General features: G+C 45.4%; 59 protein-coding genes and 2 riboswitches (2 of these 61 cut by a window edge). Of the genes, 37 read left to right on the top strand and 22 right to left on the bottom strand.

Annotated elements, in window-relative coordinates:
• From QWY16_RS18110 to QWY16_RS18090, 5 genes are all read left to right on the top strand, one after another.
• On the top strand, positions 1–531 hold the 3' end of the coding sequence (locus tag QWY16_RS18110; protein WP_300990634.1) for an MmgE/PrpD family protein. It extends 819 nt beyond the left edge of the window; 531 of the gene's 1,350 nt are visible here — the last part of the coding sequence; the start codon falls outside the window, past its left edge; it ends in the stop codon at positions 529–531.
• A 159-nt stretch (positions 532–690) separates the two neighbouring features.
• Positions 691–1,251 (top strand): maltose acetyltransferase domain-containing protein, encoded by a 561-nt coding sequence (locus QWY16_RS18105; RefSeq protein WP_300990633.1) that lies wholly within the window; start codon positions 691–693, stop codon positions 1,249–1,251.
• 181 nt (positions 1,252–1,432) lie between these two features.
• Positions 1,433–2,284 carry a CPBP family intramembrane glutamic endopeptidase gene (locus QWY16_RS18100; protein ID WP_300990632.1) on the top strand — a complete coding sequence of 284 codons (852 nt, stop codon included), beginning with the start codon at positions 1,433–1,435 and terminating at the stop codon, positions 2,282–2,284.
• A gap of 253 nt (positions 2,285–2,537) precedes the next feature.
• Positions 2,538–2,644: riboswitch (SAM riboswitch) on the top strand.
• 116 nt (positions 2,645–2,760) lie between these two features.
• Positions 2,761–4,152 (top strand): LLM class flavin-dependent oxidoreductase, encoded by a 1,392-nt coding sequence (locus tag QWY16_RS18095; protein ID WP_300990631.1) that lies wholly within the window; start codon positions 2,761–2,763, stop codon positions 4,150–4,152.
• Positions 4,153–4,269: 117 nt separating this feature from the next.
• Positions 4,270–5,775, top strand: coding sequence for a sodium:solute symporter family protein (locus QWY16_RS18090; RefSeq protein ID WP_300990630.1), 1,506 nt, complete (start codon positions 4,270–4,272; stop codon positions 5,773–5,775).
• A gap of 59 nt (positions 5,776–5,834) precedes the next feature.
• Here QWY16_RS18090 and QWY16_RS18085 read toward each other — a convergent pair whose 3' ends face one another.
• Positions 5,835–6,194, bottom strand: coding sequence for a hypothetical protein (locus QWY16_RS18085; RefSeq protein WP_300990629.1), 360 nt, complete (start codon positions 6,192–6,194; stop codon positions 5,835–5,837).
• Positions 6,195–6,461: 267 nt separating this feature from the next.
• On the opposite strand from QWY16_RS18085, the gene QWY16_RS18080 reads away from it, so the two are divergent.
• The 3 genes from QWY16_RS18080 (at position 6,462) to QWY16_RS18070 (ending at position 7,504) form a co-directional block, all read left to right on the top strand.
• The gene (locus QWY16_RS18080; protein WP_300990628.1) at positions 6,462–6,584 is read left to right on the top strand and encodes a hypothetical protein; all 123 of its coding nucleotides are present in this window, start codon (positions 6,462–6,464) and stop codon (positions 6,582–6,584) included.
• A gap of 29 nt (positions 6,585–6,613) precedes the next feature.
• The gene (locus QWY16_RS18075) at positions 6,614–7,153 is read left to right on the top strand and encodes a DUF2179 domain-containing protein (protein ID WP_300990627.1); all 540 of its coding nucleotides are present in this window, start codon (positions 6,614–6,616) and stop codon (positions 7,151–7,153) included.
• A 114-nt stretch (positions 7,154–7,267) separates the two neighbouring features.
• Complete coding sequence (locus QWY16_RS18070; RefSeq protein ID WP_300990626.1) at positions 7,268–7,504, top strand: hypothetical protein; 237 nt, start codon at positions 7,268–7,270, stop codon at positions 7,502–7,504.
• 30 nt (positions 7,505–7,534) lie between these two features.
• Here QWY16_RS18070 and QWY16_RS18065 read toward each other — a convergent pair whose 3' ends face one another.
• Entirely contained in the window at positions 7,535–8,407 is an 873-nt protein-coding gene (locus tag QWY16_RS18065) for a DMT family transporter (RefSeq protein ID WP_300990625.1), read from the bottom strand.
• 401 nt (positions 8,408–8,808) lie between these two features.
• Between QWY16_RS18065 and QWY16_RS18060 the strand changes: the two genes are divergently transcribed.
• The 8 genes from QWY16_RS18060 (at position 8,809) to QWY16_RS18025 (ending at position 14,410) form a co-directional block, all read left to right on the top strand.
• On the top strand, positions 8,809–9,111 hold the full coding sequence (locus QWY16_RS18060) for an urease subunit gamma (RefSeq protein WP_300990624.1): 303 nt from the start codon (positions 8,809–8,811) through the stop codon (positions 9,109–9,111).
• A gap of 24 nt (positions 9,112–9,135) precedes the next feature.
• Positions 9,136–9,459 (top strand): urease subunit beta, encoded by a 324-nt coding sequence (locus QWY16_RS18055; RefSeq protein WP_300990623.1) that lies wholly within the window; start codon positions 9,136–9,138, stop codon positions 9,457–9,459.
• A complete protein-coding gene (ureC, locus tag QWY16_RS18050; RefSeq protein ID WP_300990622.1) occupies positions 9,456–11,168 on the top strand; it encodes an urease subunit alpha in 1,713 nt (570 codons plus the stop codon). The genes QWY16_RS18055 and ureC overlap by 4 nt, the downstream gene beginning before the upstream one ends.
• Before the next feature lie 11 nt (positions 11,169–11,179).
• Positions 11,180–11,635, top strand: a complete 456-nt coding sequence (gene ureE, locus QWY16_RS18045; protein ID WP_300990621.1) for an urease accessory protein UreE — start codon at positions 11,180–11,182, stop codon at positions 11,633–11,635.
• Positions 11,628–12,314, top strand: a complete 687-nt coding sequence (locus tag QWY16_RS18040; protein ID WP_300990620.1) for an urease accessory protein UreF — start codon at positions 11,628–11,630, stop codon at positions 12,312–12,314. The genes ureE and QWY16_RS18040 overlap by 8 nt, the downstream gene beginning before the upstream one ends.
• A 35-nt stretch (positions 12,315–12,349) precedes the next feature.
• A complete protein-coding gene (ureG, locus tag QWY16_RS18035; RefSeq protein WP_300990619.1) occupies positions 12,350–12,961 on the top strand; it encodes an urease accessory protein UreG in 612 nt (203 codons plus the stop codon).
• Position 12,962: 1 nt separating this feature from the next.
• Positions 12,963–13,787 (top strand): urease accessory protein UreD, encoded by an 825-nt coding sequence (locus QWY16_RS18030; RefSeq protein ID WP_300990618.1) that lies wholly within the window; start codon positions 12,963–12,965, stop codon positions 13,785–13,787.
• Between the two features lie 149 nt (positions 13,788–13,936).
• Positions 13,937–14,410 (top strand): hypothetical protein, encoded by a 474-nt coding sequence (locus QWY16_RS18025; protein ID WP_300990617.1) that lies wholly within the window; start codon positions 13,937–13,939, stop codon positions 14,408–14,410.
• A gap of 282 nt (positions 14,411–14,692) precedes the next feature.
• Here the strand turns inward: QWY16_RS18025 and QWY16_RS18020 are convergent, their stop codons facing one another.
• From QWY16_RS18020 to QWY16_RS18005, 4 genes are read right to left on the bottom strand one after another with little or no spacing between them, the layout of a single operon-like run.
• Positions 14,693–16,261, bottom strand: coding sequence for an ABC transporter substrate-binding protein (locus tag QWY16_RS18020; RefSeq protein WP_300990616.1), 1,569 nt, complete (start codon positions 16,259–16,261; stop codon positions 14,693–14,695).
• Positions 16,254–17,852 (bottom strand): ATP-binding cassette domain-containing protein, encoded by a 1,599-nt coding sequence (locus tag QWY16_RS18015; RefSeq protein WP_300990615.1) that lies wholly within the window; start codon positions 17,850–17,852, stop codon positions 16,254–16,256. The genes QWY16_RS18020 and QWY16_RS18015 overlap by 8 nt, the downstream gene beginning before the upstream one ends.
• On the bottom strand, positions 17,833–18,684 hold the full coding sequence (locus QWY16_RS18010; RefSeq protein ID WP_300990614.1) for an ABC transporter permease: 852 nt from the start codon (positions 18,682–18,684) through the stop codon (positions 17,833–17,835). Before QWY16_RS18010 ends, QWY16_RS18015 begins: the two co-directional genes overlap by 20 nt.
• Entirely contained in the window at positions 18,681–19,634 is a 954-nt protein-coding gene (locus QWY16_RS18005; RefSeq protein WP_300990613.1) for an ABC transporter permease, read from the bottom strand. Before QWY16_RS18005 ends, QWY16_RS18010 begins: the two co-directional genes overlap by 4 nt.
• 556 nt (positions 19,635–20,190) lie before the next feature.
• On the opposite strand from QWY16_RS18005, the gene QWY16_RS18000 reads away from it, so the two are divergent.
• The 4 genes from QWY16_RS18000 to QWY16_RS17985 all read left to right on the top strand — a co-directional run bounded on the left by QWY16_RS18000 (position 20,191) and on the right by QWY16_RS17985 (position 23,453).
• Entirely contained in the window at positions 20,191–21,519 is a 1,329-nt protein-coding gene (locus QWY16_RS18000; protein ID WP_300990612.1) for a copper amine oxidase, read from the top strand.
• 317 nt (positions 21,520–21,836) lie between these two features.
• Positions 21,837–22,277, top strand: coding sequence for an Ohr family peroxiredoxin (locus QWY16_RS17995; protein ID WP_300990611.1), 441 nt, complete (start codon positions 21,837–21,839; stop codon positions 22,275–22,277).
• 166 nt (positions 22,278–22,443) lie between these two features.
• Positions 22,444–22,920, top strand: a complete 477-nt coding sequence (locus tag QWY16_RS17990) for a cupin domain-containing protein (RefSeq protein WP_300990610.1) — start codon at positions 22,444–22,446, stop codon at positions 22,918–22,920.
• Between the two features lie 53 nt (positions 22,921–22,973).
• Positions 22,974–23,453, top strand: coding sequence for a quercetin 2,3-dioxygenase (locus tag QWY16_RS17985; protein WP_300990609.1), 480 nt, complete (start codon positions 22,974–22,976; stop codon positions 23,451–23,453).
• A 375-nt stretch (positions 23,454–23,828) separates the two neighbouring features.
• On the opposite strand, the gene QWY16_RS17980 is transcribed toward QWY16_RS17985, so the two are convergent.
• From QWY16_RS17980 to QWY16_RS17965, 4 genes are all read right to left on the bottom strand, one after another.
• Positions 23,829–24,551 (bottom strand): NADPH-dependent F420 reductase, encoded by a 723-nt coding sequence (locus QWY16_RS17980; RefSeq protein WP_300990608.1) that lies wholly within the window; start codon positions 24,549–24,551, stop codon positions 23,829–23,831.
• A gap of 171 nt (positions 24,552–24,722) precedes the next feature.
• Positions 24,723–25,466, bottom strand: coding sequence for a glucose 1-dehydrogenase (locus QWY16_RS17975; protein WP_300990607.1), 744 nt, complete (start codon positions 25,464–25,466; stop codon positions 24,723–24,725).
• 77 nt (positions 25,467–25,543) lie between these two features.
• Positions 25,544–26,302, bottom strand: coding sequence for an SDR family NAD(P)-dependent oxidoreductase (locus QWY16_RS17970; protein ID WP_300990606.1), 759 nt, complete (start codon positions 26,300–26,302; stop codon positions 25,544–25,546).
• Positions 26,303–26,390: 88 nt separating this feature from the next.
• On the bottom strand, positions 26,391–27,161 hold the full coding sequence (locus tag QWY16_RS17965; RefSeq protein WP_300990605.1) for an SDR family NAD(P)-dependent oxidoreductase: 771 nt from the start codon (positions 27,159–27,161) through the stop codon (positions 26,391–26,393).
• Positions 27,162–27,335: 174 nt separating this feature from the next.
• Between QWY16_RS17965 and QWY16_RS17960 the strand changes: the two genes are divergently transcribed.
• Positions 27,336–27,950 carry a TetR/AcrR family transcriptional regulator gene (locus QWY16_RS17960; RefSeq protein WP_300990604.1) on the top strand — a complete coding sequence of 205 codons (615 nt, stop codon included), beginning with the start codon at positions 27,336–27,338 and terminating at the stop codon, positions 27,948–27,950.
• A 246-nt stretch (positions 27,951–28,196) separates the two neighbouring features.
• Here QWY16_RS17960 and QWY16_RS17955 read toward each other — a convergent pair whose 3' ends face one another.
• Positions 28,197–29,852 carry an alkaline phosphatase gene (locus QWY16_RS17955; RefSeq protein WP_300990603.1) on the bottom strand — a complete coding sequence of 552 codons (1,656 nt, stop codon included), beginning with the start codon at positions 29,850–29,852 and terminating at the stop codon, positions 28,197–28,199.
• Positions 29,853–30,105: 253 nt separating this feature from the next.
• Here QWY16_RS17955 and QWY16_RS17950 point away from each other — a divergent pair, with 253 nt between their 5' ends.
• Positions 30,106–30,624, top strand: a complete 519-nt coding sequence (locus tag QWY16_RS17950) for a GNAT family N-acetyltransferase (RefSeq protein ID WP_300990602.1) — start codon at positions 30,106–30,108, stop codon at positions 30,622–30,624.
• Positions 30,625–30,714: 90 nt separating this feature from the next.
• On the opposite strand, the gene QWY16_RS17945 is transcribed toward QWY16_RS17950, so the two are convergent.
• The gene (locus QWY16_RS17945; protein ID WP_300990601.1) at positions 30,715–31,026 is read right to left on the bottom strand and encodes a hypothetical protein; all 312 of its coding nucleotides are present in this window, start codon (positions 31,024–31,026) and stop codon (positions 30,715–30,717) included.
• A gap of 297 nt (positions 31,027–31,323) precedes the next feature.
• On the opposite strand from QWY16_RS17945, the gene QWY16_RS17940 reads away from it, so the two are divergent.
• Together QWY16_RS17940 and QWY16_RS17935 are read left to right on the top strand one after the other, a co-directional pair.
• On the top strand, positions 31,324–31,806 hold the full coding sequence (locus tag QWY16_RS17940; protein ID WP_300990600.1) for a DUF2975 domain-containing protein: 483 nt from the start codon (positions 31,324–31,326) through the stop codon (positions 31,804–31,806).
• A 15-nt stretch (positions 31,807–31,821) separates the two neighbouring features.
• Positions 31,822–32,043, top strand: a complete 222-nt coding sequence (locus tag QWY16_RS17935; protein WP_300990599.1) for a helix-turn-helix domain-containing protein — start codon at positions 31,822–31,824, stop codon at positions 32,041–32,043.
• A 161-nt stretch (positions 32,044–32,204) separates the two neighbouring features.
• Here the strand turns inward: QWY16_RS17935 and QWY16_RS17930 are convergent, their stop codons facing one another.
• On the bottom strand, positions 32,205–33,032 hold the full coding sequence (locus QWY16_RS17930; RefSeq protein WP_300990598.1) for an alpha/beta fold hydrolase: 828 nt from the start codon (positions 33,030–33,032) through the stop codon (positions 32,205–32,207).
• 292 nt (positions 33,033–33,324) lie between these two features.
• On the opposite strand from QWY16_RS17930, the gene QWY16_RS17925 reads away from it, so the two are divergent.
• The gene (locus tag QWY16_RS17925) at positions 33,325–34,578 is read left to right on the top strand and encodes an MFS transporter (protein ID WP_300990597.1); all 1,254 of its coding nucleotides are present in this window, start codon (positions 33,325–33,327) and stop codon (positions 34,576–34,578) included.
• A gap of 88 nt (positions 34,579–34,666) precedes the next feature.
• On the opposite strand, the gene QWY16_RS17920 is transcribed toward QWY16_RS17925, so the two are convergent.
• On the bottom strand, positions 34,667–35,428 hold the full coding sequence (locus tag QWY16_RS17920) for an IclR family transcriptional regulator (protein ID WP_300990596.1): 762 nt from the start codon (positions 35,426–35,428) through the stop codon (positions 34,667–34,669).
• Positions 35,429–35,573: 145 nt separating this feature from the next.
• Here QWY16_RS17920 and QWY16_RS17915 point away from each other — a divergent pair, with 145 nt between their 5' ends.
• The 4 genes from QWY16_RS17915 to QWY16_RS17900 are packed head-to-tail and all read left to right on the top strand — an operon-like array spanning position 35,574 to position 40,333.
• A complete protein-coding gene (locus QWY16_RS17915) occupies positions 35,574–36,479 on the top strand; it encodes a dimethylarginine dimethylaminohydrolase family protein (protein ID WP_300990595.1) in 906 nt (301 codons plus the stop codon).
• Positions 36,472–37,233 carry a dimethylarginine dimethylaminohydrolase family protein gene (locus QWY16_RS17910; protein ID WP_300990594.1) on the top strand — a complete coding sequence of 254 codons (762 nt, stop codon included), beginning with the start codon at positions 36,472–36,474 and terminating at the stop codon, positions 37,231–37,233. The genes QWY16_RS17915 and QWY16_RS17910 overlap by 8 nt, the downstream gene beginning before the upstream one ends.
• A gap of 48 nt (positions 37,234–37,281) precedes the next feature.
• Complete coding sequence (locus tag QWY16_RS17905; protein ID WP_300990593.1) at positions 37,282–38,700, top strand: amino acid permease; 1,419 nt, start codon at positions 37,282–37,284, stop codon at positions 38,698–38,700.
• 13 nt (positions 38,701–38,713) lie between these two features.
• A complete protein-coding gene (locus QWY16_RS17900; protein WP_300990592.1) occupies positions 38,714–40,333 on the top strand; it encodes a M20/M25/M40 family metallo-hydrolase in 1,620 nt (539 codons plus the stop codon).
• Between the two features lie 81 nt (positions 40,334–40,414).
• Here QWY16_RS17900 and QWY16_RS17895 read toward each other — a convergent pair whose 3' ends face one another.
• The 3 genes from QWY16_RS17895 to QWY16_RS17885 all read right to left on the bottom strand — a co-directional run bounded on the left by QWY16_RS17895 (position 40,415) and on the right by QWY16_RS17885 (position 43,930).
• Positions 40,415–41,158: an ABC transporter ATP-binding protein gene (locus QWY16_RS17895; RefSeq protein ID WP_300990591.1), complete on the bottom strand. Its 744-nt coding sequence runs from the start codon at positions 41,156–41,158 to the stop codon at positions 40,415–40,417.
• 1 nt (position 41,159) lies between these two features.
• Entirely contained in the window at positions 41,160–42,791 is a 1,632-nt protein-coding gene (locus QWY16_RS17890; RefSeq protein WP_300990590.1) for an ABC transporter permease, read from the bottom strand.
• A gap of 71 nt (positions 42,792–42,862) precedes the next feature.
• A complete protein-coding gene (locus QWY16_RS17885; protein ID WP_300990589.1) occupies positions 42,863–43,930 on the bottom strand; it encodes a Fe(3+) ABC transporter substrate-binding protein in 1,068 nt (355 codons plus the stop codon).
• Positions 43,931–44,639: 709 nt separating this feature from the next.
• Here QWY16_RS17885 and QWY16_RS17880 point away from each other — a divergent pair.
• From QWY16_RS17880 to QWY16_RS17865, 4 genes are all read left to right on the top strand, one after another.
• Entirely contained in the window at positions 44,640–45,842 is a 1,203-nt protein-coding gene (locus QWY16_RS17880) for a CaiB/BaiF CoA transferase family protein (RefSeq protein ID WP_300990588.1), read from the top strand.
• A gap of 15 nt (positions 45,843–45,857) precedes the next feature.
• On the top strand, positions 45,858–46,706 hold the full coding sequence (locus QWY16_RS17875) for an HpcH/HpaI aldolase/citrate lyase family protein (protein ID WP_300990587.1): 849 nt from the start codon (positions 45,858–45,860) through the stop codon (positions 46,704–46,706).
• A gap of 199 nt (positions 46,707–46,905) precedes the next feature.
• Positions 46,906–47,385, top strand: coding sequence for a DUF2975 domain-containing protein (locus QWY16_RS17870; RefSeq protein ID WP_300990586.1), 480 nt, complete (start codon positions 46,906–46,908; stop codon positions 47,383–47,385).
• A gap of 10 nt (positions 47,386–47,395) precedes the next feature.
• Positions 47,396–47,608, top strand: a complete 213-nt coding sequence (locus tag QWY16_RS17865; protein ID WP_300990585.1) for a helix-turn-helix domain-containing protein — start codon at positions 47,396–47,398, stop codon at positions 47,606–47,608.
• A gap of 85 nt (positions 47,609–47,693) precedes the next feature.
• Here the strand turns inward: QWY16_RS17865 and helD are convergent, their stop codons facing one another.
• A complete protein-coding gene (gene helD / locus QWY16_RS17860) occupies positions 47,694–50,030 on the bottom strand; it encodes an RNA polymerase recycling motor HelD (RefSeq protein WP_300990584.1) in 2,337 nt (778 codons plus the stop codon).
• Positions 50,031–50,334: 304 nt separating this feature from the next.
• Between helD and QWY16_RS17855 the strand changes: the two genes are divergently transcribed.
• On the top strand, positions 50,335–50,631 hold the full coding sequence (locus QWY16_RS17855) for an antibiotic biosynthesis monooxygenase family protein (RefSeq protein WP_300990583.1): 297 nt from the start codon (positions 50,335–50,337) through the stop codon (positions 50,629–50,631).
• A gap of 199 nt (positions 50,632–50,830) precedes the next feature.
• Positions 50,831–51,277 carry a DUF2512 family protein gene (locus QWY16_RS17850; RefSeq protein ID WP_300990582.1) on the top strand — a complete coding sequence of 149 codons (447 nt, stop codon included), beginning with the start codon at positions 50,831–50,833 and terminating at the stop codon, positions 51,275–51,277.
• Positions 51,278–51,353: 76 nt separating this feature from the next.
• Here QWY16_RS17850 and QWY16_RS17845 read toward each other — a convergent pair whose 3' ends face one another.
• The 4 genes from QWY16_RS17845 to QWY16_RS17830 all read right to left on the bottom strand — a co-directional run bounded on the left by QWY16_RS17845 (position 51,354) and on the right by QWY16_RS17830 (position 55,810).
• Complete coding sequence (locus QWY16_RS17845; protein WP_300990581.1) at positions 51,354–52,316, bottom strand: GGDEF domain-containing protein; 963 nt, start codon at positions 52,314–52,316, stop codon at positions 51,354–51,356.
• Between the two features lie 3 nt (positions 52,317–52,319).
• Entirely contained in the window at positions 52,320–53,132 is an 813-nt protein-coding gene (locus QWY16_RS17840) for an alpha/beta fold hydrolase (RefSeq protein ID WP_300990580.1), read from the bottom strand.
• Positions 53,133–53,238: 106 nt separating this feature from the next.
• A complete protein-coding gene (locus QWY16_RS17835) occupies positions 53,239–53,655 on the bottom strand; it encodes a hypothetical protein (RefSeq protein WP_300990579.1) in 417 nt (138 codons plus the stop codon).
• 109 nt (positions 53,656–53,764) lie between these two features.
• Positions 53,765–55,810 (bottom strand): sensor domain-containing protein, encoded by a 2,046-nt coding sequence (locus tag QWY16_RS17830; protein WP_300990578.1) that lies wholly within the window; start codon positions 55,808–55,810, stop codon positions 53,765–53,767.
• 820 nt (positions 55,811–56,630) lie between these two features.
• A riboswitch (cyclic di-GMP riboswitch) is annotated at positions 56,631–56,716 on the top strand.
• Between the two features lie 74 nt (positions 56,717–56,790).
• Here QWY16_RS17830 and QWY16_RS17825 point away from each other — a divergent pair.
• A complete protein-coding gene (locus QWY16_RS17825) occupies positions 56,791–57,369 on the top strand; it encodes a WxL domain-containing protein (RefSeq protein WP_300990577.1) in 579 nt (192 codons plus the stop codon).
• 90 nt (positions 57,370–57,459) lie between these two features.
• Positions 57,460–57,481 carry the 5' end (the start) of a DUF916 domain-containing protein gene (locus QWY16_RS17820; protein WP_300990576.1) on the top strand. The gene runs 989 nt beyond the window's last position, so only the first 22 of its 1,011 coding nucleotides appear in the window; it begins with the start codon at positions 57,460–57,462; its stop codon lies beyond the right edge, outside the window.

Here is a 57,481-nt window from a genome sequence, read left to right as displayed (position 1 = left end):
TCCATCGACGCTTGCATTGCACTTGGCAAGCAAGTAGCGGCGGAAGACGTAGAACGCATCGAATTGACCGTCAACCAATACGTGCTGGAGCTGACCGGCAAACCGACTCCGCCGACTGGACTTGCCGGCAAATTCAGCATCTACCATACAGGAGCCGTCGCATTCCTTGAAGGCGATGCGGGGGAAGCGCAATACGCAGACGCGAAAGTCGTTGATTCTAAAGTGGTCGCATTCCGTTCGAAAATTTCACCGAAAGTCGATGACAGCGTTAAAGAAGAAGAAGTGTATGCGACGGCTTTCCTGAAAGACGGCAGCACAATTGAGCATATCGTGAAAAATGCGACAGGCAGCATTGAAAACCCGATGACCGACGAAGACTTGGCCAGAAAGTTCAATAACCTGACCCATCCGATCATCGGCGCTGAACGTGCGAACAAGCTTCGGACAGCGATGTACATCATCGATGAAAAAACGGATCTGTCGGAATTGATTGAATTGACGAAAGCCGATACTGAAAAAATATACAATTGATACCAAAAGAGAAAGAGCCTTTAAAACGGAGGCTCTTTCTTTTGTTTTGTTTGGCTGTCTCCGCCGGTCATTTATCTATGGCAATTGATTTTTTTCTGTAGCCATTTGTCTGGAGAAGTAAGATGATATAAAAAAGAGCCATAGATGGGAGAGGATCACATGAGAAGCGAGAAAGAGAAAATGCTGCTAGGTGCACTTTACGATGCGACTGACCCTGAATTGCTGAGTGACAGACTCCAGGCACGGAGATTGGTCCGGCTGTTCAATCAGTCATTGGAAGCGGATGCCAACAGAAGAACCGGCTTATTAAAGGAACTGTTTGGCTCGACAGGAAACAAACTGGAAGTCGAACCGGTATTCCACTGCGATTACGGCTATAACATCTACGTTGGCGAGAATTTCTACGCTAATTTTGACTGCGTCTTATTGGATGTCTGCGAAATCCGGATTGGAGCGAACTGTATGATGGGGCCGGGCGTCCATATTTACACAGCGACACATTCGCTGAATGCGAAAGAACGTAATGCAGGATTGGAGTTCGGAAAGCCGGTTGCGATCGGAGCAAATGTCTGGATCGGCGGCCGGGCTGTGATTAATCCTGGCATAACAATCGGGGACAACACCGTCATCGCTTCCGGTGCGGTTGTTACGAAAGACGTGCCGGCGGGTGTCTTTGTCGGAGGCAATCCGGCCAGAGTCATCAAACAACTGGAAGAATAACTGATGCGGCTGAAAAGCCGGCCCATTCCAAAGCGGGATGGGCTGTTTTTCAATCTGGCTTCAGCAGTCTGCCCATCTTTTATTGCGTATAAAATTTTTTGAATGTTTCTTCAAATTATCTGTTTTTTAATAAAAAATTATATATATTGGAAATAAGCCATTGAATTTGGGAGGGGTAGTCATGAAAAGCTATTTTGATGAACAAAACCTTTCGAAAACGCACGGACAAGAAACACAGCCAGTGAAAAATAGGCATTTCCTGAAAACTTTTTTCGCATTGTTCGGTCTCGGTACAGTCGGCATCATTTTTTTGGTTCCTGCTTTAATCCCTCTAATTGAATCGCAGCTGCAAACGCTGCCCGATGCACCTGATATTCCAGTGGTTGTTCTTGTCCTGCTGTCATTGATCAATCCGCTGATTCTGCTGGTGGCAGCTGTAGTAGTGGGTTTGGTGACTGCCCCCAAGACAGGGCTGATATCCCACCTGTATTTTCAGATAAACAGAAAAGCGGATGATCCAAAGAAAGGCTCTTTCAAACAAGCCGTTCCTATTGGGATTATGGCGGGAGCAGGAGCGGCTGCCCTTGTCTTTGTGCTGGATCTTGTCTTTCAGCCATATCTTCCGGGGGCGCTTCAAATGAGCCGCGAGTCCAGGAATCTTTTGAACACGTTATCCGGAATATTCTACGGTGGCATTACAGAAGAATTGCTGCTCCGGTGGGGGTTGATGTCCTTGCTTGTGTGGGGCATGTGGAAAGGGTTCCAGCGTTCACGCAGTGCGCCATCTGCCGCTGTGTTCTGGATCGCGATTGCCATCAGTTCGCTGCTGTTCGCGCTTGGTCATTTCGGGGCAACCGCACTCGCCGTACCGATGACGACGGCTGTCTGGACGCGGATGATGCTGCTCAACGGGCTTGTCGGCATCGTCTTCGGCTGGCTGTATTGGCGAAAAGGGCTTGAAATCGCTATGATTTCACACGCATTCTTTCATATCGCTATGACGCTGTTTATTGTGGTCTGGTTTCTGATATAGTCAGAAACATCCCGCAATTGAAAACCGGTCTGTCACACATAATAACCTCCGTCCCTATTGCAGAAAAAAACAACAAACAATTTGAAAAAATTCAGAAGTAATATTGAGCATTTTTGGAAGCGCTTTAAACATGATGAGAGAAAGGGTTTAAAGATGAAAATGTAAATGAATACCATAAAAATTTATCGGACAATTTGAAATGTTTGGTTGACTTTAAAATATCCTAGTATTATGATTGGATTTAAATTTAATAATCTTATCCAGAGAAGCCGAGGGACTGGCCCGTTGACGCTTCAGCAACCTCTGACATTTGTCAGAAAGGTGCTAATTCCAGCAAGATTTTTTCTTGGGAGATAAGAGAGCGGATTCTGTCTATTTATACGGCCCTCTTTTCTCGATTGTTGAGAAAAGAGGGCTTTTATATTTTCAGCTGACGTCGCCGCACAAATTCATGATTAACAATGAGGAGGATGAATATGACGAAGAAACGAATTTACTTGAACGCATTTGAAATGGTATGTGCTGGTGGGCATCAGTCTCCGGGCTTATGGCTGCATGAAGACGACCGTTCCCATACTTACACAGACAGTGAGTATTGGATTGAACTTGCCAAGCTATTGGAAAAAGGGAAATTCGACGCAGTGTTCCTGGCGGATGTACTGGGTACTTATGATGTTTATAACGGATCCCGGGATGCTGCACTCCGCAACGCCGTCCAGTCTCCGGTCAATGATCCGCTGCTGGTAGTGCCGTTGATGTCTTCAGTCACGAAACATTTGAGTTTCGGTGTTACAGCTTCGGTCAGTCATGAACATCCTTATACATTTGCACGGCGCATGTCGACATTGGATCATTTGACTAAGGGACGGATCGGCTGGAACGTCGTTACCTCTTATCTGAAAAGCGCAGCACTCAATATTGGCCTTGAAGACCAGATGAACCACGACCAGCGCTACGATTTCGCAGCTGAGTACCTGGAAGTCTGCTATAAGCTATGGGAAGGAAGCTGGGAAGACGATGCGGTCGTCCGGGACAAACAGGCGAAAGTCTACACCGACCCTTCAAAAGTGCACGACATCCGGCATGAAGGGGAATATTTCAAAGTTCCTGGAGCTCATTTGTCGGAACCGTCGCCGCAGCGTACGCCGGTTCTGTTCCAGGCAGGTGCTTCACCTCGCGGCCGGGAGTTTGCGGCAAAGCATGCGGAATCGGTATTTACTGCCGGCCCCACAACCCAAGTGGTGAAAAAAGGGGTAACCGCATTGCGCGAACGCATCCAGGCAAACGGCCGCAATCCTGAAGACGTCATCGTTTACACAACGTTCACCGCGATCGTCGGAAAAACAGAAGCGGAAGCACAAGCCAAATACGAAGAACTGAAAAGCTATGTCAGTTATGAAGGGGCACTCGCACTTCTCGGCGGTTGGACGGGCATCGATTTTTCAGGCTACGATCCAGACGAAACGTTGGAGTATATTCAAAGCAACGCCATGCAATCAGCAGTCGAAGTGTTTACGCGTGCCGATCCAGACCGCAAATGGACCATCCGCGAACTTGCCACATTTGTCGGCATTGGCGGCAGAGGCCCAGTGGCAGTGGGGACACCGGAACAAATCGCTGATGAAATCGAATATTGGGTGGAAGAAACAGGAGTCGATGGCTTCAACCTTGCTTATACACTTGCCCCTGGAAGCTTTGTGGACTTTGTCGAACTCGTCATTCCTGTCTTGCAGGAACGCGGCCTTGTCCAAAAAGAATATGCAGAAGGCACGTACCGCGAAAAAATTTACGGCAAAGGCCAGACCGGATTGAAAGAAACGCATCCTGGTGCCAGCTATAAGCAATTGCATCAGCCAATTGAAAACTAGAAGGGGGAATGGATGTGATTACAGCTTACTGGATCAGTGTCGCGGTTTTTTGGATCGCCGGATTGACGCTATGGAATAAAATCTATCCAAAACCGAAACGGAAAGGAGAAGATGGCAATGCGTGAAGACACAACATGGTTGCTTCCATTTATCATCGTAATGCTTATTGGCTATTTTGCATGGACGACTTGGCTCGGTAAGAAAGGTGCTGTTCACAGCGGTTCGATGAAAGGCTTCGCTCTTGCCAAAGGCAAGATAAGCCCGGCGCTGGTCGGCATGAGCTTCGGCACCTCCTACGCAAGCGCGAATTTGTTTCTCGGTGTTCCGGGCTGGGCCTATACATATGGTTTGTCGACGTTATGGTATACCATTGGCTGCTTTGGCGTGACATGGCTCGGTTTGCTGCTATTCACAAAGACTTTCTGGCGCTATGGCCAGAAGAATGGCGGCAGCCTGACGCTTCCGCAATGGCTTGGCAACCGCTATAATAGCAAAGCACTACAGGTCCTCGTAGCGCTTCTGGTGTTGTTCAATATCTACTATATTGTGGGGCAGAATGTCGGGCTTGCTACAATGTTTGAAACAGTCATCGGCATCCCGTATATGTGGGGCATTGCGATCGGTGTCGGCATCACCATTGTCTACGTCAGCCTCGGCGGCGCGTTTGCCCAGATTGTCAGCGACGGTGTACAAGGTGCGGCAATGGCGGCCGTTTCAATCTTGTTGTTCGTGTCGCTGCTATGGACAATCGGCGGCGGCTGGAATGTCTTCGGCACGCTCCACTCGGAACTTCGCACAATTGACCCGGCGCTGGTGGCACCTCTTTCAAAAAGCGGTCCTTTCTATAGCGGCTTTGCCATCTTAAGTATCCAGTGGCTGCTGTTTTCGTTCGTGCTGCTGCCCCATCTGATGAATAAAGTGCTGACAGTCGAAAAAGAAGAGGATTTGCGGACGTTCACCTTAACAGCCGGGCTTTCCCTCTTTGTCTTGTCCATCTTTTCGGTATTTGCCGGCCTTGCCGCACGTGTCATCTTGCCGGGTTTGGCTTCAGCGGACAGTGCCATTCCGGCGTATATCATGGAAGCCTTCCCGGTCGTCATTGTTGCCTTGCTGGTGATGGGATTGATTTCTGCCATTCTGTCGACGACTGACAGCCTGTATCTCGGCATCACCAACAGCATCGGCAATGACCTCTATAAAGTGTTGGCAGTTCCACTGCTGTACAAGAACAAAAACCTGTCGGAACAGGAAATCGATGGCAAAGTGCTCAAAGCCTCGAAGATTTCATTGGTGTTTATTGGGTTGATTTCGCTGTATATGTCGCTCAACCGGCCGGAATCACTAGCATTGCTGACCAATTTCGGCACTTCTGCCATCATCAGCGGCATTGCGGCGCCTATCAGTCTCGGCTATTTCTGGAAGCATGCCAATAAAACCGGAGCCATCGCTTCGGTCATCAGCGGAGCTGGCTGCTATATGTTCCTGACAAGTTCTGGAACTGTCAGCCATGTATTCCAGGCTATGTTTTTCAGTTCGATGCTTGGCTTCTTCTCCATGATTTCAGGAAGCCTGCTTGCGGAAGCAGCCAAGAAACGGGATAAAACAGCGCAGCAAGCCATTTAAATATGTGCAAAATATGCAAAAAGAAGGACCTCCTTAATGCTGGGAGGTCCTTCTTTTAGTTAAAACGCATATTGGAACAGGCCATAATACAAAGGCCCGAGCAAGATGATTGTTGAGATTGCCATAAACAGGGTGCCGGCGACACCGGTTGCCGCTTCCGGCTCTTGTGCTTCAAACTTGTTTTTCAGTTTAAAAGCGAACAGGATATCCCAGAGCAGGGCACCGAAAAAGACGATTTTCCATACAAGCGGATCAAGAATCTGGTTATTGGTCACAAAACCGAACAATCCGATCCATGTCACAATGGATACAGCCAAATCGAATTTAATCGGAAAATCCGCATGGCGGCTGTGGATCAAAAAACCAATAGTGGTCGTGCCTAAAAGTGCTGCGTAAATAAACCATAATGTTTGTTCCATATTTCATTTCCTTCTTTAGTGAGACTTCTTTCATTATAGAAGACTTGGTAAGGGAAGCAAACATTTTTCATCTATAATCTGCCGTTTCAGGGTTATCGCCGTTTAACAGTCAGCTTGAATAAGGCAATCGCCACCGAGTGATGGCTCTCTTCATTGATCCGTAAACACGCTAATATATTTTAAAAGTAAATATTTATAGAAAACATTGATTGTTCCGATTTCTTTGTGCTAACATAAACAGCAATCAAGTGTCAGGTTATTGCCCTGTTGGAAGGAAGGCAATATGGCCTTAAACCAGTCGATATCACCAGCCAATTGAAAGCACTCGAAGGAGACGAAGTGGTTTACGATATATGCAGAAGTTTTGAAGTTGAACGCGATTTTATCTGATCGGCTATTTTAACGCCAGGGGGGACAACTTGAATTCATTTCTATTGCTTATTATCCTTATCAACGTTGCTTACATGACCCTTTTTACATTGCGCATGATTCTGGTCATCAAGGGTTACCGGAAAGTTGCCGCAGTTTTGTCCATGGGAGAAGTGTTCATCTATTTAATAGGATTGACCATCGTTCTTGATAACTTGGATAAGCCGTTGAATGTTGCCGCCTATTGTGCTGGCTGGGGACTGGGAGTTTATCTCGGAGGCATTATCGAAAATCGTTTGGCGCTTGGCTATATCGTTTTTGACATTATCGTCGATGCTTTGGAATTGGAACTGCCGCTTCAAGTTCGCGACAAAGGCTATGGAGTCACTTCTTGGATGGCGGAAGGCAAAGACGGAGCAAGACTTTGCATGAAAGTCCTGGCGAAGCGGAAAAACGAGAAAAAACTGCGTGATTTTGTGACCGGGCTCTCACCGAAGGCTTTTATCATTTCCTACGAACCAAATCGGTATAATGGCGGGTTTCTTACGAATCCGATTAAACCTGCAGGCGGGATTAACCGAAGAGCGTAAAAACTTTTTGAGCAGACGCGAATGCGTCTGCTTTTTTTCATCGTTAGTCGTTATAATGGATAAAACGAGACGAAAATCTCTTCGCCGTTTTGAATCCGCTAGGGAGGTGTAGTCATGGGCAACAAAAGCCACGGCCTGAAACATGGCTGGACATTGATCGCGCATAAATCATTCACGCTGTTTTCAAATGCCAATACCTACATCGTCATTGACGACGAGCACGACACCGTCATGCATTTCAAAGTCACGGATTCTGAATTTGAAGTCATCTCCGCCAACTGGGGACTCAATTATAAAGTCATTCTTGGTTTCAAGACGATAAAGATTTTGGATGTACCGGACGAAGAATAAAAATAAAAGCCTCTCCACTTGGAGGGGCTTTTATTTTGTCCGAAGAGAAATGGCAACGCCGACAAGAATGATAGTTGCCCCAACTACTTGAAGCATTTGAATGGCATGACCCAAAATCATCAAACTGAAAAGCATCGCGATAAAGGGTTCTAAATTCAGCAGAAGGGAGGCTTTTGAAGCGCCTACCTTTTGGATGGAATTGTTCCATAAGAGCGTACATAAGCCGTGCATAATAACGGCTGTCGCAATCAGCAGCAGCCAATAAGGAATCGGGATTGCCCAGATTTGGCTGGCATTTTCCCAAGGGATAAAAGGAATCAATCCGATGACACCAAAAACATTGCTGTACCAAGTAATAACAGCCGGGTGGATTGTCTTGGACAAATGCTGGACGAAAATCAAAAATACCGAAAAAGAAAGCATTGTCAGCGCAATCAATAATTCTCCTTTGCCGATGCTTGGGATCAGCAGGCTGCCATTTGAAATGACCAGCCAGACGCCCGTTAATGCGATAAAGGAACCGAACCAGAAACGTGCGGTTTTCTTTTCATTAAACCAATAAGAAGAAAGAAGCGAAGTCACGATGGGAGAGAGCGCAAGGATTAAAGCAGCCGTTACCGGCTCAGTGAATTGGAGGCTTGCATAAAAGCTCCATTGGTTTAAAGAGACGCCTATAAATCCGGCAATTGCCAGGAAGGTGTAATTGTGAACGGTCAGTTTCTGGACTTTTACAGCCCGAAACGTCACGAAGAAAAGAAAAAACAAGATAAAGATCAAACGCAGAACAGCGATGATGCTGGGATCGAAAACTGCTACTAAAATGGCGCCAAAGACAAAATTGCTGCCCCAGGCGATAACACAAAACAAAAGGATTGCATAAGTGAACCATATTTTATTCCTCAAAACCAAAATTCCTGCCTTTCTGCTAATCAAAAAGAAAAAAGAAAGAGGGGGCTTTTTCTTTTATTGTTCCTATCCGTAATACTGAGGTTCAAAGAATTTCTTCTTATTGCGGCTGTTCCATTCCACAGTTTAGCATATGGCAATGCGGCTGTCTCTCTTTGCAGGATGGGACCTTATACCAACTTTCAGTAGTTATAAATAACTGCTTTGCACAAGGTCTCTTTACCTTTAAATTCCCCTATGCTAAGTTCGTCTAATCAGGGAGTTTAAAAGCCGGAAGCTCAGGGAAAAGAAAAGGCGTATAGTTTGCTAAAAATTCAGAAATTTATAATTTGTTCTTATGGAAAGTCTCTGAGAGGGCTTTTTTTACTTTCTGAGAAAAATTGAGAGGAGGTACAACCATGCATTTATTGCCTCGGGAGATTGATAAATTGATGATCGTAGTAGCTGCAGACCTTGCCAAAAGGCGCAGAGACAGAGGATTGAAGCTTAACCATCCGGAAGCGATGGCTCTGATCACTTATGAAGTGGTAGAAGGAGCGAGAGATGGAAAGACGGTTGCGGAATTGATGGAATACGGAGCAACCATCTTATCGCGGGATGACGTTATGGAAGGCATCCCTGAAATGATCAAAGACATTCAAGTAGAGGCCACATTCCCTGATGGAACAAAACTGGTGACTGTCCACAGCCCCATTCGTTAACTTGATCATAGGAGGAATCGACATATGGAACCAGGACAATACGTATTAAGAGATGAAGATATCATTTGCAATGAAGGAAGAGAAGTTTATACAATTTCCGTTGTTAATACAGGAGACCGGCCCGTACAGGTAGGTTCGCATTTTCATTTTTATGAAGTGAATCCAGCTCTTCAGTTCAATCGCGAAGAGGCTTACGGAAAGCGCTTGGATATTCCTGCAGGAGCGGCAGTGCGGTTTGAACCGGGAGACGAAAAAGAAATACAACTGATTCAGTTTGTTGGAGAACGCCGGGTATATGGTTTCAATAACAAAGTGGATGGTCCACTGGAAAGCAGGGATGAATCATGAGTTTCAAAATGTCCAGAAAGCAATATACAGAAATGTTCGGCCCTACTACTGGTGATGCCGTACGTCTTGCCGATACCAATCTGTTTATACAAATTGAAAAAGATTTTACGACATATGGTGAAGAAATGGTATTCGGTGGAGGGAAAGTCATCCGTGATGGAATGGGGCAGCATCCTCTTGCGGCACGTGAAGATGGGGTGGCAGATGTCGTCATCACGAACGTTATTATCTTTGACTACACCGGAATTGTGAAAGCGGATCTTGCTATTCGCGACGGCAAAATATTCGGCATCGGAAAAAGCGGAAACCCGCTAATCATGGACAATGTTGATATCATCGTCGGAGCAGCAACCGAAGTGATTGCAGGTGAAGGGCTGATTGTCACAGCAGGCGCCATCGATACACACGTCCATTTCGTAAATCCTGAACAGGTCCAAGTAGCGCTTTCAGCCGGAACGACTACATTGATCGGCGGCGGCATGGGTCCGGGAGCCGGATCGAAAGCCACAACCGTTACCCCGGGTGAATGGAATATCCACCGGATGCTTGAAGCGGCAGAAGGATTGCCGATCAATATCGGATTCACAGGAAAAGGACATGCAGCAACTGCCGCACCTTTAGCAGAACAAGTAAAAGCCGGAGTCATTGGCTTAAAAGTGCATGAAGACTGGGGCGCAACCGGCTCTTCTCTTGACCACGCGCTAAGTGTTGCCGAGGAATACGACATCCAAGTGGCTCTCCATGCCGACACCTTAAACGAGAGCGGATTCATGGAACAGACAATGGCGGCAGTGAAAGATCGCGTCCTCCATATGTACCATACAGAAGGAGCAGGCGGCGGACATGCGCCAGACTTGATCAAATCAGCAGGCTATCACAATATATTACCGTCTTCAACCAACCCCACCCTCCCCTACACTGTCAATACAATTGATGAACATTTAGATATGGTGATGGTTTGCCATCACTTGAATCCTTCAGTGCCAGAAGACATAGCTTTTGCCGATTCCAGAATACGCCGCGAAACAATTGCGGCTGAAGACATCCTGCAAGACATGGGTGTATTCAGCATGGTCAGCTCCGACTCCCAAGCCATGGGACGAGTAGGGGAAGTAGTCATACGAACATGGCAAGTAGCAGACAAAATGAAGATGCAGCGCGGTGTCATGCAAGGAGACAGTGAATATGCGGACAACAACCGGGCAAAACGCTATATTGCAAAATATACGATCAATCCGGCGATTACCCATGGCATTTCAGCTCATGTCGGCTCGATTGAAGTAGGGAAAATGGCGGATCTGGTTTTATGGAATCCAGCATTTTTCGGGGTGAAACCTGAAATGGTGCTGAAAAATGGAATGGCTGTAGTCGGCTTGATGGGAGATGCCAATGCATCTATTCCAACGCCGCAGCCGTATATTTCACGTCCGATGTATGCCCAGCACGGCAAGGCGTTATCAAGAAACTCTGCTACGTTTATTTCTCAAGCGGCTTTTGACAGCGGTGTCCATGACATGCTCGGGCTGCAAAAAATCATTTTGCCTGTTGGAGGCATCCGCACGCTATCGAAAAAAGACATGAAACTGAATTCGGAAACGCCTGATATCACAGTGGATCCGCAAACATATGAAGTAAAAATAAACGGAGAACTGCTGACTTGCGCGCCTGTAGACAAGGTGCCGATGGGGCAGCGATATTTCTTATTCTGAGGTGAAGGGCATTGATTATAGAAAAAGTAATTACGAATATAGAAGATATGGACGAACAGGAGATCAACAAACGCCATATTGAAAAAGTATATTTGGAGAGCGCTTATTTGCTTAAACGGATTCAGCGCGTTAAAACGGATCACGGGAACGAACTCGGAATCCGCTTAAAAGAAGTGCGCGAGCTTGTGGCAGGCGATGTCCTGTTCATGGACGACAAAAACATGATTGTAGTAGACGTGCTATCCGATGATTTGATCGTCATCAGCCCCAACACGATAGGGGAGATGGGCAACATCGCCCATCAGCTTGGAAACCGGCACCTGCCCGCTCAGTTTGAAGGCAACGACATGCTTGTCCAATACGATTACCTGGTGGTGGATCTCCTGCGGGAATTGGAGATTCCTTTTAGACGGGAAGAACGCAAAGTGAAAAAAGCCTTTCGCCATATTGGCCACAGCCATGAATAAAAACCTGCTTTCACTGTTTCAACTATGTGATTCCGGCTTGCCGACTGGAGCGTTCAGCCATTCGTTCGGTTTGGAAAGCTATATACAAGCGGATGTGATAAAAGATCAAAAGACCTTCTTTGATTGGCTCAAAGTTTATGTTCATGACCAATTGATCTACACGGACGGCCTTGTGTGCCGATTGGTATACGATGCGCTTGAGAAACAGGACTTGCAGGAAATATGGAAATGGGACCGGATGCTGATGGTACAGAATTTACCGAGGGAAACACGGGAAGGCACTCAAATGATCGGGGACCGCTTGCTGAAAATTGCCCAATCGCTATACGATTTCCCGGTGCTCGCACAATACAGGGAACGCATTGGAAATAAGCAGGCGTTTGCCCACCCTTCGATTGTTTTTACGATGATTGCCCACGGGCTGAATGTCTCGAAGGAAGATGCCGTTTTGTACTATCTGTATTCCGCTTCTTCAAGTCTTGTCCAAAATGCTGTCCGCGCAATTCCTTTAGGGCAGACGGCTGGAATCATGATCACCCATGAATTCCATCCTGAATTGCAATTGGCTGCACAGAAGATTATGGAGTTGACAGAAGATGATTTCGGAATTGCTTCACCTGGGATTGAACTTTCCCAAATGCAGCATGAACGCGTGAATATCCGAATTTTTATGTCATAACGATGAAATTTTTATAGAGAAAAGGAAGTGTTTGAATGGGACCGATTAGAATTGGTGTCGGCGGGCCGGTAGGAGCAGGAAAAACCATGCTCGTTGAAAAAATAACCCGCACTTTAGAACATGAAATTGATATGGCTGTCGTTACAAACGATATATACACGAAAGAAGATGCGAAGTTTTTGATGGAAAATGGTGTATTACCGGAAGACCGCATCATTGGAGTTGAAACGGGTGGCTGTCCGCATACGGCAATCCGTGAAGACGCTTCGATGAACTTTGCGGCAATCGACGAATTGGTGAAGCGCCATCCAGAAGTCGAGCTTATTTTCGTTGAAAGCGGCGGCGACAACCTGGCCGCAACGTTCAGCCCTGAACTCGTCGATTTTTCAATTTACATCATTGATGTGGCACAAGGAGAAAAGATTCCACGAAAAGGCGGCCAGGGAATGATCAAATCTGATTTATTTGTCATCAACAAAACCGATTTGGCTCCTTATGTAGGCGCCCGTTTGGATGTCATGGCTTCAGATACCAAAGTATTCCGCGGCGACAAACCGTTTGTGTTTACAAATTTAAAAACTGAGGAAGGGCTCGATGAAGTCATCGAATGGCTGAAGACCCATGTTTTGTTAAAAGGGCTGGAATAATATGACCTTATGGACAGGCGAGTTATCGCTCGATTTAGAAGAAAGAAAAGGAAAGACGGTAGCGAAGAATGTGTTTTTTCAAGGAGCATTCAAAGTGATGCGGCCGATTTACCATGACGAGACGGGAAAAGTTTGCTACTACTTGCTGAATCCGGGCGGCGGCTATTTAGACGGAGACCGCTACCGGATGAAAATAACAGCCAAAGAAGGCTCTAAAGTTACTTTAACGACGCAATCAGCAACGAAAGTGTATAAGACGCCGAAAGGCCATGCTTATCAAGAAACGGACATCCTATTAGAAAAAGGCAGTTATCTGGAATTTTTGCCTGACCCATTGATCGCATATGAGAATGCACGTTATCGGCAAAAAAATACGGTCCGGATGGAGACCGGTGCGGTATTTCTTTATACCGATATCCTGACTCCCGGCTGGTCGCCGAATGGCGGAAAGTTCACCTATCACACTGTCCAATTGATCAATGAAATCTATGTCGATGGCGAACTTGCTGTATTTGACCATATTAAACTGTCGCCGGAAAAGCAGAGCATCAAGGGTTTAGGATTTATGGAAGGATACAGCCATATCGGTTCAATGATTGTCGTTGGTGAACAAACAGACAGCGAACTGCTCAATGATCTGTATGAAGCGATCCTTTGCCAAAGAGCCGATGTGAAATTCGGTTTATCGCAATTGGTGGTTTCAGGTTTCAGTATTCGAATATTGGCAAATTCAACGCAAGTAATCGAAAGAATAATCGCCGAATGCCATCGATTAATCCATGAACGGTGGTTCGGCATAACGCCCAACTCATTAAGAAAGTATTAAGCATTAAAAAATCTATCAGTTCGGAAAGCTGATAGATTTTTTAATAAAAAGCGCGTGAAAGTGATAGCATTCTTTCGTAAAAGCGGGATACTTACTTTATAATGAGGGGGAATTATCAAAGTAGAAAATGTTTTAAGGAGGACAAGAACATGTTTGAAGAAAAGAGGGATGAACCAGTACTGAAAGATTTTGAAGTGAAGTCGGTGTTTGAGGACCGGATACATGAAAGATACGCGTTTACATTCAAGATAGAGGATCATGAATTCAAAGGCCATTTTCATGAAGACCAAATTCACTGGCTGCACCCGCATCCAAAGCAAATAATTGGTGAAGAAAAAATAGATGCGATTGAATCCGTAATCCATAAGCTGATGGTACAATACGGTATCTCAAGCGATACGAAAGAATTGGAAGTTAAGCCGATTTTTGAAGATAAAGCATATAAGCGCCACCAATTCACTTTGAAAGTGAAAGGCGAGCAATACAAAGGATTCGTCCATGAAAGTGAAATCCAATGGTTCCATCCGCAGCCAAAGCAAAAGCTGGAAGATGAACAAGTCCAGGCAATTGAAGCGGAGATTCATGAGAAATATGCAGATTTTAAGAAAGAAGAAGATAAATAAAAGAAAGCTGAAAATCGGTTTTATAACTCACTAAACCGATTTTCTGCCAGTGGCTTTGCGACAAAGCAGCGAAGCGACACGAGCTGAAGACCTTGGACTGAGCGTAGCGAATATTTTTTCAATTTGCGACGAGTAATCGCAGGAGCAAAGAAAGCAGCTGAAGACGTGCCCGCGGAAAGCGTCCGCCCTGGAGCGAAATGAATAAAAATGGCCAAAAATTTCTCAACAGCAAAAAAGAAAGTCCTGCTTAATTGCAGGACTTTCTTTTTTTTAATCTCACTCTTACTCTATCTTCTTATCCCATTCCTCGATATTCCACAAGACGCCGAAGCCATGGTGGCCGAGCGTACGTGTGCTGATTCCTGTCACGTTTTCGTTGACGCCATATAAAGCTTGAAGGTAAACAAGGAAATTATACGGTGGATCAATCGTCAGTTCTTCTTGAAACTGATGGTAGTAAGCCGTTCGTTCATCCACATCTGCCGTTGTTCTTGCTTTCATCAGCAATTCGTCGACTTTGGCATTCTGGTAGGAACCAAAGTTGTAATGCCCGTCGCCTATTTCACTGCTGTGGAACAGGCGGTACGTATGGTCATCCGGATCAAATTCACTGCCCCAGCCAATGATCAGCGCATCTTCACTGTCGTAGTCGATGGCATTCTGATCAACCGGTTTCGGCTTGGCCACAATGCCGAACGCTTTCAGCTGTTCCGACACGACATTGGCAAGCGCTACACGTACAGTGTCCTGGATGGGAGAGACGAGCTCGAATTCGAACCGCTGCCCGTCTTTTACAAGCACGCCATCAGAATCTTTAACCCATCCGGCTTCTGCCAAAAGCTGCTCCGCTTTTTCAGGGTTGTAAGTATACCCTTCTTCATCAGAAGTTCCAGCCCATGATTTTTGCAAAGGCCCGTATGCCGGTTCTCCTTTACCGGCCAAAATCCCTTTCACCAATTCATCCCGGTTTACCGCATGATTCATCGCCTGGCGGACCCGTTTGTCCTGGAACAAAGGCAAGTCGAAATTATACAGCACTGCCCGGTAGTCGGCTGTCGGTATTTCATGTACCGAATAGGGATCGCTTTCTTTTGTACTGGCCAATTGGTTGGGTGCGATAAGCGCCAAATCGATTTCACCGGTTTTCAATTGAAGAATCCGCGTATTGGCATCCGGTACGGCTTTAAAGACCACTTCATCCAACTTAGGAGCGGGTCCGTAATACGCTTCATTGCGTTCCAGTGTGATCGTATGGTCGCTGCCCCATTTCTTCAATTTGAAAGGACCGTTGCCGACAGGGTTCTGATTGAATTCCGTCGTATTGAGATCTTCGCCGCGCAGCAGGTGTTCAGGAATAATGCCGATTTTTAGCTTATCCAGAAGAGGGGGAAAGGGCCGGTGCACAATCATTGTTATTTCATAATCACCAGTCACTTCCACTGCTGCAATTTCATTGAATTCGCCGGCAATAGGTGTGTTCGTTTCAGGATTCTGGATTTGGTCGAATGTGAATTTCACGTCTTCTGCCGTTACCGGTTCTCCGTCTTGCCATGCAGCGTCTTGGCGAAGTGTAAAGACATAAGTCAATTGGTCATCTGAAATTTCCCAGCTCTCTGCCAAATCAGGGGTTACTTGATTTTTAGCATTGGGCTTAGTTAATCCCCGAAAAAGCAAGGCATCGATTTCTTGGCTCTCGTCCAGCACCGGATTGACTTTCTCGATTTCAGAAGCCATTCCGTAAACGAGCTGTTTCATTTCAGCTGAATCTGCCGAGTTGCCGCTTTCCTGACTGCATCCTGCAAGGCCAATCAAAGCAGCGGCCAGTAAAAATTTCAATCTGTTTTTATTCATTTATTTCCACCTTTACTTTATTATTTAATAGCTTTCTGCGGGCTTCAAATCCCGGCATGCAGGATAAAAGCCGCTTTGTATAGGGATGAGTCGTCAAAAGTATTTTATTGGAATCCGCTTCTTCTGCGATAGCCCCTTTTTCCATTACGTAAATCCGCTGGCAGATTGCCAAAGCAACTTGAATGTCATGCGTAATGAATAAAACGGCCAGATTTTCTTCCTCGTTAATAGACTGAATCAGTGAAATCAGTTTTGCTTGCGAGCTCATATCCAAACTGGCAAACGGTTCATCCAAAATGATCAGTTCAGGCTCCATCAGCAAGGCACGGGCCAGTGCGGCGCGCTGTCTCATGCCCCCTGACAATTGGTGAGGATATAATCGGCCGTCAGAAGCAGACAAGCCGACTTGCTGGAGTGCCGTATGCACCCGCTCTTTTTTGGTCTCTTTTTCTTCTTTCCTGTAATCCAGTCCTTCTCCGACAATCTTTTCGATGGTCCAGCGCTGGTCGAAAGAAGCAAGAGGGTCTTGATGCACCCATTGAATGCCTTGGCGGAAGGGCTCGTTTCCTAGCCATCGGATCTTTCCGCTCGTACATGGCTCCAATTGGAGCATCAACCGGGATAAAGTGCTTTTGCCGCCGCCGCTTTCTCCGATTAGCCCGACGATTTCTCCTTGCGCTATATGTAGGGATACATCTGTCACTGCAGGGATTACTTCTTGCTGAAACCAATTCTTCTTTATATACTGTTTCGTCACATGCTCAACTTTCATGATGAGTTTACTGCTGGAACGGTTGATTGTTTTACTGGAACCGGAGAGCAGCAAATAATCTGCCAGCAATTGCTTGGCTTCGGGGGAACGGGGAGCGGTTAATAGCTTATCGGCCAGGGACCATTCCGCTATTTTTCCCTTGTTCATGACAATCACTTCATCAGCGATTTGGGATACCACTCCCAGGTCGTGCGAGATAAATAAAACCGAGCTCCCCGATTGCTGCCGCCAGTCTTTGATCAGCTGGATCATCTCGGCTTGGATCTGTAGATCGAGCGCGGTCGTCGGTTCATCTGCAATCAGCAACGAGGGGTTCATCGAAATGGCAAGAGCCAATTGAACCCGCTGCCGCATACCGCCTGAAAGCTCGTGCGGATAGGAGCGGAAAACCTTTTCGGCATCATTCAGCTGCACTTGGCGAAGCAGGTGCAATGCCTGTTCTTTCGCCGCTTTTTTTGATAACGAAGAATGAGCGGCAAACAGCTCTAAAAAATGGCGGCCAATTGTTTGGATTGGATCAAATGTTTGCCAGGTGTCTTGAAAAACAATGCCGATTTCTTTCCCGAGATAATGCTTTCGCCGCTTTTTATCCATTGAAAATACAGCTTCCCCCGAAAACCGGACAGAGCCGGATCCAATAGAGAGGCCATCCGGCAGCAGGTCAATGAGAGCTCTTGCCGTCAGGCTTTTTCCGGAGCCGCTTGCTCCGATGATGGCGGTTATGGCATCTTTTCGAACGGAGAAAGAGAGGTCTGAAACGACTGCTTGTTGCTGTTGGACAATCGTCAGCCGATCGACTTCAAGAAGAAATCCACTCATTTTTATCCCCCTTTCTGAACTGCGGTGCCGCTAGGCGGTCCTGCAGCTTGTCGCCTAAGATATTGATAACCAAAATGGTATACATGATGCATCCGGCAGGAAACACTGCCAGCCACCAGGCTCCTGAAAGCAAATGGCTTTGGGCGCCCATAAGCATATTGCCCCATGAAGGTTCTTGCGGCGGGATGCCGATGCCCAGAAAGCTGAGGGTGGCTTCAGCAAGAATGGCATGACTCATTCCGCTGACCGCAAGCACAATAATGGTTGGAATGCACTGCGGCAGCATATGCCGGCGCAGCAATTGAAACGAAGAAGCTCCTACCACTGTGGAAGCCTGTATAAAAACATCTTTCTTCATAGCGATAAGTTCTGTACGGATCAGCCGGGCAATAGGCATCCAGCTGGTCAGGCTGATCACTAGAATCACTGCCGTCAAACTAGGTGAAAAAACAAGCTGCAGCCCAATCATCAATAAGAGAGAAGGGATGCTTAGAAGTGCGTCGATCAGGCGCATCATCAGCCGGTCAATTCCACCGCCAGCCAATCCGCTGATAGCGCCATAGAAGATTCCCAATGCAACTGACACGGCCATGGCCGCTGCACCAACGGCTATGGAAACCCGGCCGCCATACAAGAGACGGGAAAACACATCTCTACCCAGTTCATCGGTTCCAAGCAAATGAGTGGAACTCGGAGGCTGGAGAATGCTGTTCATTTGAACTGCCAGTGGATCATGGACTGTCAGCAAAGGAGCAAACAAGACGGCAGCAAGAAGCGCAGTAAATGAGGAAACGGTGAAAATTATGAACCAATGGCGTCTTATGTCCATCATTTCCCCTCCCCGAGCACTTGATGGCGCAGCCGTGGGTCAATCCAGGCACAAAGAAGATCCACAAATAAGTTAACCAGGATGACGAATACCATGCTCAACATGAGGATGGCCAATAAAACCGGATAATCATGGGCAAGTGCGGATTTCAAGGCCAGGCGGCCAAGGCCTGGCCAAGAAAAAATGGTTTCCACTACAATCGAGCTTGCCAAAGAAACCGCGAGCGACATGCCGGCGTAGGACAATAAGGGAATGGAGGCATTAGGCAGCAGATGGTTTTTTAAGATGCTCCATTGCGAAAATCCGCGTGCTTTTAAAGCAAAGATAAATCCAGTATCTTTCGTAATAATGATGTGATTGCGCAAAAGCCGGATATAATAACCGGCATGTGATAAAGCGAGGACGAGCGATGGCAGTAGAATATATCGGAGTTGTCCGTCTCCCATTCCGGATGTAGGCAGAATGCCCAAGTGAACGGAGAAAAAAATCATGAGCATCAAAGCGAACCAGAAAGGAGGAATGGACAGAAAGATGAAACTGACAGCAGTTACTGCATGGTCATACAGCGAACGGTGCTTTAAGCCGGTGGAGACACCGAACAAGACAGCCAGCAAAAGCAGCAGAAACTGGGAAGACAGCAATAATAGGAAGGTTGGCTGCAAGGAGCCGGCAACTACTGCGGCGGCATCCATTCCGGAAATGGTGGAGTGCCCCCACTCACCTTGAAAAATTTGGCCGAGCCATTTGGCATACTGGATAGGCAATGCTTCATTCAGCCCCAAATTTTCTATTATGCGGAGCCGGTCCGCTTCACTCAATTTCTGCAGCTGATCTCCATACATAGCTGCGGCCGGATCACCAGGAAGAGCACGGATAAAGGCAAAGCAAAGCATGCTGCCAATAACTAACACAAAAAGCGATTCAACGATACGCTTTACAATAAAACGTCCCATTTTCTTCCTGCTTTCTATAAAAAAATAGTGGATTTTTGATGGGAAATCATCAAACACCATGTCCTATTCTAGCATACGGCGAATTCTTTTTAAATCTTAACGCATGCCGCTTCAAGTATTGATTTAATGGGCTTTTCCGGCATTTTTTATGAGAGAACACGGAGAATCGATCAATGGCAGAATAAGAAACTACATTTTCAGAACGAATATAAAAAATAGTTAAATAGTCTCATCCAGATGAAAAGATGAAAAAGCTTCTTTAAGCTTTTTCAGCATTGAAGTACTTAATTCGATTAAGGGATGCTCGAGCTGCTGTGCCCGTATGTACTGATTCAGTTCATAGGTTCAATCGCTTAGCGAAGTTCGACGGTCGTCGAGAGCTTTATTTCCTGCCGCTGCTGAAGTGAATAGTTCATGATTAAACCTCCTTCTGCACAATGAAGTGCAACTGACACAAAAAGATTTTAAGGTTTTTCTGAAAAAAGTGATCTAAAACATTCCTTGTTCCGTTTAGTAGTCAGAACTAAATTAAAACAGGAAAAAGGAGATGTTTTTGATGAAAATCAACAAATTATTGGTCGCTCTTCCATTAACGCTTTCTCTGCTCGTACCGACTGCTGCATTGGCGGATAGCCACGGAGCACATTCTTCCAACGAAGCTTCGGTGAAAAGCAGCACAGCGACACCAGCAGCTGAACTTCGGATTGCATTGGATACGGTTTTAACCGAACATGCCTTTTTAGCAGTTGAAGCGATGAGAAAAGGTGTGGACGGAGCAGAAGATTTTGACCAGGCATCCGGAGCGCTATTGGCAAACGCGGATGATTTGAAAGCGGCAGTTGCTTCCGTTTACGTCGAAGAAGGAGCGGCACAGTTTGATGAAATCTGGAAATCGCATATCGGTTATTTCGTTGATTATGTAACTGCGACTGCTAAAGAGGATCAGGCAGGAAAAGACAAGGCACTGGCGGATTTGGAAGAATACAAGAAAACACAATCCGAGTTCTTCGATGCTGCAACTGAAGGCGGCTTGCCAGCAGCAGCTGTCCAGGAAGGGCTGGACATGCACGTCGACCAGCTGGTCGAAGCATTTGACGCTTACGTTGCGGGAGACTTTGAAACGGCATATGCATTGGAACGGGAATCCATTCATCATATGAGCATGTTCGCTGAAAGCTTGTCGATTGCCATCACCAACCAATTCCCGGAGAAATTCGACAACACGAATCCGGATACACCGGCTGTCGACCTTCGCGCTCAATTGAATATGACGTTCACCGAACATGCTGGGCTCGCGGCAATGGCGATGCAGGATGGCGCTGATGGGGCAGAGAGTTTTGAACAGGCATCGGCTGCTTTAATTGCCAATGCGGATGATTTATCTGCAGCGCAGTTTGCTGAAGTCTGGAAATCGCATATCGGCTACTTTGTAGATTATGTAGTGGCAACGGGGGAAGGCAATGCCGAAGGACAGGAACAAGCAAAAGCGGACTTGGATGCGTATATTGTTGAACAAGCGGCACTTCTCGACGCTGCAACGGAAGGGCGCGTGCCAGCCAATGCTTTGGAAGAAGGGTTAACTGCCCACGTTGATCAATTGCTTGTCGCTTTTGATTCATACGCAGCCGGCGATTACGATACAGCCTACAATTCGATTCGTCAGGCTTACGAGCATATGACCATGCCGGCAGCTGGCCTATCCGCTGCCATTGTTGATCAATTCCCGGACCAATTCGGTGTGGCAGAAATGCCTTCCGAAATGCCGAAAACCGGAATGGGTGGAACAGCAGACGAATCTTCAATGCCATTCATGTGGATTCTCGGCGGATTGATGCTGGCTGGATTGACGACAACGATTGCTCTGCGTATAAGCAAGCAAAGCTAATCTGAAAGACGAAAAGCCTGGCTATAAACCGTTCGTGAAAATATGTGAAAAAAGAACGTTCGTAAAGTGTTTTAGGACATTTACGGACGTTTTTATGTATTTCCAGCGAGAAGTTCGATGAAATGGCCTCTGTCCTATAAAAAGCGTGTGGCACCGGACTGGCCGATTTATAAAATTGATTCAAATAAATCAAAGACTATTTTTATTCTTTTTCAACGCGTGATAATAAAACGGAATATTCTGATAAAAACATAGAAATTAGCTGATAAAAGGCGTATAATTAATGCGAATTTAAAACGTATAAGGAGATGTAGAAAATGGCTGGTTCTGATTTTATATTTCAGGCAGCGGCAACCAATGTAGGCGGACCGGAGGGAAGTAGTTATTTAGCAGATGGTTCATTTTCAACTAAAGTATCCCACCCGACGGAATTGGGAGGAACCGGGGAAGGATTTACTCCAGGCCACTTTTTGGCGCTTGGTTACAGTACCAGTTTCAACTTCGTATTGGTCAGAATAATGAAAAAGGAAGGAGTCACTGGGGAACCAATAACCACTACGACCGTTGAGCTTCATCCAGATCCATCAGACAATAGCTTTAAATTAGCATTGCGGTTGGAAGTGGCGATCAAAGGAATGGAGAAGGAGGCGGTGCAAGCACTGGCGGACAAAACGCATGCAGTATGCCCTTTTTCAAAAGCGATGAAAAACAATGTTGACATAACCGTAGCCGTAGCTGTTTACGAGTCCCTTGCCTAAAGTTGATAAGGTTTGGTTAAGCAATCTGTAAAAAACGTGGATGTGGCCTTATGAAAAATCGCTGCGGAGTGTTCCGAAGGTTTTCAGAAATGTCTATTCTACACTTACAAATATAAGAATTGCGACGGCCAAATTATTCTGTTTAACGAATTGGGAGGTAAGGAAGATGGAACAGCAACTGAATAATGCTTTTGCATTCGCTCGCGGCGAAGGAAAAGCGTATTGGTTTATAGGCACGTTAGTCGAAATGAAGGCATCAGCTGAGGATACAAATGGCGCATTTGGCTTGCTTGAATCTCTGCATCCACCCGGCTATGCGACACCCATGCATGTCCATCAAAATGAAGATGAAATCTTTTATGTTTTGGAAGGAGAAGTGGCATTCACAATCGGCGAAAAAACCATCATGGCCAAACCGGGAACTTTTCTTTATGCTCCGCGCGGGATAGCTCATATGTATAAGAGTGAAGGAACGGTTCCTTCGAGAATTTTAATCATAGTAACGCCAGCTGGAATGGAACAATTCTTTATCGAAGCAAGTGTGCCGGCAGAAGAATTTAAGTTGCCACCGGATACTGTCGTTCCTGATATGGACAAAGTGATGGCAGCTGCTCAGAAAAATGGCATTGAAATACTGGGCTAACAAATGTGTTGAATAAAAAATAAAGCCCGTGAAATACTCGGGAGGTAAGCAAGATGAAAGAACAATTAAACTATGCTTTTGCATTTGCTCGCGGCGAGGGCAAAGCGTATTGGTTTCTCGGCAGCTTGCTGGAAATGAAGGCAACGGCTGAAGATACAGGCGGTGCATTCGGCATGGTTGAATTAACGCATCCGCCGGGTTTTGCAGCTCCTATGCACACCAATCGCAATGAAGAAGAAATCTTTTATGTTTTGGAAGGGGAAGCAACGTTTACCGTCGGTGAAAAAACCATTCTGGCTAAACAAGGGACTTTCGTTTATACGCCTCGGGGAATTCGCCATATGTATAAGTTTGAAGGGGACGGGCCTGCCAAAATACTCGTCATAGTTACACCGGCCGGATTCGAACAATTTTTCGTAGAAGCAAGTGTGCCGGCAGAAGAATTTAAACTGCCGCCGGATACTGTCGTTCCGGATAAAGATAAAATTATGAAGGCTGCTCAGAAATATAATCTTGAAGAACTGCTGGAATAATTGAAACACCTAACCCCCTTCACTTATAAAGTGAAGGGGGTTAGGTGTTTCAATCAGCAGAGTTTCTTTTGAAATTTCGTCCAGGACTCCTGAAACAAAAATGAATTAGTTTACACATGAAGAATTATCAGAAGTGTTTTCTCTTAATGAAATACACATGAAAAAGGAAGCCTGCCAGCTGAATTTTCAGCTGGCAGGCTTCTTTATTTATATTAATCATTCTTATTAACGATTAAAAAGTAGTTGAAGAAGAAAGTAAGTTGTAATGCCTAGTGCTTCTCTAATGGATTCATCCATAGAATGCGATGATTTCAGTCTGCAAATAAGTCAATTCGATTACCTGAGAATGCCAAATAAATATTATGGGGTACTGAATTAAGAATTATACGTCTCCCTATTAAGATTCACAATATCTTCATGTGATAATTCAGCTGAAAACTTTTCCATTACCTTGTCCCGCAGGAAAGGGGCTTTCTCTTTATCTGCCTTTTTCAAGGCTTCCGTCAGTTCTGCTTTCGTTAATTCTGTGCAGTAGGCAGGCGTTCCGGGCTGCAGTCTCCAGGAATCACTTAACGAGCCGCTATTCACTGCATCGAAACCTGTCTCATTAACGAGGGCCATGAGCAGCTGTTTTTGGGATGGGTCATCGCCTGCAACCGCCATGGCAATACGCCCGCTCGCACCTTCGGGGATTCCTTTATGTTCTAAGGTATGAGCTAATTGATTGCTGAAGGCTTTGATGACCGGTTTGCCTAACTGCTGTGAGACCCAGACACTTTCCACCATGCCGTTCTCAATTTCTTCAATCTTGTTGTCTCTGAAAGGGTAGTAGTTGGACGTGTCTGCAACAATCACTTCCTCGCCAACTTGATCTGTAAGGTGGCGGATCCCCGGAATTGCATGAAGAGGCAGCGACAGCAAAAGAACATCAATTTCTTTGATAACATCTTCTGCACTCACTGGTGTTCCCGCAATATCCTTTCCTTCTAAACGTCCGATGTCCCGGGCATCTGCAATTTTGACATCATGGCCAACTTCAACCAATTTTCTTGAAATGCTCGCTCCTATTGGTCCCGCACCTATAATTCCAATTCTCATGATTCTTCCTCCTAATTTTAAGCTGGTTTGATGATGATTTAGCACCTGCTATGGAATGTTTAAATGTCTTAACAAAAAATTGCCTGCATGATTAGTAAATCGCGCAGACAATTTCAATAGCTTCTATTCAATTAAAACAAGAGTTAACCCCCAAAATCAATTTTAAGGATTTCAGATGATTTGCGTTAAACCACCATCAGCAATAAATTCAGCTGCAGTTGAAAAGCTGGACTCATCAGAAGCTAAATAAAGCACTAAATTCGTAATTTCTTCCGGTTCAGCTAATCGTTTAAGAGGTACATCTTCTATCATGGCTTTAATCAGCTCTCGATTGCTGTCTTGGTCAGTCATAGGTGTCCGAATGTTGCCTGGGTGTACGGAGTTCACACGAATATTATCTGGCGCAAACTCAGCTGCTGCTGCTTTTGTTAATCCTCTAACCGCAAATTTCGCAGCTACATAAGGACTGTGAGAAGCCCCGCCAGCGATTCCTGACGCGGAAGAAATATTGACGATTGATCCGCTCTTCGTTTTTTTCATCGAAGGGTAAACGTATTTCATGCCCAAGAATATACTGTCCTGGTTAATGGCAATTGTTTTTTTATATTCTTCATACGTAGTATCTTCAATGGAATTGATGGAAATATACCCGGCATTATTGACTAAGACATCAATAGGGCCGAATGTATTTTCAGTTTGCTCCACAAGACTTTTCCAACTCGATTCATCTGTAACGTCCAATTCGATAAAGAGAGCATTTTCTCCCAGTTTTTCAGCCAGGTCAGCTCCATTGCTCCTTCCTAAATCGGCAATAACAACTTTGGCGCCTTCTTCTACAAAGCGTTTAGCATGAGTGGTCCCCATACCTCCTGCGCCACCTGTAATAACAGCCACTTTACCATCCAGTCTTGCCATTTCCATTCCTCCTCATAATTAAGTTGGACTCCATTGCGTGCAGTTTTGAAACTGCAGGCATTATTTAAATATTCAGTTTATTTATTGATCGTCGCTCTGGCTCCGTCGATAACGTAATCTCCACCACTAATATAACTCGCTTTATCAGATGCCAGGAATACGACCAGTTCGGAAACTTCTTTTGGATCTGCAAAACGTTTCATTGGAAGCAGAGTGTTCGATACTTCATCAATTTGCTCTTTCGTTAACGTAGCTTCTGCCATCGGTGTGAGTATGGCTCCTGGAAGAACCGCATTGACGCGGATGTTTTTGTCCGCAAACTCATAGGCCGCTTGTTTCGTCAGGCCTCTGATTGCAAATTTTGAAGCTGTGTAAGCCGGGTTCACCGTAATGTCGTGGCGCAGGCCGGCAAGGGAAGAAATGTTGATAATCGACCCACTGTTTTTCTCAACCATTGTAGGCAAGACAGCCCGCATGCCGTAAAAAGTGCCATCCTGGTTGATTTCAATAATCTTTTTATACAAGCCTTCTTCAATATCCAACAATCCTGTAATCGCACCGGCCAGTCCGGCATTATTCACCAGGATGTCGATGGTGCCGAACGTATCCTTGGTCACTTGAACAATATTGGCCCAGCTGTCAGGTTGTGTTACATCCAGCTTCACAAAAATCGCCTGTTCTTTCCCGAGTTCTTTTGCCAGTTTCTCGCCGTTTTCAACGTCAAGATCTCCGATGACAACTTTAGCCCCTTCTTCAACCATTTTCTTTGTATGGAATTCGCCCATGCCTTTTGCTCCGCCCGTAATAATCGCTACTTTACCTTCTAATAGTTTCATCTCATATCATCCTTTTTTTGTTAGTTAATTAAGTGGAAATCAAGTAAATTCATCATTCTTTCAAGGGTGAAGGTCAATGAATACCTAGTTACCTTGTTGAGATAGCTCCGCCATCGACTACAAATTCACTGCCAGTAGCAAATTTTGATTCATCGGATGCTAAAAACAACACCATATAAGCAAGGTCTTTTGGATCGCCCAGATGCGGCGGAAGCGGAAAATTAGCTTCGATTGTTTCTCTCAATTCAGGATACTCTTTCAACGATTTCTCTACCATCGGGGTGTTAATGACACCAGGATGTACAGAGTTCACCCGAATATTATCAGGAGCCAGTACTTTTGCTGCGTGTTTGGTCATCGACCGAACAGCCCCTTTCGAAGCACTGTAAGCGACATCATAACCATCAGGAGCACCTCCGACAATGCCGCCGATGGAAGACATGTTAATGATGGAACCCTTGCCGTTTTCCTGCATAGGAGGAATAACCGTTTGCATCCCCAGAAATACGCTGGTTGCGTTTATTGCCAGCACTTTGTTCCATTCCTCTAATGTTGCTTCCTTCACACTTTTTCCTATTTGAATCGCTGCATTATTGACTAACACATCGACCTTCCCGTATTTTTTAACCGTCTCATCGATCGCGCTTTTCCATTCATCAGGAGAAGTCACATCCAGTTTCAAAGCCAGTGCATCCCCGCCCAAAGCGTTAATTTCGTTTACACCTTTTTGTAGAAGTTCGAATTGGACATCCACCGCAACCACTTTTGCTCCTTCTTCGGCAAATGTCTGTGCCATCGTCAGCCCCATGCCGCCTGCAGCGCCCGTAATGATTGCTACTTTCCCGTCTAATCTTGCCATTTTATAACCTCCTATATTAAATTGCTGAAACCGTTTCGATTTCCGCTCAGTATTTGTTTGCGCTTTCAGTTTAACAAAATAGTATACTTACATCGATGGATAGAAAAACAGAGAATGTTCACTACTGGACAAATCCTGGATAAATGTATAAAAAAACTTTGAGGGGGGGAAATTATGATTGAATTCGAGTATTTGGATAAAAGAGTACGCCGAACAAAATTGGACTTTTATAATGCCTTCATTGAATTATTGAAACAAAAGAAATATGAACAAATTACCATCAAGGATATTATCAGCTTGGCTGGATATAGCAGGGGCTCTTTCTATAATCACTATAGGGAGAAAGATGATTTATTGAATGAGATCATTGATTCGCTTTTTCATGAAGCGAGGAGGGCCCAACGAGCTCCCTATATTAACGAGGATTCAATCGATGTTCTGAGTTTAGAGAACGAGGCTATCTTTATTCTTAGACATTTTAAGGAATACGGGAACTATTACCAAACCCTGTTGGGGGAAAATATACGCATTGATTTTCGCGGCCAATTATCGAATCAGGTGGTTGCTATCTTTTTAGAGGATTTTGATATGGAGGACACAACGGAAGGGAATAATTTAGATAAGGATCTGCTGAATAAATATTATGGCTACGGATTAATCGGAGTCATCCTGGATTGGGTTATAGCAGATTTTCCTTCAGAAACGGAAGACTTCTCAAAAGAATTAGGGAAGATATTTAAATATTCGCACGGGACCACCCGAATAAAAAACAAAAGACGTTTACATTGAATAAGCTACCTTCAGCTGCTAAAAGTATAATAAGATTTTTGGTTTACATGTCATCGGAATACCGGAAACTGCTTAAATACGAAGGGAGAAAAGAGGCTGGTCAAAGCACATCTTATCTCCCTTTTGTCTGTAAAACTGGACTTTTACAACGCTATGTTTTAAAAAGATTCTCTTCTTTCCTTATGTAAATGAAAAGTGCTTTCTTCCAAGTTAAAATAACTGGAAGAAAGCACCGCGTTCTCTGTTTTATTTTGATAGATTCAAGGCATCTTTTGATACATAGAAATCTTTTCCGTTATAAACGGTGATGCCTTCAAGCGTCTTAGTATATGCTTTTTTGTTTTGTGTTACATGGGCAATGTTTTTGTTGATCGGCAATTTGATTGTGATCTTATTCTTTTCTGCAATAAATACAGGGTTGTTCGCATCTGTTACATCGATGCGCGTTGTGTATCCTTTGTTTTCAAAAGACTCTTTCGCATTGACGAATAATTTGTCCGTTGTTTTTCCTAGATCAAATTCCATATATTCTGCCATTGTTTTTGCAATGTCCGTATTGTCTAGCAAACCAAATGGCTTGGATGGGCCGTAAGCGTATAAGAAGACGTCTTCACCCGTATGGCCGCCAGTCGTAAAGCCGATGTTCGCGCGTTCTGCAAGCATTTTCGTCATGTCCGCCTGCAATTTTTTCGATTGTTTTAATGCACGGAGTTCTTCTTCCGTTAAGTTATCCAAACCGTAAAGTTCTGCCGCTTCTTTCATGTTTGAGCGGTCAGGTTTCAAGGTCTTCAAAGCTCCTTCGACGGTCATCGACGCCTTCTTCAAAGGATTGATGTAAGTGGACACTGGGATTTCAGGGTAATTTGAGTTGGTGTTCATGTTCCCAATCGTGATCCCGCTGTTTCCGTGGTCGCTGACTGCAATTACCATCGTATTGCCATCCGCTTTTGCAAAGTCTACCGCTTCTTTTACGGCTGCGTCAAAAGCCAGCACATCGCTTATAATTCCGATTGTATCATTCGCATGTGCTGCCCAGTCCACTTTGCTTCCTTCGACAAACATGAAGAATCCGTCTTCATCTTTTGATAAAGTCTCAATTCCTTTTTTCGTCATTTCAGCAAGAGAAGGCTGCTCATCGTTTGTTGCTTGGCGGTCAAAGTCATAGGCAAGAGCGGAAGGTGCAAAAGCTCCCCATAGCTTATCCGATTTCGAATTCAAAAGTTCCTCTTTTGTTTCGACAAAGTCATAGCCGTTTTCATCGATGACTTCTACTAAGTTTTCGCCATCAACCCGCGCATTTTTTGTTGTCCCCGGCAATAGGGATTCTTTTCCTCCTCCGAGGACAACATCGATTTCTTGATACACTTGCTGTTCAGCAATATCCTGATAGTTGCTCCGGTGAACGGCATGAGCAGAGAAGCCGGCAGGCGTTGCATGCTGGATCTCTGAAGTAGAGATGATTCCTGTAGCTTTTCCGCGTAATTGTGCTCCCTCTAACACGTTGGCTACCGGTTTATATGTATCTTCAGGGTCCACTGGATCGACGCCCGGTGTATTCACGATCTTAGGGAGAAGGCCCACGACTTTATCATTTGATTTGTTTCCAGTTGCTAAAGCAGTAGCAGCAGGCGCTGAATCGGTGATTGCCGATTCTGCAGAATGGGTGCGCATGCCTCCGACAAGAATCTGATCCATTGCCAGATCTTCGCCTTTATACCATCTTGCCAAATTGGTGGCACCGGCACTTGTTCCGTCCATCACCATCATAATGACGTTGGTCGGCTCGTTTTTCTTGTTATTCGCTTCCGTTACCGTCCCGTTTGCGGCCAAGCCTAAAGAAGAAATAGCGACAGCGGCAGCGATTGATATCCCGGCAGCCTTCTTTTTAAAATTGCGTTTCATGTTCATGTTCCTCCTCTAAAGTAATATCAGCCTGTTAGGTTAGTTCACTATTAGTTTAGTGTGTAAATATTTCACTAGTGTGAATTTGTTGAAATATTTATGTAAAATCATGTAAATGACATTTACAATAGAGTGATAAGTCCATTTTTATTTTTATTATTCATGGCAACTAACGGAGAAGACCTTGTATCCTTGTTTGATATACCATAATAAGTTTTGTCATTTTCTTGCTTGACCATTGGAGGTATTTGATTTGCAAATCAGAAAAGCAACGAAAGAAGATATTAAGCACGTAGCAAAGATTTATGTGGATAGTTGGAGGACTACTTATCGCGGTTTGGTACCGGACGAATATCTGGCAGGATTATCGTATGAAGAGGCACAAAAAAATTGGAATGATTTTTTAATTGGCGGAAATGAAGCTTTTATTTATGTGGCCATAGACGATAGAAGGAAAATCATAGGTTTTGCCTCGGGTAAAAGAATTGAAGAGAAGAATTTTGATGGAGAACTATATTCGCTGTATCTCTTACAGGAATGTAGAGGATTAGGTGCTGGAAAGCGGCTTGTTTCAGCCATTGCAAAGCATTTTCAAGAAAACGGCATCCATTCTATGATGGTCTGGGTCATGAAACAAAATAAATCGGGACTCGGTTTTTATGAACGCATAGGAGGAAAAGAATATAATCACAGAACCAGTTCATTTGGCGGAACCGAAGTACGGGACGTGTCGTATGGATGGCACGATCTTCCAGCCTTATATGTGAAATAAAAGTAAAAAGAGTGAATGAGGCATAGCTGAGAGCCTGGAGATATGGTTCTTTGCCATAGCATCTCTGAATTGTTTTCTATAAACGTCTTGTCACTCATCGACATAGTGTTCGACGCCGTCTTCGGTATAGGATTCCAGAATCACTTCGCCTTGGCTGTTTTTATAGTAGAAATACGATTTATCGTCTTGTTTCAATTTAACGGCAACCATCCAGTTTCTTTCACCGGACAGGTTGGCAATAAACCCTTCCGTTAGCTGTATCCGGTCTGCCGGCACTTTTTCCTCGTTTATCAAATGAGCCAGCACAGCTTGTTCCACACCATGCATTTTGTAGTGGAAGGCAGCAAAAACACTTGCTGAAATGATTAATAGTATGATTAGTACGATTCCAGCTTTTTTCATTTCTTAGTTCCTCCTGCCAGCTCGAGTTTACCTGAATATTAACATAAATTCCCTGAATGCTGATTACCGCTGAAGGAAAATAAAGCAGGAAAACCCTTCTTTACGTTAGAATTTGATGTTCATTTTAGCTTGCTCTAATGGCATTTATGTTGTGGACTTTGCGGTCTGCTAGTTTAATCTAGCAGAAAAAATAACCTGACAACAATAATAATATAGCATTAAGCAATAAATATTTATTGTTAAACGATAAAAATAATGATAGAATCAAAATGACAATAAATAAGTGAGGTGCTTTTTATGAAACGTGGTTCAACGATCTTTTTGAAAATAGCTATTTTTCTTCTCGGGCTCCCCATACTTGCCATATGCATATACGGATTGACGAGATTCGATCCCAATTCACCGTATTGGCAAGGGCCGGAACTGGCCAGTCTGCAATATCCTTTATTAATCGGGATGTATGCTGCCATGATTCCCTTTTTCTTTGCTCTGTATCAGACCTTGAAGCTTTTAAGTTATATTGATAAGAACGAGGCTTTCTCGGAAGCATCGGTAAAGGCTTTGAAGAGGATCAAATACAGTGCCATTGCCATCGTCATTTTGTTTGTATTGGAACTGCCGTTCTTATACATCCTGACAAAAGTGGATGATGCGCCGGGCGTACTGATGGGATTATTCGTTATCTTTGCTTCAACGGTGATCGCGGTCTTTGCCGCCGTTCTCCAAAGGCTTTTACAGGATGCCATCGATATAAAAGCGGAAAATGATTTAATAGTCTGAGCTGAGGTGAATAATATGGCAATAATCATCAACATTGACGTGATGCTCGCTAAACGGAAAATGAGCGTCACTGAACTTTCGGAGCGGGTGGGCATTACGATGGCGAACCTTTCCATATTGAAGAACGGAAAAGCGAAAGCCGTTCGATTAACCACTTTAGAAGCGATTTGCAAAGCGCTGGACTGCCAGCCTGGAGATGTCCTCGAGTACAAAAGGGAAGAAGACCATCGACTTTGATGGTCTTTTTCTGTCTCTTTATCAACCTCCAGATGCAGAGCAAAAAAGGTTCTTCCAAAACGGAAGAACCTTTTTAAATTCCCGGCAGGAGTCTGAAGTTCCAATGATTATCGAAGATCGGAACCAAAAATGCAGAGCTTCTATTTTAACCTTCATTGCGGTTATTCCGCTCTTTTGACACCGGAGCTCTTTAAGAATCTGATCATTTCTTCATTGAATCTGTCGGGCTCATCGCCATTGATGCCGTGGCCGCTGTATTTGAACGGTACAAGGACAGAGTTTGGAATTTGCTTTTCCAGTTCTTCTCCAAGTTCATAACGACAGATCTGGTCTTTCTGACCATGGAAAATCGCAGTAGGAAGAGAAATGCCAGCCAGTTCATCCCGCAGATCTTCATCGCGAAGCGCGATGGCGGAATTGATGGTCGAGTGGGCAGCCGCTTCAAGACCGAGCGACTTGAACCAGTCCAAAAATTCATCCGATTTCTTCTTTTCAAAGAACATATTAGCGAACAGGGCAAGAAAAGCAGGGCGGTCTTTTTTGACTTGTGAGATAATGTCATCCACTTCCGCCGGTCTCAAGCCAATCTTGAAATCATCCCGCTGCGTGAACAAAGGAGCAGCAGCGCCCATCAGCAGCAGTTTATCCACGCCGTGTTCACCGTACTTGGTCAAATACCGGATAGCTATCGGCCCGCCCATGGAAAAGCCGGCGAGCACGATATTTTCAAGGCCAAGATGATCGACCACTGCTTTAACGTCGCTCGCTTGTGTACTATAATCATAGCCTGCCCAAGGTTTATCCGATTTTCCGTAGCCTCGCAGGTCAATGCCGATAAACCGGAAACCGTGTAACGCCAGTTCGCTAATCTGCATTTCAAACGCTTTGCTGTTCAATGGCCAGCCGTGGATAAAAACGATCGGTTGCCCGATTCCTACATCTTCTACATATACTTTGACGCCAGATTCCACTTCCACATAATGTCCCAATTTTTTTCCTCCTTTGATTTAATGCAGTCTATTCCTAATAGTTAAGATTCCCTTCTTGGTCGTTGCTAAACAATTCGGAAAAGAATATCTTTTATGAATTGGGGGAAATCATTTTATGCGCCGCTTAGGCTTTATCACTCACAGACCAATAAAAACAAGGAACTTCGCAGCCTATATAGAATTCCCTTTGTAGAGGTTTTTAAATTGCCCGATTTGACTTGAAGAAAAGAAAAAATACTTTGCTTAAATGACAGGCAAGTTGCCACTTAAGCTTGAAAAAGAGATGAAGCATATGAACAAAACAATCATTCATAACGGTGCAGCAATGCCTCTCAATCCGTGGCATATGCTGATATGGCTGCTCATCGCCCAGATCATGGTGGCTTTTGTCGGCAGAAGCCTGGCGCCTCTTGGTGTCTTGATCGGGGACGACTTGTCTTTGACGAAAGCGCAGATCGGCATGCTGCCGGCGGCGCTGTTTTTAGGACAGTCACTCGCAGCGATTCCTGCAGGCTTTTTAGTTGACCGGGTCGGGTCAAAAAAACTGCTTTTCCTGCTGTCGCTGTGTCTCGGTCTGTCTTTTATCCTGATGGCTGTGACTTCCTTCTATTGGCTGATCCTGCTTTTGGTGGCGCTCGGCGGTGCAGGATACGGTGCCATGCATCCAACTTCGAACAAAGGCATCATCTACTGGTTTTCCGAAAAGCGCGGGACCGCCATGGGGATCAAGCAAATGGGGGTTACGCTTGGTTCAGCCTTGGCGGCGCTGCTGTTGCTTCCGGCTGCTGCTGCCTGGGGATGGCGGCCGGTAATGATAGGAGCCTGCCTGTTCTTGATCGTGACCGGCATTTTTGCCAAAAGATTCTATTTCGACCCGCCGGATAAAGCGGAAAAAGTCATGGCTGATGAGAAACCGGCCCGTCTGTTCGCTTCGATTTTTCTGCTGTTCAAAGAAAAGCCCCTTGTGCTGGTCAGTTTCGGCGCTATGGGCTTGAACGGAAGCCAGTTGATTCTGAATACGTACATTGTGCTATACGCTTACGAATACATCGGCATCAGCCTGGTGCTGGCTGGAATGCTGCTCGTCATTTCCGAAGTCAGCGGTTCGTTCGGCCGGGTGGCATGGGGAATGATCAGTGACAATTTGTTTCAGGGAAAACGGATCATTGTGCTGGTGATAGTCGCGGCTTTCTCCATCGCAGCGTCAATCACCATCGCGCTGATGCCTCCGGGTACTCCCTTTTGGGTGCTCGTCCCGCTAACGGTGCTGTTCGGCTTCTGCATTTCCGGCTTCAACGGCATCTGGATGAACGCCGCGACCGAACTGGTGCCGATTGAACAGGCAGGGATTGCCAGCGGCTTCAGCTTGATGCTCGGTTCATGGGGCGTCATCATCGGTCCGCCGCTGTTCGGCTATATCGTCGATGCGACGGGATCTTTTACATACGGCTGGCTGTTCATGGCCGGCATATTGAGTGCCGTCATCGTGCTGCTGCTCATTGCAATGGGCATTGTGAAAAAAGAGTCCCAAAAAGCTGGAGGTTAAATCCAGCTTCGAGGTGAACCTTGATGCCGGCTAACGAAAAAGACTGGAGAGTTCTAGGTTAATAGAACTCTCCAGTCTTTTTTGTGATTCATTTTCTGTAACGCCGTTCCTGCACTTCGCTGTACCCAAGTTTGGCGGAAATCCGCCTGCCGGTTTCACGGACACTGCCGGTCAGAAATTTGAGCCGCTCTTCGGTGAGGTTATAGCTGACGACTCCCACACTGACCGCCCCTTGCACCTGGCCAAAATGGTTCAGGATCGGGGCGCCGATGCCGACCGTGCCTTCCGTCCGTTCCCCGTGGCTGATGGCGCAGCCTCGTTGTTTGATGGCCTCGAGCAAATCCCAGAACGCCGGCTGCTGTTCTTTAGAAACATATTGATTGAGGATTTTTTTCACTTCAGCAGTGGGCATATGGGCAAGCATCGCTTTGTTTGCTGCGCCGATATGCATGGGAATGCGCGAACCGAGCTTGTCATAGACACGGATGGCATGTTTTTCATTGTCGATGCGCTCGATGATCAGCGATTCAGAACCCATCGGCTGGCTCAAGTAGACGCTTTCTTCTGTTTCATCGGTCAAGCGCACAAGTTCCGGCCGGATTTTGCTGGTGTAGTCCATCGTGTCATACATATGCAAGCCGTATTCAAGCCAGATATTCCCAAGGTTATAGCGTTTCGTCTTCGGATCCTGCTGAATCATGCCGTGCTGCGACATGGATTTCAATACACGGTGCATTGAACTGACGGGCAAATCGCATTCATTGGACAGCTCGGTAATGGACATGCCGTCTTCGGCTGCTTTATCCACCAGAATCTTTATAACGCCCATTGCACGGTCGATTGATTGCATAGAGTCTCCACCTATCTGCATAAAAATTTATATTGTCAAAACACTTTAAAGATATTGACATTATAACATGATTATCTTATATTACTAAAAATAACTTTTCACATAACGGAAAAGATTTCCGTAATGCGGAAAAAGGAGAATCGCAATGAAGTACAGTTCCTCGATGTATCAACCGCTGGAGCGGGTAATCGTCAAGCATCCGGCTGACGCTTTTATCAGCCAGGAGCATATCGGAAAAGAATGGCGGAAAGTCAATTACTTGTCGGAACCCGATTACGAAGAAGCGCAGAAAGAATATGCTGAATTTATTGCGCTATTGGAGCAGCACGTGCCGACAATCGATTATCTTCCGAAGTCTGAAGAAGTCAGCATGGATTCGATTTATGCGCATGACCCGGTAAAATTCACGCCGGAAGGGGCAATCATCTTGAAATCCGGCAAAGCATTGCGCCAGCCGGAAGCGGAAGTGTATAAGAAATTCCTTGCAGAAAAAGGGATTCCGATTATCGGGGAATTGACGGGAGACGCGACTTCGGACGGCGGCGACATCGTCTGGCTCGATGACCGGGTGCTGGCAGTTGGAAACGGCTACAGAACCAATGCAGAAGCGATCCGCCAGATAAAGGAAATGACAGCGCATATGGTCGATGAATTTATCGAAGTCCAGCTGCCTCACGCTGACGGGGAAGAGGAATGCCTTCATTTGATGTCGTTCATCAGCATGGTCGATCAGGACCTCGCCGTTGTTTACTCGCCGCTGATGCCGGTCGCTTTCCGGAAACTGCTGCTGTCACGGGGCATCCAGCTCATTGAAGTGCCGAAAGCGGAATACGACCTGCTTGGCTGCAATGTGCTGGCAGTTGCACCGCGCGTCTGCATTATGGTGGCAGGCAATGAGTCGACCAAACAGCAGCTGGAACAGGCAGGGGCAACAGTATATGAATATAAAGGCGAAGAAATCAGCGTCAAAGGAACCGGAGGGCCCACGTGCCTGACAAGCCCGGCAGTGCGGGTACCAATTTCAGAAAAGAGGAGCTTATCACATGTATAAAAATGTCATCGTAAAAACACCAGGAAAAAGCTATGTCAACGGATTAACCACTTCAGATCTTGGTACACCAGATTATGAACGCCTGCTTGAACAGCATGCCGCTTACGTTGAAGCGTTGAAAGCATGCGGCGTTGAAGTGACGCAGTTGCCGGAAAGCGAAGAATACCCCGATTCGACGTTCGTCGAAGATGCAGCCGTCGTAACGCCGGAATTCGCTATCATCACGAATCCGGGTGCCGAAAGTCGAAACGGCGAAAAAGAAGAAATTGAAGCGGTATTGAAGAAGTTCTACTCGAAATTCCATTACATCACATCACCCGGTACGCTTGACGGAGGCGATGTTCTGCAAGTGGACAAACATTTTTATGTCGGCATTTCAGAACGCACGAACCGTGAAGGGGCACAGCAGTTCAAAAACATTGTCGAAACGGAAGGGTACACGGCAACCATTGTGGAACTGCAGGAATTTTTCCACCTGAAAACAGGGATTGCCTATCTCGGGAACCATACCATTGCGGCAGCCGGAGAATTTTTAAATCACCCGGACTTCAGCGATTACGAAAAAGTGGAAATTCCCGATGCGGACGAATATTCGGCGAATTGCATCAAAGTCAACGACTACGTCATCATTCCGAAAGGCTTTGACGACACAAAACGCAAACTCGCAGAACGCGGACTGGAAACAATCGAACTGGAAATGTCGGAATTCCAGAAACATGACGGAGGGCTCAGCTGCCTGTCGCTGCGCTTTTAAAAAGCATTACGGGGTGTTCAAAAATAACAACGGGGAAGGGGAACTTTTATGATCAAAACACCGGAAGTGCCAGCTGCCAACCAGTTGAACCGTTCCATGAAAAGCCGCCATCTGTTCATGCTTTCGCTTGGAGGCGTCATCGGCACCGGATTATTTTTAAATGTAGGGTATACGATTAACCAATCCGGTGCAGGAGGGGCATTGATCGGTTACCTGATTGGCGGCCTCATTCTATACATGGTCATGGTCTGTCTGGGTGAACTAGCCGTCCACATGCCGGTCACCGGTTCTTTCCAGACGTATGCATCGAGATATATCAGCCCGTCTGCCGGCTTTTCGCTGGGATGGATGTACTTTGTGGGGTCTGCTGCCACAGCGGGAGTGGAATTCACCGCTGCCGGCATTCTGATGAAATACTGGTTCCCGGAAACGCCGGTATGGATCTGGTGTGCGATCTTCGTGGTTCTCTTGTTCGCGCTGAACGCTTTGACGACAAGAGGCTTCGCGGAAGCGGAATTCTGGTTTGCCGGCATCAAAGTGGCGGCACTTCTGCTATTTATCATTATTGGAGCCGCGGCTATTTTCGGCGTGATTCCGCTTGCGGACCGCCCGGCACCGTTTATGGAAAACCTGGCCCCTAAAGGCTTGTTCCCGGCCGGCATCGCCATTATTTTCGTCACGATGATGAACGTCATTTTCTCCTATCAAGGCTCAGAGCTGGTGGGGATCGCCGCCGGGGAAACGGAAAATCCGGAAAAGAACATCCCGAAAGCCATCCGCAATATCCTGTTCCGCATTATCGTCTTCTATATCGCATCAATCATTATCCTGTCAGCCATTTTCCCGGCTTCTGAGCTTGGGTTATTGGCCAGCCCGTTTGTTACATTGATGGAAGTGGCAGGGATTCCTTATGCAGGAGGCATCATGAACTTCGTCATTTTGACCGCTATCCTGTCAGTGGGCAACTCCTGCTTGTACGCTTCAACCCGGCTGCTGTGGGCGATGGCCAATGAAGGCATGGCGCCGCGGATTTTCAGCACTTTGACCAAACGCAAAGTTCCGCTTGCGGCATTGATCTTTACGATGATGTTTTCGCTCTTGTCGCTGTTGACCAGCGTCATGGAAGCAGACACGGTCTTCCTCCTGTTGATGTCGATAGCCGGCATTTCAGTGACGATTTCATGGATGGGAATTGCAGCTTCGCAATTGATGTTCCGCTACCGCTACGTAAAAGCGGGAGGGAATATAGCGGACCTGAAATTCAAAGTGCCTTTTTATCCATTCGTGCCTGTCTTCTGCATCGCTTTTTGCCTGCTCATTCTTGGGTTCCTGGCTTTTGACCCGACACAGAGAATCGGGCTGTTATACGGCGTCGGCTTTTTCGTCGCCTGCATGATCTTCTATAAAGTAAGACTTGAAAAAAGAAATGCTGCCCCGGCAGAAGTAGAAGTGGAACCGGTCAAATAAGGAGGAGTATGGAGTGGGAAAATTGTTGTGGGGAACGCCAGCCCGTCTACGGTCGCTGTTATGTGAATTGGTCAGCTGGGAAAGCCGGACGCTGACTGAAGGAGAAAAAGATTTTCCTTTTAAAGTGAGGGAGAAATTGCAGAAACTCGATTATTTTCAGCAGCATCCCGATTTTTTGGCTCTTCACGAAGCGGATCCGGGGCGAAATTTGCTGATGGCGCTTTATGAACATCCGGAAGCGGTGGACACCATTGTGCTCATCAGCCATTTTGACACTGTCCAGACCGAGGAATACGGCGACTTGGAAGTGCTCGCATGCCGTCCGGAAGAACTGACCCAAAAGCTTTTCGAACGGAAGCACGAGCTGCCCGGTGAAGCGCGCCTTGATCTCGAATCCGGCCAGTATCTGTTCGGCCGCGGCACGATGGATATGAAAATGGGGCTGGCTCTCCATATGGCGCTCCTTGAAAAAGCAAGCGCCGAACAATGGCCGCTCAATTTGGTGCTGTTGACGGTGCCGGACGAAGAAGTCAATTCGACCGGCATGCGGGCGGCAGTGAACGAACTGGTGAAACTGCGCGAACAGCACGGATTATCCTATAAAATGTTCTTCAACAGCGAACCGGCTTTTTCCCAGAAACCGGGTGACGAAAAGCATTACATCTATTCCGGGACACTCGGAAAAATCATGCCGGCCGCCTTGTTTTACGGCAAAGAAACGCATGTCGGCGAACCGCTGAAAGGCATGACGGCCAACTTCATCGCTTCGTTTTTAACGCAGGCGATGGAGTGGAATGCGATGTTCCATGAAAGCGACCTGGGAGAAAGCACACCGCTGCCGGTGTCGCTTCAACAGAAGGACCTGAAAATGCAATACTCGACCCAGACGCCTTACCGGGCAACCGCCTTGTATAATATTTTCCTGATGAGACGGAACGCTGCGGAAGTGATGGAACTGTTCGAGCAAACTGCAAATCAGGCGGCCGCGATGTGCAACACGGCATATGCGGAACTTTGCAAGCGCGAAGAGATTGAAGGGATCGGCGAAGTGCGGGTGCTGCGCTATGAGCAATTGCTTGCTTACGCGGAAATCAAACGAGGCGCAGATTTTGTGGCACATCTGAAAGCAGAGATCCTGAGCCATCCGGAATGGGACGAACGCGAAAAATCGCTGCGCATTGCCGATAAACTGATGATCCAATGCCATGAACTGGCGCCGGCCATCGTCCTTTTGTTCGCACCGCCTTATTACCCGGCGGTCAATTCATCTGAAGATCCGCTCATTGTAGAATGCGTCGCGACCGTCAAAGAAGCGGCAGCGGAGTTCGGTGTCGAAGTTGACCAGATCCATTATTTCAATGGCCTGTGCGATTTGAGCTACGTAAATTATCAAGACAGCGGAAACGGCTGGAGTTCCTATGAACGCAATACGCCGGTGTGGGGGAAAACATACAGCATCCCGTTTGCCGGCATGCTGGAGCTGCAGGCGCCTGTACTGAACGTCGGACCGTTTGGAAAAGACGCCCATCAGTATACGGAACGGCTCCATATCGACAGCGCATTCGTCCAGACGCCTTATATGCTTGAAAGCTTGATGAAGAGTTTATGCAAGCAAGTGGTTGAAACGGTTTAACGGCTTCGTTATTGAATGAAAAAAAACTGGATAAAATCAGCAAAAAACACCGTCCCAACTGGAACGGTGTTTTTTGCGGTTTCAGATGCGCAGCAATTCCGGGGATTCCGTAATTTTTGCTGCTGCTTTCGCTTCCTGGCGGTACACATCAAGCAAGTCGCAAGGGCGGCCGATAAAGTCAGTGCAGCCATCATGGATTTTGACGATCCGATCGGCCAGAATATGAGCGTCTTTTTCATCATGCGTCACAAAGATGGAAGTGATGTCTGCTTTTTTCAGCAAATCCCGTAAATCTTTGCGTATTTTCTCCTGCAGCTCCGCATCCAGGTTGCTGAAAGGCTCATCCAGCAAGAGCAGGTGGGGGTTCGGAGCAATCGCCCGGGCAATCGCCACCCGCTGCTGCTGGCCGCCGCTCAATTGATGCGGATAGCGTTTTTCATACCCCTGCAATTCCACCAGCTCCATTACTTCCTGCAGGCGCTTCTTTTTTTCCGGCCGCTTCAGGCGGAACAGCCCGAACAGGATATTTTCCGCAACGGTCATATGAGGAAACAGCGCATAATCCTGAAACACCATGCCGATGCCGCGTTTTTCGGGCTGCAAAAATATCTGGTCATCCACCAGGATCTGGTCTTTGATCGCCACTTTTCCGGCGGACGGTTTTTCCAGTCCGGCAAGCAAGCGCAGAATGGTGCTTTTTCCGCTGCCGCTCCGGCCAAGGATTGAAATCACTTCGCCTTTTTCAATATGGAGAGAGAATTTTTCAAGGGCTGCAGTTTTTGCATGAGAATAGGAAAAGCAAAGATTTTCAATCGATACGAACAAATTAGTCCAACTCCTTTTCCAGAAACTTATAAAAGATCACAATCGCCAAAGCACTGATGCCGACGATCAACAAAGAAGCCTGGGAAGCCTCCATGATTTTTTCATCGCTGGCATATTGGAATGCCTTGGTGGACAAAGTATCAAAATTAAACGGACGCAAAATCAAGGTTAAAGGAATTTCTTTCAATACATCGATAAAGACCAGAATAAAGCCGCTGATGATTGCACCTTTCATCATGGGCAAATCCACTTTGAAGAAAGTTTTCGTCAGCCCGACTCCCAGCAGCCGGGAGGCATCCCGGAAATCGGTTCCGATTTTGTCATAGCCCGTCTCGATGGAACTGTAGCCGATGGCAAAAAAACGGATGATGTAAGCCGCCAGGAGCAGCACGATGCTGACACTGAGGACGAGTGTCGCCTCCAGGCCTGCTATCGCATAAAGCGGTGACAGAAACTCATCCAAGGCGATAAAAGCGGTGACGACTGCTACCGCAATGACCGCACCGGGAATCGAATAGCCGAGCACCGTCAGCTTCGGCAGCAGCTTTGCCATCCTGCCCCGGACAAGCCGGGTGAAATTGCCGACAATTAAGGCGAAGACGATAATGGCTGAAGCGCTGAATGCTGCTACGGAGACGGAATTTCTGATATAGACCATGAACTCGTCCATCGGAATGGTCCCGAAAGTCAAAACCGTCCAGTCGATCAATTGGGCAACCGGGATGAAAAACCCAAGAGAAAGGATGGCAAAGCCGTAACCTGTCGCTGCAACAGCTTTCCAGCCGGTCAGTTGGATAAGCGGCAGCGGACGGACTTTTGTGGACGAATAACTGTATTGGCGCCTGCCGCGCAGAATTTTTTCAATCAGCAGGATCAAAATGACAAAGCTCATCAAAGAAGCCGCCAGCTTGATGGATGATTCGATGTCGCCCAAGCCGAACCAGGTTTGAAAAATCGCTGTCGTGAATGTCTGGATGCCGTAATATTTCACAACGCCATAGTCGTTCAGCACTTCAAGGACGACCAGACTGGCGCCGGCTATGATGGAAATGCGGGATATTGGGACGACGACTTGGAAAAACGTGCGCCATGGCCCTTTCCCGAGCAGCCGTGTGCTTTCGATCAGTGAAGCGGATTGCCGGGACAGGAACACTTGGGTAATCGTATAGACATAAGGGTATAAGAACAGCGTATAAATGAATATCGCACCCGGTAAGTTCATGATATCAAAATGAGCGGGATTCAATTTCATTCCAAAACCCTCACGCAGCGTAGTCTGAATAATTCCGGTGTAATTGACAATCCCATGATACGTATAGGCACCGATAAAAGGCGGGATGGAAAGCGGCAGAATCAGCGCCCATTTCAGGAATCGCCTGAAAGGGAACTGGTACTGGGCAATGAGCCAAGCCAGGCTCAATCCGATAAAAATAGTCGAAATGGCAGTAGCTGCAACCAGGATCAGCGAAGTCCTGACAAACGACCACAGCACAAACTCTTTCATATGTTCCCAGTTTTCATTTGAAGGGGAGAACAGGCCTGCCACAATCGTTAAGTTCGGCAAAAACAATGCGGCAATGATGACGATGGCTGCAATCGTCCAGGTATTGAAATTTGCCAATCTTCTTTGCATGTTTCAGGTCACTCCTTCCAAGAGCAAGAAATCCCTTGCCGCAAACACGCGGCAAGGGTTGTTCTGACAGATTATTTCCAGCCTACTTCGTTAAAGATCAGAATTGACTTGGCATTGTTTTCGCCAAGAACAGACAACGGAATGTCCTGTTCTTTGAAGTCGCCCCATGATTTCAGCAATTCAGTCGGTTCGACTTCTTCATTCACAGGGTACTCGTAGTTCGCTTCCGCAAATGTTCCTTGAGCTTCAGGAGCGGATAGGAATTCAAGCAATTTGATGGCATTCTCTTTATTCTTCGATGTTTTGACAACGCCGGCACCGCTTACGTTTACGTGAGTCCCAGTCGTTTCCTGGTTAGGGAAGAAAACGCCGAGGCCTTTTGCCACTTCCACTTCAGCCGGGTCTTCAGAATTCAGCAATTGCCCGAAGTAATAAGTGTTCATGATCGCAACGTCGCCGACTCCAGCCATGATGGCTTTGGCCTGGTCGCGGTCTCCGCCTTCAGGGTCACGGGCGAAATTATTTACAAGCCCTGCTGCCCATTCTTTCGCTTGCTGTTCACCGTTAATTTCAATGAAAGAAGCCAGCAAAGACTGGTTATAGACGTTTTCTGAACCGCGGATCAAGACGCGGCCTTTCCACTGGTCTTCTGTCAATGCTTCGTAAGTCGATAATTCTTCCGGCTTCACTGTTTCTTTATTGTAAACAATGACGCGTGCACGCTTGGTCAAGCCATACCACATTTGGTCCGTGTCACGGAAATTTTCGGGAATTTGCTTGTCCAGCACGTCACTTGAAACAGCCTGCAGCAAACCTTCTTCCTTCGCACGGAATAGGCGCCCGGCATCAGCAGTCAAAAACAGATCGGCTTTGGTTCCATCGCCTTCGCGTTTGATGCGTTCAAGCAGTTCGTCCGCTTCCCCTTTGATGACGTTCACTTTCACGCCGGTTTCTTCTTCAAATTTCTTGTATAGTTCATCATCCACATCGTAGTGGCGCGCTGTATATAAATTGACTTCTGTGCTTTCCGGTGTTTCCTCAGGAGCATCTTCTGCTGCAGGTTGGGATGCAGTGCTGCTTCCGCAAGCCGATAGGACAAGAAGTACAAAAGCTAAAACGAGATAAAAAAGCTTATTCATCGATGTCTCTCCCTTTGTTTATGTAGTTGAGAAGCTAATTGAAAACAATTCTCAATCTCAATTATAGGGAGGCAATTGAGAAAGTCAATGGCATTTCGTTAAGTTTATTAATAATTTTCTATTTTGAATCAAATTCCGTAGAGTGAATAGGTCTATAAGACTGCGAATGAAATAAATAGGACTGGCTGAAAAATAGCAGGATGCAACTGGAACATTACCGGTTCTTGGAGAGAAAAAAGTGCAGGGTAAAATGCTGAAAAATTCTTGAATAATACATTAATTTCAAGAATTTTCTGTGTTTATTGTTGCGAATTAGGGTATATTTAATCCATGCAGTGGTTACAGAAACGTGGCAGTGCCGGTTACGCGAGCTGCTACACGATATGGCTGCTGCATGCCAATTGAAATAAGATGAATGACCATATAAAAAAGGAAAAGGCCTCCGACTGGAAGGCCTTTTTCTTGTGGAAAGGAAAGCTTGAAGTATGACGTAAGGTTATCAGAATTTCGTATTTGCCGGGTACAACCCGCAACAAAGAAGCTTTTGCTGATTCTTCATGCGGGGATAACTTTGCTTCTAGAAGCAGGAGTGACCTGCCCGGCTCTTAATAGTCCTTTTGTTTACATTATTCGCAATAAAATATATGATTAACGAAATATTCGAAAATTTTTGCAGCAACCTACGGATTAACGAAAGGAGCTGATCGCGATGGAACAACAGAACAAACTGCCGCTCGAAGGGCTTCGGGTTATTGATGCCTCAACCGTGCTGGCAGGTCCCATGCTTGCTACATATCTGGGTGATTTCGGGGCTGAAGTGATCAAAGTGGAGCATCCGGCGGGAGATCCGCTAAGAAACGCCGGCCGGCATAAGGGCGGAGAATCGCTTGAATGGAAACTGGTGTCCCGCAACAAGAAACCGATCACCCTCAACTTCAGTACGCCGAAAGGACAGGAGCTGTTCCATAAGCTCGCGGAAACAGCGGATGTGGTGATCACGAATTTCCGGCCGAAAACGCTGGAAAAATGGAATATCACCTATGAATCACTGTCCCAAAAAAATCCCGGTTTGATTGTCGTGAAGGTATCAGGCTTCGGGGAAGAAGGGCCTTACAAGGAACGGCCGGGCTTCGGCACGCTTGCTGAAGCGATGTCGGGCTTTGCACAGGTCAATGGCTTCCCGGACAGGGGGCCGGTGCTGCCCAGTTTTGCGCTTGCCGATTACGCCACAGCACTCATGGGAGCATACGCAACGATGGTGGCGATTTACGAGCGCGATCATTCGGAAGAAAAACGGGGGCAGTATATCGACTTGCCGATTTACGAAGCTCTTATGGGAATGCTTGGCAACCAAGTGATGGAATACGACCAGCTCGGCGTTATTCCAGGAAGGAAAGGGAACCGCACGGGCTGGACAGTGCCGCGGAATCTGTACGAAACGAAAGACCATAAATGGCTGGCCATCTCCGGCACATCGCAGCCGATCGTGGAGCGGATTTTCAAAGCCATCGGCCGGGAGGATTTAATCGCCAACCCGAAGTTCGCCACCAATCAGAAGCGCCTGGAACACGTCGACGAACTGGAAGCGATCATCGCCGACTGGATGAAGCAGTATACGCAAGAAGAAATCCTGGAGCGCTTTATCCGGTTCGAAGCGACGATTGCACCGGTCTATACAGTCGAGGATATTGTCAAAGACCCGCATTTTAATCACCGTGAAAATATCACGGACGTGCCGGATGAGCATTTCGGAACGGTGAAGATGCTCAATGTGGCTCCGAAACTGTCCCGTACACCAGGAGGAATCCGTCATACCGGGCAGGAATTGGGATCATACAACGAAAGCCTGTACGGAGAACTGGGATTGAGCACAGAAGACATTGAACAGTTGAAAAAAGAAGGAATCATTTAACGAGGAGGCAAAAAGATGATTTATCGAAGTTTGATGTTTACACCGGGGACGAAAAAAGAGCGTTTATTGAAATCGGTCAATAGCGAGGCGGATGCGCTTCTCTGGGATTTGGAAGATGCCGTCCATCCTGATGACAAAGATGGAGCCCGAGCCGTTATCAAGGAAGCGCTGGATGAACTGGGTGACAAGCCCGCCAAATCCATTTTCCTGAGAGTCAACCAGTATGATACTGAATGGTATGAAGAAGACGTCAAACTGGCACGGCATGAAAACGTCACCGGCATCATGCTGCCGAAAACGGAAAGCAGCGAACAGGCAGCGAAAACCTGGGAAGGGATGGGGAGCGAAGGGGAACTCATTGCGCTGATCGAGACGGCGGCCGGGATCATCCGCCTGGAAGACATCTTCAGCAATCCGAACATCAGCGGAGTGGCGTTCGGCGCCATCGACTATGCGGTGGATGTGGATCTGACGTTGACGGAAGCTGGCCTTGAGGCGCTTTACGCGCGTTCCCGGATCGTCACTTATGCAAAGGCGGCAGGCATCAGCGGAATCTACGACACCGTGTTCCCGGACGTCCACAACGAAGTAAGCCTGCAGAAACGGGCAAGGTCTGCCCGGGCACTCGGCTTCAACGGCCAAATGGCGGTCCATCCAAAACAGCTGGAAATCATTCACGAAGTCTACAGCCCGTCCCGTGAAGAAATCGATTGGGCAGTGAAAGTGCTGCTGTATGCGGAAAACGAAGCGAAAGGCCAAGGGGTTTTCATGTTCGACGGCAAAATGGTCGACCGTCCGGTGATAGAAAAAGCCCGGCAAATCTACAATGCCGCTGAGCGCTACCAGCTCGTCATCGGCGGCTGACGCCTTTAATTCCGTGATGGACTTTCAGAGCTTAAAGTGATGGAGCATTCCCGTGCAACCGGGAATGCTTTTTGGTTTGCATGAAATTGAGAAAACATCAATAAGAATAACAATATAACTAAAATCGATATTTGTTTATTGATAAACGATAAATAACATGATAGAATCAATATGAAAACAAATAAGCGAGGTGCTTTAGATGAAACGTGAAACACTCTTTTTAAAGGCAGTTATTATTCTTATGGCAATTCCGATTCTGGCGATCTGCATATTCGTGGTGCCTCCGCTGTCTTCGTTTGTAGCAGAGATTATTCCGCAATGGGCTTTTTTGCAATACTTCTTTGGAATCGCCATGTATATCTCGGCAATTGCGTATTTTACGGCGCTGTATCAGTCGCTGAAGCTGCTGGGCTATATTGACAAGAACATCGCTTTCTCGGAATTATCGGTGAAGGCGCTGAAGAACATCAAATACTGCGCCATCACGATCACCGTCCTGTACGTGATGTGCCTGCCGATCATCCTGCACATGGCGCAAGTGGACGATGCGCCGGGCCTAGGCGGAATCGGCATGATCATTACATTCAGTTCCATTGTGATTGCTGTCTTCGCGGCAGTCCTTCAAAAACTGCTGCAGAATGCAATCGATATAAAAACTGAAAATGATTTAACGGTCTGAGGTGAATGATATGGCGATTATAATCAATATTGACGTTATGCTGGCAAAACGGAAAATGAGCGTTACCGAACTTTCGGAACGGGTGGGCATCACGATGGCGAACTTGTCCATCCTGAAAAACGGCAAGGCGAAAGCGGTCCGGCTGTCCACGCTAGAAGCAATCTGCAAAGCGCTGGACTGCCAGCCGGGGGATATTCTGGAATACAGAAGCGAAGAATCCTGAGCAGCAGATTGATCCAGCCGAAAAGAAAACAAAAGAACGTCCGCCAAGTGGCTGCCACTTGGCGGACGTTCTTTTTGCCGTTAACTCAATCTTGGACTGAACTTTCCTGCAGGACGTTTTGCAGCATCGGCATCGGTTCACCGACACTGTAAAGCTGCAGCTCATGCATCGCCCGGGTGCAGGCAGTATAAAACACTCGGCGGAGGCTGTCATCGCCGTAAACCTGCCGGGATGCGTCATAAATGATGACCGCATCGAATTCGATGCCTTTGGCCAAATACGACGGGATGACCACAATTCCCTGCTCGTATTCAGCTGTGCCGCTCTTTAAAAGCTTGATGCCTTCAATACCGGACAGAGCTTCGTAGGCGCGTTTGCTTTCCTCGAGTGATTTGCAGATGATGGCGATGCTGTTATAACGGAGCTTCCGCAGAGCCGCGACTTTAGAGACAATGCAGCGATGCAGTTCGGCATGATCGGCTACTTGTGTCAGTACGGGCCGCTCGCCGTCGCGTTCGAAAGGAATAATCCGGTCGCCATTCGGAATGAGCCGACGTGTAAATTCAATAATCGGCTTGGTGGAGCGGTAGCTGCGCGCCATGTTGATCACTTCCGTTTCCTCCGGCCCGTATAAATTCATCAGCATGTGAAAGTCATCCGTTTCGCTTGCATGGACAAATATCGCTTGGTTGAAGTCACCAAGCACCGTCATTTTTGCCGACGGAAATAGACGCTTCAGAAACTCGAATTGAAACGGGGAATAATCCTGCGCTTCGTCGACAACCACGTGTTTGATCGAGCTATTGGCCTGAAAGCCCTGGATCAATTCCTTCATCAGCAAGAACGGCGTAGCATCTTCGTAAGACAATCTGCCTTCATCGAGCATTTCCAACGTCGCTTGGCAAATCTCCGGCCATTCCGCGGGAGTTTCCCCATCTATCCACTGGCTGATTTGCTTGAGATCAGCAAACAGCTGCCGGTACAGCCCTTTAATGTCAATAAAGCCAAACGCCCTGACGCGTTTGCGCAATGGCTTGAATTTCTGCTGGACAATCAACCGGGCAAGAGCTTCTGGTTTGACCTCGAAATCGGACATCTCTTCACTTTTGAGTCCTTGTTTTTTCGCTAAATAGACCCGGGCTTTATGGTAATCATCATTGCTGAGCAGCTCGATTCTGTCCTGTACCCAGGATTCATCAAGTTCGTCCTTTTGCCGGTCATTTATTTTCTTCAGCAGCCAGCCCTTCAATTTTTCAAGGCGGTTATGGAAACGGAGGGAAGTGTCGCTGCTGTAAAAGCGGTCCGCTATTTGCTGGGCGGTGACAACCGGTTTTCCTCTGAAATTGATGTCCTTGAATTGCATGCCGGATCTTTCCAGCGACTTCCGATAAGATTCGAGCGCTTCGAAAAAAGAGCGGGAGGCTTTAAAGCGGATGCCCGAAACTCTTGAATTATAGGCAGGAGTGTGTGCAGCCGTGAAGACATATTCCAATTGTGCATAGGGATTTTCAAGTTGAAACTCTTCGCCTAGCCGGTGGTCCAGGTATTCCTGGAAGGTGACTTGCTGCATATTTTCTTCGCCGAGTTCCGGCAGCACATTGGAGACGTAACTATTGAACATCGAATTCGGCGAAAACAGGATGATTTGATCCGGATTCAGGTGGGTCCGGTATTTATAGAGCAAATAAGCGATCCGCTGCAGGGCAGCCGATGTCTTGCCGCTGCCGGCTGCGCCTTGGACAATAAGCAGCTTTCCGCGATCATGGCGGATGATCCGGTTTTGCTCCTGCTGAATGGTCGCTACGATACTGTGCATCTGTTTGTCAGTGCCTTTGCCAAGCACCTGCTGCAGAATCTCATCTCCAATGGTCAGGCTCGTGTCGAACATCGATTGCAGAACACCGCCGCGAATCAAGTATTGCACTTTTTTCTCCAATGCCCCTTCGACTTCACCGCCGGGAGTTGAATAGCTGGCCGGTCCCGTCTGGTATTCATAGTAGACACTCGAGACCGGCGCTCTCCAGTCGTGGACAAGGAAATTTTCGCCGCTTGCATCCATCAGCGTGGAAATTCCAATATAGACCTGTTCCGCAGCAGCTTCTCCTTCTTCCAGGAAATCGATGCGGCCAAAGTAAGGGACTTCCTGCATACGCCGAAGCTTGGCCAATTTCTGGGACGCCAGCCGTTCAGTGCTTTGGTTTGTCGATAAAATTTGCGCTTCTTGCCTCAAGCCGATAATGGTTTCCAGATAATCGTCGAAGCTGTCAACATTCACTTTGATTTCATCCCAGAAATGTCTGCGTATATCCACCAGTTCGTTCCGGCGCTGAGACGTTTCTGTCTCTAAACTGCTGATCTGGTCCGTTATGGTCCCGATGACACCGTCCACTCGTTTTTGCTCCAGCTGAAACTCTGAATCCATAGCAAACACTCCTTAAAAGTCGGTTTGACAAATCAAAAATCGTAAGATATAATTTAATGTAGGGATAGTATAACCATTGATGATTTTTGGTGTATATCTATATAAATTTACCATAAATTTTCGTTTATTTCAATGTATTTTGACCTTGGCTTTTATGGCTGGAAATCCTTTATGCAGCATAGCTATATCAATAAAAAGCAAGACATAAACCCACTCGTTATGAGGGGTATTTTTTTTGCAATTTCACTGCCGCGAATGCTAAAGTTAAAAACCAAGTGAGTTGATTGAATATAGGAGGGATTGCATGATTTTAGAAGCTGCAGCACTTTACGTGAAACCGGGAATGGAGAAAGAGTATGAAGAGGCTTTTCGACAGGCATCTGTTATTATTTCTTCGATGAAAGGGTATCTGTCCCATGAGCTGCAGCGATGCATGGAAGTGGAAGGGAAATATTTGCTGTTAGTGGAATGGGAAAGATTAGAAGACCATACGGTTGGTTTTAGGCAATCGGCAGGATACCTGGAATGGAAACAATTATTGCATCATTTTTATGATCCGTTTCCCATAGTAGAGCATTTTGAAAAAGTGGATTTTACATAAAATGCAGCGAGGCTATTTGCCGTTTCTGTACTGCTGAGCGGCTTTAACAGAGAGGCGAATTCCACATCTTTGCTTATACAAGCCATGTATATTATGTGATTTTTTCTTGTATTATACATTTTTTAATGTAATTACGATTAACCCTTTTTATTGTCGGGTATATATTTATTGAACCTACAAATCAAAAGGAGGAAAAGCAATGAATCATTTAAAAGCCCTTATTATTAAATTTGTTATGATTGCGGTCGTCCTTTCCATTATTTTGACCGGAATCTATGATGTCGAGTTCGGAGATACATTATTGATCAGCTTGGTGCTGACTCTGCTTGCTTATGCGTTGGGAGACTTGATGGTTTTCCGGAAAACCGGGAACCAGACGGCACATGGCCATGCAGGAAACACTCATGCCAATAACCACGAAAACCATAAAAAAAGAAACACGATGGCAACTATTGCAGACATCGTCCTTTCTTTCCTAGTAATTTGGCTGATGGGTGATGCGCTGATCAACAACAGCGAAGACATCGTGCAAGCCGCTCTTATTTCTGCCATCGTCATCGGTGCGGGAGAATGGTTCTTCCATAAATATCTGGACCGCAATGTTTTCCCAGAAAAAGACGCACATGCTACAACTTCTTCGCATTAAGCTGAAGGAAACTTCTTTAAAAAATTTAATTAAAAAAAGGCTGCGAATTCAATAATGAATTCGCAGCCTTTTTTGTCTATTGCGCAGACAGAATGCCTGAATGGAATAGAACCCGGTTTCTTCCTGATTCTTTTGCACCATAAAGAGCTTGATCCGCTTTTTTCAATAGAGAGAGAGCATTGTCTGCCGGTTCCAGTAAGGCCCCTCCAATACTTATCGTCATATTGACATGGTCCCACGGACTCTTTTCCAGGGAGCTGCGAAGATTCTCAGCCAAATCCGCAGCTTGGAAACCATCGTTACCTGGGAGGATAACCACAAACTCTTCTCCTCCTAAACGAATGACAACTCCTGGCGTTGGCACTTTTTCTTGCAGTTTCCATGCTAATTCCCGCAGCACAGCATCGCCAATAGCATGCCCATATGTATCGTTTATCGATTTAAAATGATCAATGTCCAATAAAAGTACGGCTAAGAATTGGCCGTTTCCACGTAACTCTGCAATTAAAGTATCCAGATTTTCATCCAAATATCGCCGGTTTTTTAAACCGGTTAGTGAATCCGTCATTGCCAAAACAAGCAGCTGCTCATTTAAGGCTTCCAGTTCGAGTTGTTTTCTTTCAACATTCTGCAACAGCTGTTGCAACTGTTCATATGCAGCGGTCGCTTCTTGAGTAAATTTTTCAGCATTCCGCTTTGCAAGGAGAAGCTCTTTCTCATATTCTTCTCTAATGGTCATCGGCAAAAGAATACATTGATAAAGCCCATCTCTTTCAACTGTATTCATCAATACGGGAATTTTTCCGCTTTTACTTTTGAGAGTCAAATACATTTCATTGACCTTTTTGTGCATGTGTATAGATGGATTGAAATAAGTCTGAAAAAAGATTCTTGAAGGGACAGTCAGCACTTCGTGCATATGCTTCGGCGTATCATCGATCTCAAGCAATTCTTTCAGCGTCTGATTCATTTCGATAATCCGAAGCCTCGAGTCGATGGCCAAATAACCGCCTGCTGCCATATTGAGTTTTTCATCCACAATCTATAATCCTTTCTGACTCGTCAAGAAAGCAAGGATATGCCTGATTGTTTCTTTTGCATCGCTTATATGCGGATTATGTCCCGCAGCATCCATGACAACTAAATGGCTATCTGCAATTTCTTTGTGAATATAATTACCAATTTCCAAAGGGACAAGCGCATCGAATTGAGGCTGTAAAATTAATGTAGTGGCCTTTATATCGGGTAAGATGCTCCGCAAATCGGAAGTGAAAGTGACTTCAGCGAATTGCCGTATGATCATCGGATCGTTTGCACTGAGAACCGCTTCAAATTCAGAGGTGAGTTCTGGACGTTCAGAATTCTGCATCGCTATTGGAGCTAAGTACTTAGCCCATTCTTTGTAATTGATTTCCATCATATTCAGCAATTCGTCAATGTCTTCTTTTTCAAACCCGCCATGATAACCGGGTTTGTTCAAGAAGTGTGGTGATGGACCAATCATGATCAGTTTTTCAATCAATCCGGGCCGTTCGATTGATGCTAAGGCTCCAATCATGCTGCTTACCGAGTGGCCAATGAAAATAATGCTTTCCAGTTCCAAGGCATCGCACACTTCCAGCAAATCCTGCTGGTATCCGTAAAGCGTGCTGTATCGATCATATGAGTACTGCTCTTTGTCGCTTTGGCCTGATCCTACATAATCGAAGAAGACCAATCGGTACTCATCTTTAAATGCCTGGCTGATCTTTCTCCAGACCAACTGGTCACAGCCGAGTCCATGTCCGAAAACGATGGTTTTTTCTCCTTCTCCAATTATGGATACATTATTGCGTTTTAATACTTGGCTATTCATTCTCCAAACACCTGCTTCTAAAATTTTACTTGTTCTCTTTTATTGCTATGTACATGAATGCAATATACATTCTTTCACAACTCCGCAGTCGATAAATATTCATTTATCACCACACGCATGTGTAGTCGTACACAGAATTGACTTCGATTTCAAAATTTTGGACCAATTCACAAGTGTAATAAAAAGCTTCCAGGTTTCTCGGGGGGAATTCCATAAGTTGGTTTTTATCCAAATAGATAAGAGTATCATTCTTTTTATGAAAATATCTTTTCTCTGTAAAAATAGGTTCTTTTTGAAATCCGATTTTTCCGCTTTTGAATACATTGATAGAGGAACGATGGTAAAGGGAGCAGTCAATATATTCTCCCTCCCAAGAACAAATGAATACTAACTCATATTTTTCCATTATATAAAGAGTCTCTTCTTTGGATTGCAGCATGGCTTCTACTGTCTTTCCAACTAACTGTTTCAAATGGATTTTATCTTTATCGGTCAACAAAGGTGTTCTTTTAAATAGAATCATAAAGTTTTCCTCATTCTTGATGTGATTGGGTAGTATAAAAATCCGCTTTATTCAGGTATAAAAATATTACAGATTCATTTTAAACCGGTAATGATAATAAAACATTTCATTAAGAAACAACTTTTCTATTCAAAGTAAAATATCTTTCTTTCTGCAAATATTTCCTTTCAAATTTATCCGGTTTTAAGGGTTTGTCAAAAAGGTAGCCTTGGAATATTGTACAGCCATGGCTTTTTAGAAACTCTGCTTCTTCTTTCCGTTCCACGCCTTCTGCCAGCAAGTCACAGCCGATGCTTTTAGCCAGGTTGATCAAGGCAATTAATATCGCTTCAGCTTTAGCGTCCTGCCCGATCCCTTCGATGAAAAACTTGTCGATTTTAATCTTGTCGATAGGAAACTGGGTTAAATAAGCAATCATTGAGTATCCTGTGCCGAAATCATCTATTGCTATGGAAATACCCCGTTCCCTGCAGAGTAGCAGATTTTCGAGGATTTGCTTAGAATAAGTCAGTTCAACTTGTTCGGTAATTTCAATTTCGATCCATTGGGATTCAATGCCATAAAGGTCCATCATTTCTATGAAATCATTAAAGAACGTAGGACTCGATAAAAGGGAGGGGGTTATATTGATAGCTGTTTTAAGTTTCCAGCCATACTGAAGTTTCCAATCCTTTATTTTCGAAAAAACTTTCTTGAGTAAATGATAGGTCAAAGATTCAATTGCGCCAGACTGTTCTGCTATTTCGATAAATTCAAGAGGGGAGAGTTCTCCGTAACGCGGATGATTCCATCGGGATAACACTTCCATTCCAGCGATGGCTCCGGTAAGGACGTCAATCTGAGGCTGTAACGTAAAATAGAAATCGGATTTGTAATTTCCATTGATAAGCGCCTCCTGGATTTCAAGTTCCCGCCGATTGCCGGAATTCATTCGCGGATGAAAGAGCCGATAGGCAGTTTCCTGAACCTTTTTAGCCTCTGACATGGCCGTTTCTGCAAACAGTATAAGATCCCCGATGTTTTTTGAGTCAGAGGGATATTGGGAAATACCGATGCTTGCACTTATACTAACCGATTGAAATTTCTCTAATAAAAATGTTCTGCTGAATTTCTCTGCAATCCGATTTGAAAATTGCGTGATGGATTCGTCATTCGTATTCTCGCGAATAACGATGAAATTATCGCTGTGTTGCCGGCCGACAACAATCGAAGAACCGGCTAATTCATTTAGCCTTTTCGCAGCATTTTTTATTAATCGGTCCCCGTTTTCATAATCGTAAAGGGCGTTGATTGCTTTGAAATTAATCAAATTAACAAAAAACAAGGCGAATTCTTTGTTTTGTTTCTGGAGAGAAACTGCAAATTTCCATAGCTCCTCCTGATGCGGCAATCCGGTTAAGAGATCCACTTTCGTCAGTTCCGGCTCATTGTTTTGATCAGCGGTATGTTCACTGGCTTCTGAAATGTAAATTTCAGTGTTCCCATTGACCTGAAGCGAAAATTTGATGTTTAACTGTTGTGCCGAGGGTTCATGGAAATAGTCGAAAACGTGATCTGTGGAATCAAACATCCTGGTGGAATACTCATTAAAGAGTTTTTCTACTTCTTCTGTTTCCGGAAGAGCTTCCCACAAGGACTTTCCAATAATATTCTCGCGTGTACAGTCAAACAGTTCTTCAATCTTTCTGTTTGTGTATGTGATGTTAAAATGAGAATCCACTAAAAAGAAACCTTCGGATATGTTCTCCAAAACACTTTCTATAGCAACATGTTTCAACGCCTCATTATTCAGTGGAGTAAAAGTCAGAATCACTTCTTTAAGGGAAGTGTTCTGAGAGTGAGAAGAACATACATAAACAGAAAATTCTTCAACATGACCATTTTTAAGAGGCAGTTGAATGATCTGCTTTCCATCTTTTAGTTTCTTGTCTAAAACATTTTTTATCATTTTCACTTCTTCGTGCTTATTAACTTCCAATAAGTACGAAAAGAAGTTTTCTTCGATATTCCATAAGTTTTTTGATAGCTGGCAATGGATGCAGAGATTGATCCAGGCCTGATTCATCTGTGTAATCATCCCATTTTCATTGACCACAAGAAGAGGTTCTTTGCAAGTAGGGATAGCTTTTTGAAATATTGTAACGGGTGATTCCACTTTCCTTCCTCCTCATTTTTGTCGGCAGAATTTCTTGTAAAAGATATATAGGATGTTTATACCTAATAAATGAAATCGAGATAACAGCATTGTAGGACAAACTACCATATAATTAAATAGGTATTTTTAACTATATATTAAAAAAGATACCATTATTGTATTTTTATGCTAATTAATCAATAGTTTATAAGTATAGAATTTTTAATATTTTATATAAGCTTCCATATTTGATTTTACCTTTCTTAAAATATTCTTTTGAATATGATTCTGCTCTTCTTGTTCGACCATCATCCGATAGAAAAGCTAAACGTATCCTGCAGGTCTAGTTTTATGATCTATAGAAGAGACGGAGAAGTTAAAGAACCATAGGAGTTATACAGTTATGCGGATTGAAATGACGAAACAGCTGCTCAGTTGAATGAAACAAGGGAGAACAAGAAATAATTCATGAGGAATGGAACTGAAGAAAAAGAATGTTCATTAAGGTTTTAGCATTTTTGGATTTTTAAGCTGGAGAATCATCATTCACTTTGATAGTAAATTTAAGTATTTAATGTAAATGAACTGTCGGTTAAATTTATTTTTAAATTCTGCAGGTAATTTAAGTACGAGTAAATTTTATTATTATAAGATAATTTAGAATAGATATACTAAAAAGTAAACTTAATAAAAAATAGTTATTAGGTACTTAAAAAGCTTATTATTTCATATAAAATTGTTAAAAATAGTTATTAAGTCGAGTATTTTTTACCTGACAATACTATATAGTAGTAAAAGTGAGTGAAAGATTGTTGGTCCATAGATAGAGAAATACCCTTCTTTACTTATAAAACAAAGATGTCGAAAGATATTGGCGCAAAGCTACAGGTTTACGGTTTTACAAATTATGACGGCTAGGTTAATAAGATTGAAGAGTGAAGAGAATTGTCCTCATTTTAATAGATCCACTAACCCTACCCGCAACTTGGGAGGAAAAAATAATGACTACAGTATTTAAGAAATTCGCAACAGGAATTGCAGTTGTTGCTTTGCTGACAACAGGAGTAGCTTCTGGAGCTATGGCTTCACCGGTAACAAAAGATATTACAACGAATATTACTGGAACAACCAATCCGGTATTTAGTGAAATATCAGCGACTTCATTTACCACACCTTTTGCCTTAAATGGTAAAGATCAGGTAATGACCGGAGCTGCAATCAACGGCTTTACAGTTACAGATGCTAGAGGTACGGGCGCTGGCTGGAACGTTACAGTTAAGGCTAGCCAATTTGAAGATAAAGTCCTTGGCCGAACATTAACTACTGATGCGTTAAGTCTTTCAGCTCCTACTGTAACAAAAGCGGTAGGCGCTTTAGGTTCCTCAGATCCCAGAACAATTACAACAGCAGGTGGAAATATTGGTGTGACAGATATAAGAGTACTTTCTGCTGCGAAAGATGGCGGAATGGGAACTTTTGATGTTTCTGCTATGGATTTATCAGTGAATGTATTGCCAAAAGACGTATTGGCAGGTGATTATACTTCTACTGTAACTGTTTCCATTGTCGCTGGACCTTAATGAGCATTAAACTTGATACCATGTCTTAATGACGTGGTTTTTTTAATTTTTAAAAAGAAGGTATTTTATAATCCGATCAGGAGGTATTTTATGTTTAAACCTATTTTAGCTA

This window comes from Planococcus shenhongbingii (assembly GCF_030413635.1).
Classification (GTDB): Bacteria; Bacillota; Bacilli; order Bacillales_A; family Planococcaceae; genus Planococcus; species Planococcus shenhongbingii.
Note: the sequence above shows the minus strand (reverse complement) of the source record. Positions and strands in the feature narration are given on the sequence as shown.

Bases quoted from the DNA above. Each gene is read 5' to 3' on its own strand.
- ureG (WP_300990619.1), top strand. From the start codon at position 12,350: ATGGGACCGATTAGAATTGGTGTCGGCGGGCCGGTAGGAGCAGGAAAA.
- QWY16_RS17935 (WP_300990599.1), top strand. From the start codon at position 31,822: ATGGCAATAATCATCAACATTGACGTGATGCTCGCTAAACGGAAAATG.
- QWY16_RS17980 (WP_300990608.1), bottom strand. From the start codon at position 24,551: ATGAGAATTGGAATTATAGGTGCGGGACCAATAGGAGCGAGCATTTCA.
- QWY16_RS18060 (WP_300990624.1), top strand. From the start codon at position 8,809: ATGCATTTATTGCCTCGGGAGATTGATAAATTGATGATCGTAGTAGCT.
- helD (WP_300990584.1), bottom strand. From the start codon at position 50,030: ATGGATTCAGAGTTTCAGCTGGAGCAAAAACGAGTGGACGGTGTCATC.
- QWY16_RS18085 (WP_300990629.1), bottom strand. From the start codon at position 6,194: ATGGAACAAACATTATGGTTTATTTACGCAGCACTTTTAGGCACGACC.
- QWY16_RS17970 (WP_300990606.1), bottom strand. From the start codon at position 26,302: ATGAAACTATTAGAAGGTAAAGTAGCGATTATTACGGGCGGAGCAAAA.
- QWY16_RS18005 (WP_300990613.1), bottom strand. From the start codon at position 19,634: ATGGGACGTTTTATTGTAAAGCGTATCGTTGAATCGCTTTTTGTGTTA.
- QWY16_RS18030 (WP_300990618.1), top strand. From the start codon at position 12,963: ATGACCTTATGGACAGGCGAGTTATCGCTCGATTTAGAAGAAAGAAAA.
- QWY16_RS17880 (WP_300990588.1), top strand. From the start codon at position 44,640: ATGGAACAACAGAACAAACTGCCGCTCGAAGGGCTTCGGGTTATTGAT.
- QWY16_RS17825 (WP_300990577.1), top strand. From the start codon at position 56,791: ATGACTACAGTATTTAAGAAATTCGCAACAGGAATTGCAGTTGTTGCT.
- QWY16_RS17955 (WP_300990603.1), bottom strand. From the start codon at position 29,852: ATGAAACGCAATTTTAAAAAGAAGGCTGCCGGGATATCAATCGCTGCC.
- QWY16_RS18040 (WP_300990620.1), top strand. From the start codon at position 11,628: ATGAATAAAAACCTGCTTTCACTGTTTCAACTATGTGATTCCGGCTTG.
- QWY16_RS17875 (WP_300990587.1), top strand. From the start codon at position 45,858: ATGATTTATCGAAGTTTGATGTTTACACCGGGGACGAAAAAAGAGCGT.
- QWY16_RS17965 (WP_300990605.1), bottom strand. From the start codon at position 27,161: ATGGCAAGATTAGACGGGAAAGTAGCAATCATTACGGGCGCTGCAGGC.
- QWY16_RS18095 (WP_300990631.1), top strand. From the start codon at position 2,761: ATGACGAAGAAACGAATTTACTTGAACGCATTTGAAATGGTATGTGCT.
- QWY16_RS18105 (WP_300990633.1), top strand. From the start codon at position 691: ATGAGAAGCGAGAAAGAGAAAATGCTGCTAGGTGCACTTTACGATGCG.
- QWY16_RS17985 (WP_300990609.1), top strand. From the start codon at position 22,974: ATGAAAGAACAATTAAACTATGCTTTTGCATTTGCTCGCGGCGAGGGC.
- QWY16_RS17840 (WP_300990580.1), bottom strand. From the start codon at position 53,132: ATGAATAGCCAAGTATTAAAACGCAATAATGTATCCATAATTGGAGAA.
- QWY16_RS18070 (WP_300990626.1), top strand. From the start codon at position 7,268: ATGGGCAACAAAAGCCACGGCCTGAAACATGGCTGGACATTGATCGCG.
- QWY16_RS17920 (WP_300990596.1), bottom strand. From the start codon at position 35,428: ATGCAATCAATCGACCGTGCAATGGGCGTTATAAAGATTCTGGTGGAT.
- QWY16_RS17915 (WP_300990595.1), top strand. From the start codon at position 35,574: ATGAAGTACAGTTCCTCGATGTATCAACCGCTGGAGCGGGTAATCGTC.
- QWY16_RS17890 (WP_300990590.1), bottom strand. From the start codon at position 42,791: ATGCAAAGAAGATTGGCAAATTTCAATACCTGGACGATTGCAGCCATC.
- QWY16_RS17855 (WP_300990583.1), top strand. From the start codon at position 50,335: ATGATTTTAGAAGCTGCAGCACTTTACGTGAAACCGGGAATGGAGAAA.
- QWY16_RS18055 (WP_300990623.1), top strand. From the start codon at position 9,136: ATGGAACCAGGACAATACGTATTAAGAGATGAAGATATCATTTGCAAT.
- QWY16_RS17910 (WP_300990594.1), top strand. From the start codon at position 36,472: ATGTATAAAAATGTCATCGTAAAAACACCAGGAAAAAGCTATGTCAAC.
- QWY16_RS18015 (WP_300990615.1), bottom strand. From the start codon at position 17,852: ATGAGTGGATTTCTTCTTGAAGTCGATCGGCTGACGATTGTCCAACAG.
- QWY16_RS17905 (WP_300990593.1), top strand. From the start codon at position 37,282: ATGATCAAAACACCGGAAGTGCCAGCTGCCAACCAGTTGAACCGTTCC.
- QWY16_RS18000 (WP_300990612.1), top strand. From the start codon at position 20,191: ATGAAAATCAACAAATTATTGGTCGCTCTTCCATTAACGCTTTCTCTG.
- QWY16_RS18010 (WP_300990614.1), bottom strand. From the start codon at position 18,684: ATGATGGACATAAGACGCCATTGGTTCATAATTTTCACCGTTTCCTCA.
- QWY16_RS17995 (WP_300990611.1), top strand. From the start codon at position 21,837: ATGGCTGGTTCTGATTTTATATTTCAGGCAGCGGCAACCAATGTAGGC.
- QWY16_RS17865 (WP_300990585.1), top strand. From the start codon at position 47,396: ATGGCGATTATAATCAATATTGACGTTATGCTGGCAAAACGGAAAATG.
- QWY16_RS17885 (WP_300990589.1), bottom strand. From the start codon at position 43,930: ATGAATAAGCTTTTTTATCTCGTTTTAGCTTTTGTACTTCTTGTCCTA.
- QWY16_RS17850 (WP_300990582.1), top strand. From the start codon at position 50,831: ATGAATCATTTAAAAGCCCTTATTATTAAATTTGTTATGATTGCGGTC.
- QWY16_RS17870 (WP_300990586.1), top strand. From the start codon at position 46,906: ATGAAACGTGAAACACTCTTTTTAAAGGCAGTTATTATTCTTATGGCA.
- QWY16_RS17835 (WP_300990579.1), bottom strand. From the start codon at position 53,655: ATGATTCTATTTAAAAGAACACCTTTGTTGACCGATAAAGATAAAATC.
- QWY16_RS17990 (WP_300990610.1), top strand. From the start codon at position 22,444: ATGGAACAGCAACTGAATAATGCTTTTGCATTCGCTCGCGGCGAAGGA.
- ureC (WP_300990622.1), top strand. From the start codon at position 9,456: ATGAGTTTCAAAATGTCCAGAAAGCAATATACAGAAATGTTCGGCCCT.
- QWY16_RS18090 (WP_300990630.1), top strand. From the start codon at position 4,270: ATGCGTGAAGACACAACATGGTTGCTTCCATTTATCATCGTAATGCTT.
- QWY16_RS17960 (WP_300990604.1), top strand. From the start codon at position 27,336: ATGATTGAATTCGAGTATTTGGATAAAAGAGTACGCCGAACAAAATTG.
- QWY16_RS17975 (WP_300990607.1), bottom strand. From the start codon at position 25,466: ATGGCAAGACTGGATGGTAAAGTGGCTGTTATTACAGGTGGCGCAGGA.
- QWY16_RS18100 (WP_300990632.1), top strand. From the start codon at position 1,433: ATGAAAAGCTATTTTGATGAACAAAACCTTTCGAAAACGCACGGACAA.
- QWY16_RS18025 (WP_300990617.1), top strand. From the start codon at position 13,937: ATGTTTGAAGAAAAGAGGGATGAACCAGTACTGAAAGATTTTGAAGTG.
- QWY16_RS18020 (WP_300990616.1), bottom strand. From the start codon at position 16,261: ATGAATAAAAACAGATTGAAATTTTTACTGGCCGCTGCTTTGATTGGC.
- QWY16_RS17945 (WP_300990601.1), bottom strand. From the start codon at position 31,026: ATGAAAAAAGCTGGAATCGTACTAATCATACTATTAATCATTTCAGCA.
- QWY16_RS17940 (WP_300990600.1), top strand. From the start codon at position 31,324: ATGAAACGTGGTTCAACGATCTTTTTGAAAATAGCTATTTTTCTTCTC.
- QWY16_RS17925 (WP_300990597.1), top strand. From the start codon at position 33,325: ATGAACAAAACAATCATTCATAACGGTGCAGCAATGCCTCTCAATCCG.